At 62.5% G+C, this 57,671-nt stretch carries 44 protein-coding genes and 1 pseudogene (1 of these 45 running past the window's edge); 26 read left to right on the forward strand and 19 right to left on the reverse strand.

Going from position 1 to position 57,671, the window contains the following annotated elements:
* A partial coding sequence (locus tag FEZ63_RS23405; RefSeq protein WP_150949583.1) for a DUF3095 domain-containing protein occupies nt 1–1,096 on the forward strand: 1,096 nt, incomplete at its 5' end.
* On the opposite strand, the gene FEZ63_RS23410 is transcribed toward FEZ63_RS23405, so the two are convergent.
* From FEZ63_RS23410 to FEZ63_RS23420, 3 genes are all read right to left on the reverse strand, one after another.
* On the reverse strand, nt 1,097–2,065 hold the full coding sequence (locus FEZ63_RS23410; protein ID WP_150949585.1) for a bifunctional riboflavin kinase/FAD synthetase: 969 nt from the start codon (nt 2,063–2,065) through the stop codon (nt 1,097–1,099).
* Nucleotides 2,066–2,134: 69 nt separating this feature from the next.
* Nucleotides 2,135–3,016, reverse strand: coding sequence for a TIGR01459 family HAD-type hydrolase (locus FEZ63_RS23415; RefSeq protein ID WP_150949587.1), 882 nt, complete (start codon nt 3,014–3,016; stop codon nt 2,135–2,137).
* A gap of 52 nt (nt 3,017–3,068) precedes the next feature.
* Nucleotides 3,069–4,424, reverse strand: coding sequence for an EAL domain-containing protein (locus tag FEZ63_RS23420; protein WP_150949589.1), 1,356 nt, complete (start codon nt 4,422–4,424; stop codon nt 3,069–3,071).
* A 237-nt stretch (nt 4,425–4,661) separates the two neighbouring features.
* Here FEZ63_RS23420 and aptA point away from each other — a divergent pair, with 237 nt between their 5' ends.
* The 6 genes from aptA (at nt 4,662) to FEZ63_RS23450 (ending at nt 11,273) form a co-directional block, all read left to right on the forward strand.
* Nucleotides 4,662–6,008, forward strand: a complete 1,347-nt coding sequence (gene aptA / locus FEZ63_RS23425) for an omega-aminotransferase AptA (protein WP_150949591.1) — start codon at nt 4,662–4,664, stop codon at nt 6,006–6,008.
* A 316-nt stretch (nt 6,009–6,324) separates the two neighbouring features.
* Nucleotides 6,325–7,806 (forward strand): histidine--tRNA ligase, encoded by a 1,482-nt coding sequence (gene hisS / locus FEZ63_RS23430; RefSeq protein WP_150949593.1) that lies wholly within the window; start codon nt 6,325–6,327, stop codon nt 7,804–7,806.
* A gap of 192 nt (nt 7,807–7,998) precedes the next feature.
* The gene (locus FEZ63_RS23435; protein ID WP_150949596.1) at nt 7,999–8,493 is read left to right on the forward strand and encodes a hypothetical protein; all 495 of its coding nucleotides are present in this window, start codon (nt 7,999–8,001) and stop codon (nt 8,491–8,493) included.
* Between the two features lie 102 nt (nt 8,494–8,595).
* Nucleotides 8,596–9,696 (forward strand): ATP phosphoribosyltransferase regulatory subunit, encoded by a 1,101-nt coding sequence (locus FEZ63_RS23440; protein ID WP_150949597.1) that lies wholly within the window; start codon nt 8,596–8,598, stop codon nt 9,694–9,696.
* On the forward strand, nt 9,693–10,667 hold the full coding sequence (gene hisG, locus FEZ63_RS23445; RefSeq protein WP_150949599.1) for an ATP phosphoribosyltransferase: 975 nt from the start codon (nt 9,693–9,695) through the stop codon (nt 10,665–10,667). The genes FEZ63_RS23440 and hisG overlap by 4 nt, the downstream gene beginning before the upstream one ends.
* 129 nt (nt 10,668–10,796) lie before the next feature.
* Nucleotides 10,797–11,273 (forward strand): META domain-containing protein, encoded by a 477-nt coding sequence (locus FEZ63_RS23450; protein WP_150949601.1) that lies wholly within the window; start codon nt 10,797–10,799, stop codon nt 11,271–11,273.
* Between the two features lie 70 nt (nt 11,274–11,343).
* On the opposite strand, the gene FEZ63_RS23455 is transcribed toward FEZ63_RS23450, so the two are convergent.
* Nucleotides 11,344–13,440: an ABC transporter ATP-binding protein/permease gene (locus tag FEZ63_RS23455; protein WP_150949603.1), complete on the reverse strand. Its 2,097-nt coding sequence runs from the start codon at nt 13,438–13,440 to the stop codon at nt 11,344–11,346.
* Nucleotides 13,441–13,678: 238 nt separating this feature from the next.
* Between FEZ63_RS23455 and FEZ63_RS23460 the strand changes: the two genes are divergently transcribed.
* From FEZ63_RS23460 to FEZ63_RS23475, 4 genes are all read left to right on the forward strand, one after another.
* On the forward strand, nt 13,679–14,773 hold the full coding sequence (locus FEZ63_RS23460; protein WP_150949605.1) for a methionine ABC transporter ATP-binding protein: 1,095 nt from the start codon (nt 13,679–13,681) through the stop codon (nt 14,771–14,773).
* A complete protein-coding gene (locus FEZ63_RS23465) occupies nt 14,763–15,428 on the forward strand; it encodes a methionine ABC transporter permease (RefSeq protein ID WP_150949607.1) in 666 nt (221 codons plus the stop codon). Before FEZ63_RS23460 ends, FEZ63_RS23465 begins: the two co-directional genes overlap by 11 nt.
* A 31-nt stretch (nt 15,429–15,459) precedes the next feature.
* Nucleotides 15,460–16,245 carry a MetQ/NlpA family ABC transporter substrate-binding protein gene (locus FEZ63_RS23470; protein WP_150949609.1) on the forward strand — a complete coding sequence of 262 codons (786 nt, stop codon included), beginning with the start codon at nt 15,460–15,462 and terminating at the stop codon, nt 16,243–16,245.
* Nucleotides 16,246–16,405: 160 nt separating this feature from the next.
* Nucleotides 16,406–17,434: an ABC transporter substrate-binding protein gene (locus FEZ63_RS23475; RefSeq protein WP_150949612.1), complete on the forward strand. Its 1,029-nt coding sequence runs from the start codon at nt 16,406–16,408 to the stop codon at nt 17,432–17,434.
* A gap of 43 nt (nt 17,435–17,477) precedes the next feature.
* Here the strand turns inward: FEZ63_RS23475 and FEZ63_RS23480 are convergent, their stop codons facing one another.
* The 6 genes from FEZ63_RS23480 to FEZ63_RS23505 form a co-directional block, all read right to left on the reverse strand.
* Nucleotides 17,478–18,557: a flavodoxin family protein gene (locus tag FEZ63_RS23480; RefSeq protein WP_150949614.1), complete on the reverse strand. Its 1,080-nt coding sequence runs from the start codon at nt 18,555–18,557 to the stop codon at nt 17,478–17,480.
* Nucleotides 18,558–18,935: 378 nt separating this feature from the next.
* Nucleotides 18,936–20,612 carry a calcium-binding protein gene (locus FEZ63_RS23485; protein ID WP_150949616.1) on the reverse strand — a complete coding sequence of 559 codons (1,677 nt, stop codon included), beginning with the start codon at nt 20,610–20,612 and terminating at the stop codon, nt 18,936–18,938.
* 207 nt (nt 20,613–20,819) lie between these two features.
* Entirely contained in the window at nt 20,820–22,511 is a 1,692-nt protein-coding gene (locus tag FEZ63_RS25990) for a calcium-binding protein (RefSeq protein WP_150949618.1), read from the reverse strand.
* Nucleotides 22,512–22,677: 166 nt separating this feature from the next.
* Nucleotides 22,678–24,324, reverse strand: coding sequence for a chaperonin GroEL (groL, locus tag FEZ63_RS23495; RefSeq protein WP_150949620.1), 1,647 nt, complete (start codon nt 24,322–24,324; stop codon nt 22,678–22,680).
* 54 nt (nt 24,325–24,378) lie between these two features.
* Nucleotides 24,379–24,669 (reverse strand): co-chaperone GroES, encoded by a 291-nt coding sequence (gene groES, locus FEZ63_RS23500; protein WP_150949622.1) that lies wholly within the window; start codon nt 24,667–24,669, stop codon nt 24,379–24,381.
* A 177-nt stretch (nt 24,670–24,846) separates the two neighbouring features.
* Nucleotides 24,847–25,692, reverse strand: a complete 846-nt coding sequence (locus FEZ63_RS23505; protein ID WP_150949625.1) for a DMT family transporter — start codon at nt 25,690–25,692, stop codon at nt 24,847–24,849.
* A 196-nt stretch (nt 25,693–25,888) separates the two neighbouring features.
* On the opposite strand from FEZ63_RS23505, the gene FEZ63_RS23510 reads away from it, so the two are divergent.
* Nucleotides 25,889–26,611, forward strand: a complete 723-nt coding sequence (locus FEZ63_RS23510; RefSeq protein ID WP_150949627.1) for a L,D-transpeptidase — start codon at nt 25,889–25,891, stop codon at nt 26,609–26,611.
* A gap of 70 nt (nt 26,612–26,681) precedes the next feature.
* Nucleotides 26,682–27,017 (forward strand): DMT family transporter, encoded by a 336-nt coding sequence (locus FEZ63_RS23515; protein WP_150949629.1) that lies wholly within the window; start codon nt 26,682–26,684, stop codon nt 27,015–27,017.
* Between the two features lie 89 nt (nt 27,018–27,106).
* Here FEZ63_RS23515 and FEZ63_RS23520 read toward each other — a convergent pair whose 3' ends face one another.
* The 5 genes from FEZ63_RS23520 to FEZ63_RS23540 form a co-directional block, all read right to left on the reverse strand.
* Nucleotides 27,107–27,832 (reverse strand): DUF2076 domain-containing protein, encoded by a 726-nt coding sequence (locus FEZ63_RS23520; RefSeq protein WP_150949631.1) that lies wholly within the window; start codon nt 27,830–27,832, stop codon nt 27,107–27,109.
* Nucleotides 27,833–28,347: 515 nt separating this feature from the next.
* Entirely contained in the window at nt 28,348–29,853 is a 1,506-nt protein-coding gene (locus FEZ63_RS23525; RefSeq protein WP_150949634.1) for a chromosome partitioning protein ParA, read from the reverse strand.
* Nucleotides 29,854–29,973: 120 nt separating this feature from the next.
* Nucleotides 29,974–31,311 carry a glycolate oxidase subunit GlcF gene (glcF, locus tag FEZ63_RS23530; RefSeq protein WP_150949636.1) on the reverse strand — a complete coding sequence of 446 codons (1,338 nt, stop codon included), beginning with the start codon at nt 31,309–31,311 and terminating at the stop codon, nt 29,974–29,976.
* A gap of 77 nt (nt 31,312–31,388) precedes the next feature.
* Nucleotides 31,389–32,573, reverse strand: a complete 1,185-nt coding sequence (locus tag FEZ63_RS23535; RefSeq protein WP_150949638.1) for an FAD-binding protein — start codon at nt 32,571–32,573, stop codon at nt 31,389–31,391.
* A complete protein-coding gene (locus tag FEZ63_RS23540; protein WP_150949640.1) occupies nt 32,570–34,003 on the reverse strand; it encodes an FAD-linked oxidase C-terminal domain-containing protein in 1,434 nt (477 codons plus the stop codon). The genes FEZ63_RS23535 and FEZ63_RS23540 overlap by 4 nt, the downstream gene beginning before the upstream one ends.
* A gap of 138 nt (nt 34,004–34,141) precedes the next feature.
* On the opposite strand from FEZ63_RS23540, the gene FEZ63_RS23545 reads away from it, so the two are divergent.
* From FEZ63_RS23545 to bfr, 7 genes are all read left to right on the forward strand, one after another.
* Nucleotides 34,142–34,531 carry a c-type cytochrome gene (locus tag FEZ63_RS23545; protein ID WP_150949642.1) on the forward strand — a complete coding sequence of 130 codons (390 nt, stop codon included), beginning with the start codon at nt 34,142–34,144 and terminating at the stop codon, nt 34,529–34,531.
* Nucleotides 34,532–34,592: 61 nt separating this feature from the next.
* Entirely contained in the window at nt 34,593–35,396 is an 804-nt protein-coding gene (locus tag FEZ63_RS23550) for a (Fe-S)-binding protein (protein ID WP_201274277.1), read from the forward strand.
* Entirely contained in the window at nt 35,393–36,826 is a 1,434-nt protein-coding gene (locus tag FEZ63_RS23555; protein WP_150949646.1) for a LutB/LldF family L-lactate oxidation iron-sulfur protein, read from the forward strand. The genes FEZ63_RS23550 and FEZ63_RS23555 overlap by 4 nt, the downstream gene beginning before the upstream one ends.
* A complete protein-coding gene (locus FEZ63_RS23560; protein WP_150949648.1) occupies nt 36,823–37,494 on the forward strand; it encodes a LutC/YkgG family protein in 672 nt (223 codons plus the stop codon). Before FEZ63_RS23555 ends, FEZ63_RS23560 begins: the two co-directional genes overlap by 4 nt.
* 7 nt (nt 37,495–37,501) lie before the next feature.
* Complete coding sequence (locus tag FEZ63_RS23565; RefSeq protein WP_150949650.1) at nt 37,502–38,074, forward strand: putative glycolipid-binding domain-containing protein; 573 nt, start codon at nt 37,502–37,504, stop codon at nt 38,072–38,074.
* Nucleotides 38,075–38,188: 114 nt separating this feature from the next.
* Nucleotides 38,189–38,446, forward strand: coding sequence for a (2Fe-2S)-binding protein (locus tag FEZ63_RS23570; protein WP_150949652.1), 258 nt, complete (start codon nt 38,189–38,191; stop codon nt 38,444–38,446).
* An 82-nt stretch (nt 38,447–38,528) separates the two neighbouring features.
* Nucleotides 38,529–39,014 carry a bacterioferritin gene (bfr, locus tag FEZ63_RS23575; protein ID WP_150949654.1) on the forward strand — a complete coding sequence of 162 codons (486 nt, stop codon included), beginning with the start codon at nt 38,529–38,531 and terminating at the stop codon, nt 39,012–39,014.
* Between the two features lie 50 nt (nt 39,015–39,064).
* Here the strand turns inward: bfr and FEZ63_RS23580 are convergent, their stop codons facing one another.
* Nucleotides 39,065–41,788: a bifunctional acetate--CoA ligase family protein/GNAT family N-acetyltransferase gene (locus FEZ63_RS23580; RefSeq protein ID WP_150949656.1), complete on the reverse strand. Its 2,724-nt coding sequence runs from the start codon at nt 41,786–41,788 to the stop codon at nt 39,065–39,067.
* An 87-nt stretch (nt 41,789–41,875) separates the two neighbouring features.
* Nucleotides 41,876–44,833, reverse strand: coding sequence for an ATP-binding protein (locus tag FEZ63_RS23585; protein WP_244622959.1), 2,958 nt, complete (start codon nt 44,831–44,833; stop codon nt 41,876–41,878).
* Between the two features lie 197 nt (nt 44,834–45,030).
* On the opposite strand from FEZ63_RS23585, the pseudogene FEZ63_RS23590 reads away from it, so the two are divergent.
* The 3 genes and pseudogenes from FEZ63_RS23590 to FEZ63_RS23600 all read left to right on the forward strand — a co-directional run.
* Nucleotides 45,031–45,408 (forward strand): annotated as a pseudogene (locus FEZ63_RS23590) (phasin); the annotation flags it as partial.
* 34 nt (nt 45,409–45,442) lie between these two features.
* Nucleotides 45,443–46,015, forward strand: a complete 573-nt coding sequence (locus FEZ63_RS23595; protein WP_150949661.1) for a phasin family protein — start codon at nt 45,443–45,445, stop codon at nt 46,013–46,015.
* 364 nt (nt 46,016–46,379) lie between these two features.
* On the forward strand, nt 46,380–47,087 hold the full coding sequence (locus tag FEZ63_RS23600; RefSeq protein WP_150949664.1) for an outer membrane protein: 708 nt from the start codon (nt 46,380–46,382) through the stop codon (nt 47,085–47,087).
* Between the two features lie 68 nt (nt 47,088–47,155).
* Here FEZ63_RS23600 and FEZ63_RS23605 read toward each other — a convergent pair whose 3' ends face one another.
* Nucleotides 47,156–48,646 (reverse strand): sensor domain-containing diguanylate cyclase, encoded by a 1,491-nt coding sequence (locus FEZ63_RS23605; protein ID WP_150949666.1) that lies wholly within the window; start codon nt 48,644–48,646, stop codon nt 47,156–47,158.
* 556 nt (nt 48,647–49,202) lie between these two features.
* Between FEZ63_RS23605 and FEZ63_RS23610 the strand changes: the two genes are divergently transcribed.
* Both FEZ63_RS23610 and FEZ63_RS23615 read left to right on the forward strand, forming a co-directional pair.
* Entirely contained in the window at nt 49,203–51,887 is a 2,685-nt protein-coding gene (locus tag FEZ63_RS23610) for a heparinase II/III domain-containing protein (protein WP_150949669.1), read from the forward strand.
* 138 nt (nt 51,888–52,025) lie between these two features.
* Nucleotides 52,026–53,111: a hypothetical protein gene (locus FEZ63_RS23615; RefSeq protein ID WP_150949670.1), complete on the forward strand. Its 1,086-nt coding sequence runs from the start codon at nt 52,026–52,028 to the stop codon at nt 53,109–53,111.
* Nucleotides 53,112–53,153: 42 nt separating this feature from the next.
* Here FEZ63_RS23615 and FEZ63_RS23620 read toward each other — a convergent pair whose 3' ends face one another.
* The gene (locus FEZ63_RS23620; protein WP_150949672.1) at nt 53,154–55,868 is read right to left on the reverse strand and encodes a hybrid sensor histidine kinase/response regulator; all 2,715 of its coding nucleotides are present in this window, start codon (nt 55,866–55,868) and stop codon (nt 53,154–53,156) included.
* A 1,020-nt stretch (nt 55,869–56,888) separates the two neighbouring features.
* On the opposite strand from FEZ63_RS23620, the gene FEZ63_RS23625 reads away from it, so the two are divergent.
* Nucleotides 56,889–57,671: the 5' portion of a hypothetical protein gene (locus FEZ63_RS23625; RefSeq protein ID WP_150949674.1), read on the forward strand. Its footprint extends 681 nt past the window's final position; 783 of the gene's 1,464 nt are visible here — the first part of the coding sequence; the start codon lies at nt 56,889–56,891; its stop codon lies off the right edge, out of view.

A 57,671-nucleotide genomic window follows, 5' to 3' on the forward strand; every position in this document is an offset into this window, starting at 1 on the left:
CTTTGAAAACCTGACCGACCCCTCGATCTACACGGCGCTGCCAGCCGGGTGGCTGATCGGCACCTCCGACATCGTGCGATCGACGGCTGCCATCGAGGCCGGGCGGTACAAGGTCGTCAACACGGCGGCGGCCGCGGTGATCGTCGCTGTTGCCAACGCCTTGAAAAATCACGACTTCCCGTTCGTCTTCGGTGGCGATGGCGCCGGCTTCGCCCTGCCGCCGGAGCTTCGACCGCTGGCGGCCGAGGCTCTCGCCAACGTGGCGGGCTGGGTGCGCGATGAATTCAGCCTCGAATTGCGGGTCGCCCTCGTCTCGGTCGACGAGTTGCGCGCACGGGGCCTCGACGTTCAGGTGGCGCGGTTCGCCCCATCGCCCAACGTTTCCTACGCGATGTTCACGGGCGGCGGCTTGGCTTACGCAGAGCGCCAGATGAAGGCCGGGGAGTTTGCCGTGGCACCGGCCCCGCGCGGCGCACGGCCCGACCTCAATGGCCTCTCCTGCCGCTTCGAGGAAATCAGGGCCGAGAACGGGTTGATCCTTTCGCTGATCGCGATCCCGGCCTCGCCCAACGTGGATCAGGCGGACTTCAACCACTTGATCGGCGACGTGCTGCGGCTGGCCGAAGGGCGCAACGGAGCGAGCCGCCCGGTTCCCGATGGCGGACCGTCGATGCTCTCGCCGTTCAGGGGCTTCGATATCGAGAAGAAGACGCTGCAGAATCCGGGACTTATGGCCGCGACGCGACTCGCCGTCAGAAGGCTGATCTCCTTCGCGATCTTCAAGTCGAATCGCCGCGTCGGCACGTTCGATCCCACGACCTACCGCCAGCAGCTCGTCGACAACACCGATTTCCGCAAGTTCGACGACGGCCTGCGCATGACGCTCGATTGCACGCCCGCATTGGCCGACGATCTGGAGCGGCTCCTGATCGACGCCGAACAGAGGGGCATCGCCCGCTATGGCATGCACCGGCAGGACGCCGCGCTCATGACCTGCTTCGTCCCCTCGGCCACGCGCAGCGACCATATCCATTTCGTCGACGGCGCCATGGGCGGGTATGCGATGGCGGCGCGGGCGCTGAAGCCGGCCGCCTGATCAGCCGATCATCGAGAGGGTGCTGTCGCGCGCCAGGATCGCCCTCGCCTCCCGCGCGTCCAGATCCATCCGCGCGATGAGGGGCTCGATCCCGTCGAACTTTTCCTCACCGCGGATCCAGCCTGCGAATTCCACGTCGATCTCGCGGCCGTAAAGATCTCCCGCATAGTCGAAGAGGTGGACCTCCAGGAGCGGTGCGCCATTGTCGAAAGTCGGCCGCCGCCCGAAGCTCGCCACCCCGTCGATGAGGGCCCCGTCCACGCATGCCCGGACCGCATAGATGCCGTGGCGTAGGCGGCAATCCTCGGGAAGGCGCATGTTGGCGGTCGGGTAGCCGAGTTCGCGCCCGCGCTTCTCGCCATGCCGGACCTCGGCCCGAACGAACCAGCGGTAGCCGAGCAGCCGGTTTGCCTCGCCGATCCGACCCTCCTCCAACGCCTGGCGGATCGCGCTGGACGACACCGGCTCCGTGCCCTCGGTCACCGCAGGCGCCACATGGCAGTCGAGACCGCGCGCGCCGCACAGGTGGCGCATGATGGCGGGTGTTCCGGTCCGGCCGTGGCCGAAGTGAAAATCGTAACCGATCATCACGCCCGACAATTTGAGGTCCCGGGCCAGCAGATCGACAAAGCCTTCCGCGTCCAGTGCGGCGAATTCGCGATCGAAGGCGCGCACGAACACCCCCGACAAACCCAAGCGCGCGAGGATCGCCAGTTTGATGGGTTCCGGCGTCAGGCGGAACATCGGCTTGTCGGGCTGGAAGAATGAGCGGGGATGCGGCTCGAAAGTCAAAACGGCGCTGGGGCGTTTCAACCCCAGCGTCAAGCGGATCAGCTGCTGGTGCCCGCGATGAACGCCGTCGAAATTGCCGATCGCCGCGACCGCGCCCACGAGACGCGGCGGCACCGGTTCGCCGTCACGGCAGACGGAGAATGTGGGCGAATTCGGCGAAAGCGGATTCTGCAGCATGGATTGAAATCAGGTGCCTCAGCGGCCGCGACCGTGTCGAAAACCCGCCCGGAGGTCAAGCGACGGCGTTTATGCCGCCCAGGACAGGGTGGTGGTGATCGCCTGCGGCCGCGCCGCTTGGCGATCCACCCAATCCTGCACATGTTGCGATACCAGCGCGCCCTGATGCAGGTTGAGTTCCTCGGCGTGAATGCCGCGGGCGATCAGGAGCGAGTCGATCCCGAATGCGACGGCACCCGCAATATCCGTGCGGATCGCGTCGCCGATCGCCAGCACGCGCGATTTCGCGATCTCGTGTCCGGCAAGCGCGGCGGCCTTTGCGACAGCGCGCTCATAGATCGGAACGTGCGGCTTGCCCGCATAATAGACCGGCCCGCCCAATTCTTCGTAGGCAAGCCCGATCGCCCCCGCGCAGGGGATGATCATGTGGCCACGCTCGACGAGCAGGTCCGGGTTGGCGCAAATCATCAGCAGATTACGCCGCAACATGGCCTCGAGCCGGAGCAGGTAGTCTGCGGCGGTCTCCCGTTCGTCGTTTTCCAACCCGGTACAGACGACGTAATCCGCCTCCTCGATGGTGCCGAAGCGGATGCCGAGGTCGGCAAACATCGGCAAGTCGCGTTGCGGGCCGATGTGGTGCACCACCTGTCGCAGCCGCTCCTCAATGGCAAGCCGGGTCAGATCGCCGGATGTCACGATGGCATCGTAGGCGGATCGAGGAATGCCGAACCCATCGAGCTGCGTGGCGACAGAAGCGCCCGGGCGCGGCGCGTTGGACACCAGGACGACGTGACCGCCGCCGCCGCGAAACCGCGTCAGCGCTTCGCCCGCGGCCTCATAGGCCTTCACGCCGTTATGCAGCACGCCCCAGATATCGCAGAGCACGAGGTCGTAGCGGTTGGCCAAGGGCTGCAGGCCCTCGACAAGCGCGGGGCGAAAGGGGGCGGTCATGACATCTCGCTGGCTGTTTCAGCCGGGCGGGTAGGCTCTTGGCGCCGCCGAGTCAACCGGCGCGGCGAAGATCGGAGGGCCCGACCTGCCCCGCTTCAAGCACCTCGGCGCGAACCGCGCGCGGGGGTGCGAAGACGAAACCCTGGGCCAGCGGGATGCAGAGGTCGATGAGGGTCGGCACCATGTCTTCATGCTCGACCCGGTCCGCGATCAGCTTGATGCCTGCCCGGCGCAGGGTGACGGCGAAATCGCGCACGCTGATTTCGGCTTCGTTGTCGGCAGCAGCCGTGGCAATCAGCATGTCGGCCGGCAGCTTGAGGAAGCGGATTCCGCGATCCGAGAGGGCGCGGGCGTCGAACGCCAGATCCGGCGCCTGATCGAGGGACAACGACAGGCCGCGATTCCCCAGGCCTGAGAACGCTTCCTTCTGGTCGCCATCGAGACTGCGCCAGCAGCGTTGCGACAATTCGAGCACGATCTTGCCGGCGATATCCGGCGCGGACGCGGCGAGCGCCATGAGAGAGTCGAGGAAACCCGCATCCCTGACCGAGCGAGGCGACAGATTGACCGCCACGATCGCTTCGCTGCGGCGGGCCACGAGGTGGCGCGCGACCGCGATGGCGCGTGTCAGGACGCGGCGGTCGAATTCCGGCGCGCGGCCGAGCCGTTCGAGATGCGACAGAAACTCGGCCGGAGCCAGAAGGGTGCCGTCTTCGAGCCGCAGGCGGGCCAGCGCTTCGTAAAAGCGCACCTTGCGCTGCGGCAGCGCAACGACCGGCTGCAGATGCAGCTCGACCCGATCCGCCTCGAACGCCTGGGTGACCAATCGTGTGCGCCGAATCTCGCTCTCGCTCTCCGCGGGGCGAACCGGCAGGAGCGACGGATCGGGCTGGAGGGCGATCTGTGGGGCGGCTGTCGCCGCCGCTCGGCGCTCGGGGACGATCTTCAGGGAGGGGCGTTCTGCCTCCCCATCCTTGGGCGAAAGCTGCAGGCTGTCCTTGAGATCCGACACGTCGCGGTGCTGGGCCGCGACGTTGCGGGCAAGTTCGCGCACCACGCCACCCAGAAGACCCACCGTGCCCGTCACCTCGGCCATGGTCGAGCGCAGCACGGGAGAGCCGGGGTTCGGCATGCGCGCCTGCTGCTCCAGACGCAGCAAGCGGCTGGCTAGAAAATCGAGTTCCTGAGAATTCCGAAGCGCGTTTTTTGCCGCCGCACCGGCCTTTTGCCACGCTGCTGCCAGGGCCGTGAGAGCCGCCACATGAAACAGCATGAGCGCGACCGTTGCCGCGGCAATCTCGGTCGCATAGGCGATCACGACGAGCGCGGCAGCGGCGGTCAATCCGCCTGCGACCAGCCTGGCTTCACCCGTTTCGAGCCATTTGCGATGTCTGACTGTTTCAACCATGGGTGTCCCCGGTCCCGTGGTTCGGCTTTCCCCTTGGAAAGACCGGCGAATCACCGTTGTGACGATGTTGTCCGACGGCGGCTGCGATCGCAAGAGTCGCGCCTTACGTAAACCGCCTTTTCACACGATTTGCGGGCGCCGCATGAGCCTCTTGAACAGGCGAGCGCAGACTTCTTTTGCGGCCGCCCGAAACGGCTGATACGGTCGGAATGGACACCATTCTGACCAGGGACCGACATGACCGCCCATTCAGCTCGCGCCGCCAACGACATCGCCGCCCCTAACGATCTCGATGCTTGGTGGCTTCCGTTTACGGCCAACCGCTCCTTCAAGCAGCGCCCGCGCATGATCGCTCGCGCCAAGGGCATGTACTATTACACGCCCGAGGGCCGGGAGGTCATCGATGGCGCGGCAGGTTTGTGGTGCTGCAATGCGGGCCATAACCGGGACGAGATCACGGCCGCAATCCAAAAACAGGCGGCCGAACTCGATTATTCGCCGGCCTTCCAGTTCGGTCATTCGGGCGGTTTCGCGATCGCGTCCCGCATCGCCCAGCTGGCGCCCGGCGATCTCGACCATGTGTTCTTCTGCAATTCCGGCTCTGAGGCCGCCGACACCGCGCTGAAGATCGCGCTGGCCTATTGGAACGTCACCGGCCAGGGCAGCCGCACGCGGCTCATCGGCCGCGAGCGCGGCTATCACGGTGTCGGCTTCGGCGGCATCTCGGTCGGCGGCATCGTCAAGAACCGCCAGTTCTTCGGCACCCTGCTGGCCGGCGTCGATCACCTGCCGCATACCTATAACCGCGCCGAACAGGCCTTTTCGCGCGGCGAGCCGGAATGGGGCGCGCATCTGGCGGACGATCTCGAGCGCATTGTTGCGCTTCATGACGCTTCCACCATTGCGGCCGTGATCGTCGAGCCGATGGCGGGTTCCACCGGCGTGCTGCCGCCGCCGAAGGGTTATCTCCAGCGCCTGCGCCAGATTTGCGACAAATACGGCATCCTGCTGATCTTCGACGAGGTCATTACCGGCTTCGGACGCCTCGGCACCGCCTTCGCGGCCGAGCGTTACGGCGTCATCCCGGACATGATCACCTTCGCCAAGGGCGTCAATTCGGGCACCGTGCCGATGGGCGGCGTCGTTGTCCGCAAGGGCCTCTACGACGCCTTCATGAAGGGCCCGGAGAACATGATCGAACTGTTCCACGGCTATACGTATTCGGGCCATCCGCTCGCCTGCGCGTCGGCCCTGGCAGCCCAGGATATCTATCGCGACGAAAAGCTGTTCGAGCGCGCCAAGACCCTGGAGCCGATCTGGGCCGATGCGATCCACGGCCTGAAGGACCTGCCGAACGTCCTCGATATCCGCACTATCGGGCTGGTAGGCGCCATCGACCTCGCGTCCCGCCCGGATGCGGTCGGCGCGCGCGCCTTCGAGGCAATGGACCGGGGATTCAACGAAGGCCTCATGATGCGCATCACCGGAGACACCCTGGCGCTGTCGCCGCCGCTCATCGTCACCGAGGAACAGATCGGCGAAATTGCCGACAAGCTCGCGAAGGTGATCCGCGCGGTCGCGTAGGGGTCTCTCAGGATGAGGAACGTGGTCCCATAGTCTCCTCGTGAGGAAGCGCGACAGCGCTGTCTCGAAGGACGAGGCGTCTCCAGTGACCGCTGGAGGATCCTTCGAGACGGCCTGCGGCCTCCTCAGGATGAGGTGGGACACGCGGGACCGCATTGTTTTCGCCGACCCCATAGCTCATCCTGAGGGACGCGTAGCGGGCATCTCGAAGGACGAGGCGTCTCCAGGAGCGCTCGGCCGCAACGCTTGCTCCCCTTGGCTTCGCGGGGTAGGACGCGGCATGCTCTTTTGTTGAAAAGAAACGGCCACCCCGAACATGTCCAAAGCCGACACAATCAAGGCTCGCGCGCCGCGCGGCTTCGCCGATCGCGGCCCGGCCGATCTTGCCGCCTCCGAGCGGATGCTCGCCAAGATCCGCGAGACCTTCGAGCTTTACGGGTTCGACGGCGTCGAGACATCGTTCGTCGAATATACCGAAGCGCTGGGCAAGTTCCTGCCGGATCAGGATCGGCCGAACGAAGGCGTGTTCTCGTTCCAGGACGACGACGAGCAATGGCTGTCGCTGCGCTATGATCTGACGGCGCCGCTGGCGCGCTTCGTGGCGGAGAATTTCGACGCGCTGCCGAAGCCCTATCGCAGCTACCGCGCCGGCTGGGTCTTCCGCAACGAAAAGCCGGGACCGGGCCGCTTCCGCCAGTTCATGCAGTTCGACGCCGATACGGTGGGCTCGGCTTCAGTCGCGGCCGATGCCGAGATGTGCATGATGGCGGCGGACACGCTCGACAACCTCGGGCTCGCGGGTCAGTACGTCATCAAGATCAACAACCGGAAGGTGCTCGACGGCGTGCTCGAAGCCATCGGCATCGCGGGCGAAGGCCAAGCTGGGCAGCGGCTCACCGTGCTGCGCGCCATCGACAAGCTGGACCGGCTTGGCGCCGACGGGGTCGCCCAGTTGCTCGGGGAAGGCCGCAAGGACGAAAGTGGCGACTTCACCAAAGGAGCCGGGCTCTCTCCCGCAGCGACCGAACGTGTCCTCGCCTTCACCCAAGCGCAGGGCGCGACCGGCGCCGAGACCATTGAAAACCTCCGCAAGGTGGTGAGCGGATCGGCCCGGGGCGAGGAAGGAGCGACGGAGTTGGCGGAGATCGCAGCCCTTGTCGAGACCTCCGGCTATGCCGATCGCGTCATCATCGACCCCTCCGTGGTCCGCGGCCTCGAATATTACACCGGCCCCGTCTATGAGGCCGAGCTGACCTTCCAGGTTCAGGACGAGGACGGACGTCCGGTCCGTTTCGGCTCGGTCGGCGGTGGCGGGCGGTATGACGGGCTGGTCGGCCGTTTCCGGCCGGAGCCGGTTCCGGCGACAGGCTTCTCCATTGGCGTGTCGCGCCTATTCTCGGCCCTGAAGGCGGTCAAAAGTCCCATCGTCTCGGGCAGCGAGCAGCCGGGCCCGGTGGTGGTGCTCGTCATGGACAAGGACCAGGTCGCCTCCTATCAGCGCATGGTCTCGACCTTGCGCAAGGCCGGCATCCGGGCGGAATTCTATCTCGGCTCGTCGGGCATGAAGGCGCAGATGAAGTATGCCGACAAGCGCAACAGCCCTTGCGTCATCATTCAGGGCTCGAACGAGCGCGAGCGCGGCGAGGTCGAGATCAAAGACCTGATCGAGGGTGCGAAGGCGGCCGCGGCCATGGGCTCCAACGCCGAATGGAAAGCCGCCCGCCCGGCACAGTTTTCGGTGGCCGAGGACAAGCTGGTGGACGCGGTGCGGGACGTCCTGTCCCGCCATTTCGGCTAGAGTCGGATTCCGTTTCTTCGAATCTGATCCGGCTCTATCTCTTTGTTTTGGCGCATGATCTTTCGGCGAACCGGTAGCCACTTCGCCGGATCAGGCTCTAAGATCGAGCGCTTTCACTTCTCGCCGGTCGTGGTGGAACCGAAGGGCGGTCCTGCCTGTTGATATGCAAGCTTGACCATCAGGAGAGACATCGTGCCGAAAGCCAAGACGGATACGAAGAAGACCGGCGGGAAATCCAAAAAGAAGGATTCCGGCGCGAAACTGTCCAAGGCCTTTCGCAATTTCGGTCCGATCAAGGAACTGATGAACTCGGATCTTGGCCGCGAGATTCTGGCCGACGTCCTCGTTGCGGCAGCCGGCGCCGCCGCGGTCGCGCTCACCAAGAGCCGCAGCGGCAAGAAGGCCGGAGTGGCTGCTGCCGATGCCGGCACGGCGGCGAAGGACGCAGCACGGGACGCCGTCCAGACCGCGGCCGGCGCGGTCGCCAATGTGGTCACGGATGCGGCTCGCCATTTCCTCCCCGCCTCGCTTCTGGCCGACGATCAAAAGCCCGCGGAGACCCGTCCGGAGGCAGCCCGTCGCCGCGCAACCCCCAAGCCGAAGCCGGCTGCAGGTTCGGCGACGCCGAAGAAGCGCAAGGCCGCCGCGCGCAAGACGTCCGCCGCGCACACGATTGCCGAGACCTGATCCGCCGAGGATCCCTCCGTTCACCCTGCTTTCCGAAAACGGTCGCCTTCCCGGCAAAGCGTTGCTAGAGAGCATGCCGGATAAAGGACCAGAGCGACGCCAGTGACGGAGACGGATGCCATTGTTGCGCTGATCACGCTTTTCGAGCGTGAGGGATATGCGCGGGTCGAGCCGGCCGTGCTGCAGCCGGCCGACGTGTTCGTGGATCTGTCCGGCGAGGACATCCGCCGCCGCATGTTCGTGACGCAGGACGCCTCCGGGGCCGAACTGTGCCTGCGGCCCGAATACACGATTCCCGTCTGTCTTCAGCATCTCCATACCCACGGCGCGGAGCCGGCCGGCTACAGCTATGGCGGGCCCGTGTTTCGGATGCGGCCCGGCGAGAGCGGCGAATTCATGCAGGCCGGCCTCGAATCCATCGGCCGCCCGGATGCGTCCGCCGCCGATGCGGAAATCCTCGGCGTCGCACTGGAAGGCCTGGAGCATCTGGGCCTGACCCCGTCGCCTACGGTCAAGCTCGGCGATATGGGATTGCTCAATGCGCTCATCGAGGCGCTCGGTATTCCTCCCGCGGCTAGACGACGGGTCATCCGCGCCATCGTCTCGGGCCAAGGGCTCGATAGCCTGACGGATACCGAGGGGCAGAGCCAGATCGGGCACGCCGGGTTGCTGGCTGCCATCGAGGGCCAGGCCCCGCACGCCGCCAAGGCCTTCGTCGAGGACATCCTGTCGATCGCGGGCATCGCCCGCGTCGGCGGCCGGAGCGCTGGCGAGATCGCCGAGCGCTTCCTTGCCCGGGCCGCCAACCGGACCGGATTGCCGGACGAATCGAGGATGGTGATCGAGCGCTATCTCGCGATTTCGGGCGATCCCGATCAGGCGGCGCTCGCCATCGGCGATCTGGCCCAAGCGACCGGCCTTGACCTGAACGCGCCGTTGCGGGCATTCGAGGAACGCACCGGCTTCATGGCGGCGCGCGGCCTCGACGTCGAGCGCTTCTCGTTCTCGGCCGCGTTCGCGCGCAATCTCGATTACTATACGGGCTTCATCTTCGAGGTGCAGGATCCGCGCCGCACGGACGGCAAGCCGATCGTCGGCGGCGGTCGTTACGATGGCCTTCTCCAGCACCTTGGCGCCAAAGCCCCCATCGCGGCGGTCGGCTGCTCGTTCTGGCTCGACCGCATCGTGGAAATGCCCAGATGACCGAATCCCCTCTCATCCTGGCCGTACCGTCCAAGGGGCGGCTTCAGGAAAACGCGGCGGCGTTCTTCGCCCGCGCCGGTCTTGTGTTCGCGCAATCACGCGGGGCGCTCGATTATCGCGGCACCCTCAAGGGGGTTCCCGACGTGGAGGTCGCCTTCGTGTCGGCCTCCGAGATCGTCAACCAACTCGCCACCGGCGCCGCGCATCTGGGCATCACGGGGGAAGATCTGATCCGCGAGCAGATCCCCGATGCCGACGTGGCGGTCGAGATGCTGACGCCTTTGGGCTTCGGCCACGCCAACGTGATCGTGGCGGTGCCGCAGGCCTGGATCGATGTGCGCAACATGGCCGATCTCGAAGAGGTCGCGGCCGATCTTCGCGTCCGTCAGGGCCGCAAGATGCGGGTGGCGACGAAATATCTGAATCTGACCCGCCGGTTCTTCGCCGAAAAAGGCGTCGCCGATTACCGGATCGTCGAGAGCCTCGGAGCGACCGAAGGGGCGCCGGGTGCAGGTTCGGCCGAGCTGGTCGTGGACATTACCACCACCGGCGCGACGCTCGCGGCCAACGCGCTGAAGATTCTCGACGATGGCCTGATCCTGCGCTCCGAGGCCAATCTCGTTGCCTCGACGCGGGCGCCCTGGTCCCCTCGCGCGCGGCGGGCCGCCACTGCCGTGCTGACCCGCATTGCGGCCGAGGAAGAGGCCCGCACCAGCCGCGAGGTGCGCGCCAGCCTCGATCCGGCCCGCGCGTCCTCGCTCCCCGCGCTCCTGCGCGAGTTCGACGCCACTCTGCCCTATGGCGATCCCTTGGGGCGGGAAGTCGTGCTTCATTGCCGCAACGCGGTCGTATTCGAGATCGTTGCCGGCCTGCAGGCGCTCGGCGCGCAGGACATCACCGTGCGGACCTTCGACTATCTGTTTCGCCCCACCAACGCCCTGACGGAACGGCTCCTGCGCCGTCTCGGTTGAGCTTGGCCCCTTTCATGCGGGCTTCATTTTATGTGTGCTTGAACACGGCCTGTACCACAAAGCCGACCGGGGCGTTGCCTCTACGGCAAAGCCCCCTTATGGTCCGGCGTTTCGACGAATGAGGTTCTGATGAACGCGCTACGCCTTGCGGCGCTCTTGGCCGCCTTTGCTGCCGTGCCGGCAGCCTACGCACAGAGTTCGACGGTTATCGGTCGGCCCGCAGGACCGACGCGCGGGGTGGACACCAAGGTCCCTCAGCCCGGCCAGCAGGACAAGATCTTCCCCCTCGGGTCGACCTGGGTGGCGGTAAGCTTGAACGGCAAAGCTTTTAGCGGCGAACGCCCGACCTTCGCCCTGGACGACCAGCTTCGGGCCCGCGGCTTCGGGGGCTGCAACAACTATTCGGCGACCAGCTACCCGCTGCGCGAACAAAGTCTCGCCGTCGGACCGTTCGCCCTCACCAAGAAAGCCTGCGACAAGAGCGCCATGGCCTCCGAACAGGCCTTCCTCGTTGCGCTGCGCACCGCGGCCAAGTGGGACATCGTCGGTTCGACCCTCACCATCAAGACCCAAAGCGGCGAATTGAAATTCGAGCGGTCGCTCTGATTTTCCTGAGCGCCGGCGTTTAAAAAGGCGAAGCGGATCATCGCTTCGCCTTTTGCTTTTTTGGACCTGCCTATTTTGCAGCCGCGGTCTCGCGCTTTTCGACCGGTGAGAAAAGTCCGTCCGCGCCCTTTTGCATGCCGATACTGCGATCATGGAACGCCGCCAGCGTCGAGCGATGGCCGATCGACACGATCGTGGTTCCGGGCAGCGTCTTCTTCAACACGAGGTAGATTTCAGCTTCCGTCGGCTCGTCGAGCGCCGCCGTCGCCTCGTCGAGCAGCAGCCAATCGGGCTTTGCCAGAAGCGCGCGAGCAATGGCGAGACGCTGCTGTTCGCCGAGCGAGAGCGTCTGCGCCCAAGCGCGCTCCTCATCGAGCTTGTCGACCAGCGCCGGCAGTTTCGCCGCCGTCAACGCCGCCTTGATGGCCGCATCGTCGTAATCGCCGTGCATGCCCGGATAGGTGATGGCCGCGCGCAAGGTCCCGATGGGGATATAGGGGCGTTGCGGGAGCAGCATCATGGACTGCCCCGCCGGAACATCGACCACCCCCTTGCCGAACGGCCAAATTCCCGAAATGGCGCGGAAAAGCGTGGACTTGCCCGAGCCCGAGGGACCCGTCAGGAGCGTGGCCTCGCCATGCTTGAAGCTCACGTCGTCGGCGCGCATCAACGCGCGACCGTCCGGAAGCGCGACCTCGAGATCCGACACCAGTAGGTCCGGCCCCGTGGAGGCGGATTCCGTCACCTGAACCCCCTTGCCGGATTCCCGACGAACGCCGCTGATCGCCGCCTCGAAGGTCGTGAGACGGTCGATCACCGCCTTGTAGCTCGCGATGGTCGAGTAGGAGGTGATGAAGAACGTCAGCGCCCCCTGCACGCTCGAGAAGGCGCCCACCGTCTGCTGCATCTGACCCAGCGTGATCTTGTCGATGAAGTAGTAGGGCGCGGTCAGGATGTAGGGGACCACCACGTTGGCCTGAAAATAGGCCGACTGGAAAATCGTGAGATGCATGACGCGCCGCACGATCTGCATGAAGTTCTCGACGATCATGCCGAAGCGCCGCCCGAGTGCCTGCTTCTCCGCCTCCTCGCCGTCGAGAAGCGCGATCTGCTCGGTGTATTCGCGCAACCGGGCGAGGGAGAAGCGGTAATCCGCCTCCACTTTCTCCTGCCGGAAGTAGAGCCCGATCAGCGGCCGACCTATCACGTGCGTCAGCCATGTGCCGAAGAGCGCATAAAGGATCGCGACCCAGACCAGCAGCCCCGGGACCGGAATGTCCGTCCCCGGCAGTGTGAAATCTCGCGACAACGTCCAAAGAATCGCGACGAACGACACCAGCGTGGCCGATTGGTTCAACAAACCGATCGACAGGGTGTAGGTCTGGTCGACGTAATTGCGCAGGTCGTCGGCGATGCGCTGGTCGGGGTTGTCCGCCTCGCGCCCGACAAGCTGCATGCGGTAGTGCGTGCCGTCATCGAGCCACTCGCTGACGTAGAGCCCGTTGAGGAACGAGCGCCAGCGGATACGCAGCACGTATTGCGAGACGATCTCGACCAGCGCGACCGACACAAAGACCGTCGCCAGCGGCACGAAGATCCAGAACAGCTGGTACCAGAAGGCCGGACCGTCCTTGACCTGCAGCGCGTTGAACATGTCGCGGCCGAAGAAGTTGAGCCGGACGCTGAGCGCGACCTGAAACAGGTTGAGCGCCACCAGCGCCGCGAGCAGCGCGGTTCCGATCCTACCTTCCGAAGCGCGGACTGTCCCGATCAGCGGGACATTGATCTCGCTCATCGCCTGGGAGTCGAAGTAACGATCCGCGAGGGTCATGATGGTGCGGATGACCGGAATGCGCGAGACGCCATAGATGAGGAAGGCGAAGATGGTGCCGCCGGCCAGCATGGAGGCTGGCGGAACATAAGCCGCAAGATCCTCCGAGATCCACCCGAAGGCGTCGAAGAGGATCATCAGCACGAGGATGACTTCGACCCCCGCGAGAACGCCGTTGAAGACCTTGAGGAACTTCGGCATCGAGGCGGAAAGGTATAAGGCTGCGCCAAGCCCCAGCACCGAAGCCGGGACGAGCAGCGAAAGAGGCACGCCGCTGAACCGGAGCGCAAACAGAGCAAGACCCGCAAGTCCCGCCGCAAGGCTAGCCTTCACCATCAGATAATCCCAAAAATCTTTCGCCGAACGGCGGCCACTGGTTCTAGTCGGTCCGGGCCGAAACTATCAACCACGCAGGGCCATTGCCCGTCCAGATGGCGAAGATAAGGGCGAAACTTCACTTTGTTGCGACGAGCGCCCGTTCGTAAAAACAAACAATCCGATCAAAAGAACGATATAGTTGACAAAACGAACAGAATGGAGCATTTCTGATGTCCACGGAGAAAGTGCCGCCGACATGAATGCCGCCACTGGATATCTCGACCCTCAGGGCCACCAGCGATTGGTGCCAGCCGAGCAGATTGTCCGGCTCGAGGGCGTATCAAAAACCTTTGCCGGTCGTCACGGCGCGCCGGTCACGGCGCTCGAGGGCATCGATCTGGCGGTGCCGCAGGGCTCGGTCCTCGGCGTGATCGGCCGCTCCGGCGCCGGCAAGTCCACGCTCATTCGCCTCGTGAACGGGCTTGAGAAGCCGAGTTCCGGCCGCGTCATCGTCGACGGCGCGGACATCGCGGCCTTGCCGGAGGCCGCCCTCCGCCATGCCCGCCGTTCCATCGGCATGATCTTCCAGCATTTCAACCTGCTCTCGTCGCGCACAGCGGCCGACAACATCGCCCTGCCGCTCGAAGTCGCGGGATTCGACAAGGCCGCGATCAAGTCGCGGGTCGGGGAATTGCTGGCGCTCGTCGGCCTCTCCGACAAGCACAACCGCTATCCGGCCGAACTCTCAGGGGGGCAGAAGCAGCGCGTCGGCATCGCCCGCGCGCTGGCAACCAATCCCAAGGTCCTGTTGTCGGACGAGGCGACCTCGGCGCTCGATCCCGAGACCACCCGCTCGATTCTCGACTTGCTCGCCCGCATCAACGCAGAACTCGGGCTTACCATCCTGCTGATCACACATGAAATGGCGGTCATCCGGTCCATTGCGCGCGAGGTTGCGGTGATCGAGGGCGGGCGGATCGTCGAGAAGGGCAACGTGTTCGACGTGTTCACGCGGCCGCAGCACGAAGTAACCCGGTCGTTTCTGGCGGACGAGACCGGCCGCGCGCTCCCCGCCTATGTGGCGAGCCGGATCCAGCCCGAGGCCGTGGCCGGCGGCCAGGCGATCCTGCGCATCGGCTTTCGGGGACCGCATGCGACCGACCCGGTGCTGGCGCGTCTCGCGCGCGATCTCGATATCGAGGCGAACATTCTGGCCGGATCGGTGGATGAGATCGCCGGCCGGCCGTGCGGCATTCTCGTCATCGGCGTGCCGGAGGCCTCGCTCGGCCCGACGTTGACATTCCTGAAGCAATACGGCCTGGACACGGAGGTGCTTGGCCATGTCGCCTGAGATGATCCGCCTGATCGCCGCGGCCACCGGCGAAACCCTGCTCATGGTCGCCATCGCTGCCGGCATCGGCACCTTGCTCGGACTGCCGCTCGGCGTCTTTCTGGCCACCAGCGGCAAGGGCGAATTGTTCGCGGCACCGTGGGTGAACCGCGTGCTTGGTGCGATCGTCAATGCGACGCGATCGACGCCGTTCATCATTCTGGTGGTGGCAATCATTCCGTTTACGCGCCTGATCGCCGGCACTTCGATCGGCACCAATGCGGCGATCGTGCCGCTGACCGTTGCCGCCACACCCTTCATCGCCCGTCTGATCGAGGGCTCGATCCGCGAAGTGGACCAAGGCCTCATCGAAGCGGCCCGGGCCTTTGGCGCGAGCCCGTTGCAGATCGTGCTGAAGGTGCTCATTCCGGAAGCGCTCCCGGCCATCGTCCTCGGGCTCACCCTCGCGCTGGTTTCGCTCGTCGGCTACTCGGCCATGGTCGGGGCGGTGGGCGGCGGCGGCCTCGGCGACCTTGGCATCCGCTACGGCTACCAGCGTTTCATGCCCGAGATGATGCTCGCGGTCGTGGTCGTGCTGATCGTTCTCGTCCAGGCCCTGCAAAGCCTCGGCGACCGTCTCTCGCGCCACCTCAACAAGCGCGCGCGTCAAGCCTGATCTCGTTCAAAACACCACAAGGAAAAACAAGATGTTCTCCAAGAAACTCGGCCTCGTTGCCCTGCTGTCCCTCGCAGCCTTTCCCGCCGCTGCGCAAACACAAACCGTCCGCATCGGCGTCACGCCCGGCCCGCACGCGCAGATTCTCGAAGCCGTGAAGCCGATCGCCGCCAAGAAAGGCATCGATCTCAAGATCACCGAATTCTCCGATTACGTGGTGCCGAATGCGGCGCTCGCATCGGGCGAGCTCGAAGCGAATTCGTTCCAGCATCAGCCCTATCTCGACAACCAGAAGACCGACCGCGGCTACAAGATCGAGACCGTCGCGCTGACCGTCAACTTTCCCATCGGTATCTATTCGAAGAAGCACAAGGCGTGGGATGCGATCCCCAACGGCGCCACCATCGCCATCCCCAATGATCCGACCAATGGCGGCCGCGCGCTTCTCCTGTTGCAGGACAAGGGCGCTCTGAAGCTGAAGGACGGCGTCGGTTTCAAGCCGACGATCATCGACATTACGGAGAACGCCAAGAAGCTGAAATTCGTCGAGATCGACGCCGCGCAAGCACCCCGCGTTCTGGACGACGTGGACGCGGCCGTCATCAACACCAACTACGCCACGCAGGCCGGCCTCGATCCGGTCAAGGACGCGCTGACGCGGGAAAATCCGAAGGGCCCTTACGTGAACATCATCGCTGTTCGCGTGGAGGACAAGGACAAGCCGTGGGTGAAGGCTCTGGTTGAATCCTACCACACGCCCGAAGTGAAGAAATTCGTCGAGGACACCTTCAAGGGCGCGGTCCTCACCAGCTGGTAGGCCCGCCTGCTCCCCTCCTCCCTGAACTGGCCGGGCCCCATTGCCCGGCCTTTTTTTGTTGCGAAGCATCGGGGGGTTCGAACCTTGACAACAAGCCGGCTAATCTCCTTGATCGCCTGACGGAAAAGCCGCCCTCAGCGCAGCGTCTCAGGAGGATGGAATGCGCCTATCGCTCGTTGGTCTCGCGCTCACCACAGCCCTTTGCGCCGCGCCGCCGGCCGCACAGGCGCAAGCGCCGCTGACCGTCTATTGCTCCATTCTCGAGGAGCAATGCCGCGTCGGTGTCGCGGCATTCGAGAAGGCATCGGGCACGAAGGTGACGATGGTGCGCAAGAGCACCGGCGAGACGCTGGCGCAGATCCGCGCCGAAGCGTCGAACCCACGCGCCGACATTTGGTGGGGCGGCCCGGGCGACTCGCATATCCAAGCCGCCGAGGAAGGATTAACCGCCGAATACAAGTCGCCGATGCAACCGCAGCTTTATGACTGGGCCGTGCGCTTCGCCGAGCAATCGGGCAATCGCTCCACGGGCACGTATCTCGGCGCGCTCGGCGTTGGCTACAACACCAAGGTGTTGCAGAGCCGTGGCCTGCCGGAGCCGAGATGCTGGGCCGATCTGCTCGATCCGAAATACCGCGACGAGGTGCAGATCTCCGACCCGAATTCGTCCGGCACCGCTTATGTGTTCCTCGCCTCGATGGTCCAGCTCATGGGCGAGGACAAGGCGTTCGACTACATGAAAGCCCTGCACAAGAACGTCAACCAATACACCAAGTCGGGTGCAGCTCCCGTGAAGGCGGTGGCTCTTGGTGAAACCGCCATCGGCATCGCATTCATGCACGACATGGTAACGATGATCGCCGACGGGGCACCGGTGAAAACCTTCGCGCCTTGCGAAGGCACCGGCTACGAGACCGGCTCGGCTTCCATCGTCAAGGGCGGCAAGAACACCGAAGCGGCGCAGAAATTCGTCGATTGGGCGCTCTCCGCCGAGGCTCAGAAACTCGTTGGCGCCGACCTGAAGATCTATTCGATCCCATCCAACAAGAACGCGCCGATCTCGCCCGATGCACCGAAGCTGTCGGAGATGAAACTCATCAACTACGACACCGCCAAATACGGATCGGTCGCCGAGCGCACCCGCCTTTTGAAGAAATGGGATGCCGAGGTGAAGTCGGCGCCCAAATAGGCCGTAAGCAGGTTTCAAGGCGCCGCGGCTCCCGGGGTGCCTGTCATTTGGCGCGCGGATCGTGAAGCGCACCACCCGCTTGCGTGAGTTTTCCATCCCGTTGGGCAACGACCGCGTCGCGCAAGGTCCACGCCGCGTTGCGGACTTCATCCTGGACCGCCATGTCCGCGTCGAGCTCGGCGTGGCTCGTGGCATAGGGTTTCCAATAGCCGATATAGCGCTCGAGTTCGGCGCGGGCGCCCGCCGAGACAAGCTCCATTGACGTTAGCCAATCGACAAGAGAGGCGCGCACCCTTTCGGCACCCTCCGTATCGCCGTGGGCGATGACGGAGAACAATCGGCCGGCGAGATGGCGCGGATAATCCCATCCTTCGAGCTCGATCGCCTTGGCGCGCTTTGCGTCCTTGCCGTGGGTCGCGGTGGGGTCAGGATTGCCACCATCGGCGCAGACGAGACGGTCCATCATCAGCTTCAGCGGGGACGAAACCTGATACCAGTTGACCGGCGTCACGATCATGATGCCGTGCGCCGCCACCCACATGGGATAGATCTCGTTCATCCAGTCCTGCGTCTGGCCGAGCGAATAATTGGGATAGCAGGAGCACGGCCAGTGGCAGAGCGCCGCCGCCGTCGAGAAGCACGCCTTGCAGGGGTGAATATGACGGCCGTATTGCGAGGCGAGCCGGCTGAGATCGAGAATTTCGGTCTCGAAGCCCGGGTCATCGTTAAAAATCTGCCGGGCGATTTCCATCAGACGATAGCTTTTGGACATTTCGCCCGGACAGGTGTGCTCGCTGCGTGACGATCCGTTGATCAGGAGAATCCGGCGCGGCCCGGCGGCGTCATCATGGCGCTCCTGCGCCCCAGCGATCGCCTCGCGCGTGGCGATCCAGTCCACCGCAAGATCATAATCGGGATCGGCGAAGCCGGGGCCGGCCTTGCGGGTCCGAGGGCTCTTGCGGCTGTGGCTGTAGGCATCCCACGCGGCGGCGGCGATCTTCGCCAACTCCTCTTGCAGAGGGTCGAAGGCCGGGTCGGCAAACGGGTTGAGGAACCGCCTCTGAAACTCGTCCCGATCGAGGCTGACGTCCGGCATCCCCTTGCGCGGTTCCACTTCGCTCATCGCACGCTCCTCGGGCAAAGCATGGCGGTTGAGGATCGGAACGTGACGTCTCGGGGTTTGTTCCGGCGGCCGCGATCCAGCCGGGAGAGCGCGACGACAACCCGTCCGGAATCCGCCGTCATCCCGGGTGACCGCAAGCTTGGGCCCGGAACCTGTAGGCGCGGATATTACAGGACAAGGGGTGAGGTTGCCGCTCTGTCCTGAAGCCCAAGTGTAGGCCGGGTTGCGGGCTCCGGAATGACAAAGCGCTACGCTTGGCCGCATCCGCTTCGGCAACAAAAACGCCCCGGATCGCGCCGGGGCCTCTGCGTGATCCGTCGGTTCAGGTTGGGCTCGGAGCTCATTCAGCCCATGTCGCCACCGAGGCGCGCCCTGGTCTCACACGATGAAGAAATCGCCCGCCGTGAGCACCGTCCCCGCCTTCACCTGCGCAAACTTGATCGCCGCGTAGTCGGTGCCGGAGCCATCCGCGTCGTAGGACAGCGCGCCGCTCTTGGCATTAAAGATGATGCGGTCGTCGGCGGCGAGCGCTTTGCTGCCGATGACGAAGGCGCCCTTCTTCAACAAGCCGAGACCGATGCCGGCGAAGACCTTGTGTGCAAGCTGGAACTGATCGTCCGCCGCCACGAAATCGCGCACCGTGTCGGCGTTCTTCGCGCCGAGCTTGGCGCTGAAGATGAAGGTGTCGTCGCCCGCATTGCCGGTGAGCACATCCTTGCCGAGCCCACCATTGAGCCGGTCGTCCCCGGCCCCGCCCTTCAGCACGTCCGCGCGTTTGCCGCCTTTCAGCGTCAAGGAGGCCGGAGCAACCGGCGCGATGATAATTGGGTCGTCAATGTCGAGCCTAATGACATCTGGGTCGACATCGATGGTGAAGCTCTGATCGAGGGACGCGCCATGCGGGTCGCTGGCGCGAACCGTGATGACGATATCGGCGGACCGATCAGTGAAGGCCCGATCGACGATCAGTTTGTCACCGCGAATGCGGAAATACCCCCCGGGATTACTCACCAACGAATAGCCGAGCGCATCCCCATTCGGATCGAAGCCGCTCAGCTGCGCCACGATCGTCCCGACCGGCGCATCGCCATCGACAAGTTTGCCGCTCAGTCCAATCGATGTCGGGGCGGAATTGGTTGGCGTGGTCAACGCGACGGTGCGGTCGGAGAACTGGAGGTACTCGACCAAATAAAGTTCATCCGCGCCGTCACGCGACGCGTTGCTGTCTGTGACGAGATATCGGCCGTTGGTGCCTTGCTGAATCGAATAATCCGAGAACTTGCCATGGAAGACCGCGACGTCGATTCCAGAGCTGCCTGACAGAAAATCGTCGCCGCCGCCAGCGTCGATGAAATCGTCACCGTCTCCCATGAAGATCCGCTCGCCATCATTACCGCCGTAGAATTTATCATTGCCGGCGCCCATGCGGGTTTGTCCGTCATGCGAACCGTTGCGTCCGTCATAGAGATCATTTCCATTCCCGGTGAAAACGCCACCCTCGATCCGGCCCCTATTGATGATGGTGTTCGGGCCAACAACCTCGCCGCCGATCGCTTCCCCGAAGATCCCGCTGATGAGACCGGTGTTGTAGATCGTCAGGCTCCCGCCGTTTGCGCTGGGAAAGTAACTGGAGATGCCGATCGCGCCTTTGATCGTCCCCGAATTGGTGATGACGCTGACTGGACCGTTGCGGCAGACAGCGAAGCCATTCTCTGAAAAAATCGACCCCGCGTTGTTGAGAATGTTGGCCCTGCCTTGCAATGGATCATTCAAAAGCTGAATGCCGTCGTCCTGACCGTGGACACTCCCCGTCGCACCGATCGTAATGGTGCCATGAACCGCGATGGCTGTTTCCCAAGCACTATAGACGCGTCCTTGGATCGAAAGCGTGGTGCCCGTACCGCCGAAAATCCCCCAGCCGTTCCGGCCATGCGCCGCAATCTCGGCACCGATGCCCAAGAAAACCGTGTCGCCATTTCCTATCGAAAGCGCGGTCTCGCCGTCCCCATAAACGGGCGGCAGCGGATTGGTGGTGTCGATTACGTGGACGGCCATGAAAGCCCTTCCCTAAGGGAATATTATCTTAACGCAACACTATCCATATCAGACTTTCTAAATTTCGTATAGCCCGGCTTCCGCCTACCTTCCGCCTCGATCACAAAAGAGGCCCCGGATCGCTCCGGGGCCTCTTCGTGATCAGTCGGTTCAGGTTGGGCTCGGAACTCATGCTGCCCATGTCGCCGCCGAGGCGCGCCCTTGGCCTCACACGATGAAGAAATCGCTCGCCTTCAAGATAGTCCCCGCCTTCACCTGCGCAAACTTGATCGCCGCGTGCTCGGTGCCGGAACCGTCCGCATCGTAGGAGAGCGCGCCGGTCTTCTCGTCGAAGACGATGCGATCGTCCTCGGCCAGCGCCTTGCGGCCGATAATGAAGGCCGAGTTCTTCAGGATGCCCCGGTCGATCTCGCCGAAGATCTTATGCGACAGCTGGAATTGGTCGTCCTGATGCGAGAAGTCTCGAACCCGGTCGGCATTCTTTGCGCCAAGCCTCGCGCTGAAGATGAACGTGTCCTCGCCCGCATTTCCGGTGAGCACATCCTTGCCGAGCCCGCCATTGAGCCGGTCGTCACCGGCGCCGCCATTGAGCCGGTCGGCGCGCTTGCTGCCCGTGAGGTCGAGGGAAGCGGCTGCGATCTGAGCCGCCTGCGCGGTGGCGATCACGGAAACCGAAGGCGTCGGCAGGGCTGGCTTTTCGGGGACGAACGGCCCGGTCGGGTTCGGTTGCGTGGGCGTTGCGGGCGGACGCGGCGCCGATAAGGTGACGATGCGGTCGTTGAACAGCGCGAACTCGATGCCCGTGAGGCTGTCGGCGCCATCGCCGTTGGCGCGGTTGTCGGTGATCGTGAGCGCGTGGTTGGCGTCCTCGCCAAACGTATAGTCGGAAAAGCGACCGGAATAGACCGCGATGTCCGAGCCTGCGCCCCCGGCGAGAAGGTCGTTATGCGCGCCACCCGAAAGGATGTCGTCGCCGCCGTTGCCCTCAAGCGTGTCGTGGCCATTGCCGGTCGTAAAGACGTTCGCGACGTCGTTGCCTTTGAAGTTGTCGCCGGCGCTGCTTCCGATCAAATTCTCGACGTTGCGGATGGTCGCCCACCCGCTCACGGTTACCAGCTGTTTTGAGATCTCATTGAGATCGATAGTTGCTTTCGCGCCTGACGCACACCTCACCGTGTCGATTCCCGCGCCACCATCGATGAACTTGGTGCCGGCCCAAGTGACGATCGCCTCGGAGCCGTCGCCGCCAAAGACGACATCGTCCCCTCCGGAAAGATAAAGTTCCCCAGTCAATCTCCCGTCGCGTCCATCATACAAGTCGGCGCCATGGCCTAAGAGAACGTTGCCTTCAATGGTCCCCTTATTAGTGACGAGGTTGGGGCCATAGAACGCACCAACGATTGCGTGTTCGCTACCTCGGATATCTCCAGTGTTAAAAACGAGAAGTTGCTCTCCGGGGTCATAGTAGCCACCTGAATATATGCCGTAGTAGCCATCTATTTTTCCGGTATTGACGATCGTGTTTCTTGTGCCATCCAGATAAATGCCCGCTTCGGTTCCAACAATTTCACCCCCGTTATTGACGATATTGGTCCGGCCGTTTTCATAGTCATACCCTAAGTATACTCCGTACTCGGAACCGTAGACTCCGCCGCCAGCTCGAATCTCGATGCTTCCTTGCAGTGCGGCCGCAGTGGACTGGACGCTGTGAACCTCGCCGGCAATGACCAAATTTGCGTGCGTGCCACCGCTGATGCCGAAGGCACCGTAACCGGCCGCTCTGATTTCCGATCCAGCAACAAGGACGACGGTGTCGTAATCGTTCAGGACGAGCGCGTGCTCATAGTCCTTCGTGGTCGGAGGTAGAGGCCGCGTTGCATCGATCACATAAAGGGTCATGGCGGCCTTCCCCAAAGGAATGTTATCTTAATGCAACATTGTTCGTATCAGGCTCTCCGCCTTTTGTCTAGCCCCGTTCGTCCCTCCTCGCTTGCCGCTTGGGCAACAAAAAAGGCCCCGGATCGCTCCGGGGCCTTCTTGATGATCGGTCGGTGAGAAGCTGGACTTAGAAGTCCATGCCGCCCATGCCGCCCATGCCGCCGCCGCCCGGCATTGCCGGAGCGGATTCACGACGGGGAGCCTCGGCCACCATGGCTTCCGTGGTCACGAGCAGGCCGGCGACCGAGGCCGCGTCCTGAAGTGCCGTGCGGACGACCTTTGCGGGGTCGACGATACCGGCCTGGAGCATGTCGACATACTCTTCGGTCTGGGCGTTGAAGCCGTAGGTGATCGACTTGTTCTCGAGGATCTTGCCGACCACGATGGAGCCTTCGACGCCGGCGTTCTCGACGATCTGACGGATCGGGGCTTCGAGCGCGCGCAGCACGATGTTGATGCCGGCCTTCACGTCCGGGTTATCGGTCGTGAGCTTGGCAACAGCCGCCTTGGCGCGCAGGAGCGCGACGCCGCCGCCGGGAACGATGCCTTCTTCAACCGCCGCCTTGGTGGCGTTGAGGGCGTCGTCGACGCGGTCCTTCTTCTCCTTGACCTCGATTTCGGTCGCGCCGCCGACGCGGATGACCGCGACGCCGCCTGCGAGCTTGGCCAGACGCTCCTGGAGCTTCTCGCGGTCGTAGTCCGAGGTGGTTTCCTCGACCTGCGCCTTGATCTGCGCCACGCGGGACTCGATGTCCTTCTTCTGGCCAGCGCCGTCGATGACGGTGGTGCTTTCCTTGTCGATGCGGACGCGCTTGGCACGGCCGAGCATGTCGAGGGTCACGGTCTCGAGCTTGATGCCGAGATCTTCCGAGATGACTTGGCCGGCGGTGAGGACGGCGATGTCCTCGAGCATGGCCTTGCGGCGATCGCCGAAGCCCGGAGCCTTGACGGCAGCGATCTTCAGTCCGCCACGGAGCTTGTTGACCACGAGGGTGGCGAGAGCCTCACCTTCCACGTCCTCGGCGATGATGAGCAGCGGCTTGCCGGTCTGCACGACAGCCTCGAGGATCGGCAGCATGGTCTGGAGCGACGAGAGCTTCTTCTCGTGGATGAGGATGTAGGGGTCCTCGAGCTCGGCCACCATCTTCTCGGCGTTGGTGATGAAGTAAGGCGAGAGATAGCCGCGGTCGAACTGCATGCCTTCGACGACGTCGAGTTCGGTCTCGGCGGTCTTGGCTTCCTCGACGGTGATGACGCCCTCGTTGCCGACCTTCTGCATCGCGTGAGCGATCATCTTGCCGATTTCAACGTCGCCGTTAGCCGAAATGGTGCCGACCTGTGCGACCTCATCGGAGGACTGCACCTTCTTCGCACGCGCCTGGATGTCCTTGACGGCTTCAGCCGCAGCCAAGTCGATGCCGCGCTTGAGGTCCATCGGGTTCATGCCGGCAGCAACCGCCTTGGCGCCTTCGCGGACGATGGACTGGGCCAGAACCGTCGCGGTGGTGGTGCCGTCGCCGGCGATGTCGTTGGTCTTGGAAGCGACCTCACGGACCATCTGGGCGCCCATGTTCTCGAACTTGTCGGCAAGCTCGATTTCCTTGGCGACCGTCACGCCGTCCTTGGTGATGCGCGGAGCGCCGAAGGATTTTTCGATGACGACGTTGCGGCCCTTGGGACCGAGCGTGACCTTCACGGCATCGGCAAGGATGTCGACGCCCTTGAGCATCTTGTCACGGGCATCGGAGGAGAATTTTACGTCTTTGGCAGCCATAGGCTTTGCCTCCAGTTGAATTGCAATGGATTCTGAAAAAAGAACGGCGCGAAATTACTTCGCGATCACGCCCATGATGTCGGATTCCTTCATGATCAGGAGGTCCTGACCATCGATCTTCACTTCGGTGCCGGACCACTTTCCGAACAGGACGCGATCGCCCGACTTGACGTCGAGGGCGACCAGCTTGCCGCTCTCATCGCGGGCGCCAGGGCCGACGGCGACGATTTCGCCCTCTTGCGGCTTTTCCTTGGCGGTATCGGGGATGATGATGCCGCCCTTCGTCTTCTCTTCGCTCTCAAGGCGACGGACGACGACGCGGTCGTGCAGCGGACGGAATTTCATGGAACTTCCTCTTATGACTGTTAGCGCAGCCTTGGCGGCCACGGCTTGATCTTGAGTTCGGGCTGTTAGCACTGTTTTGACCCGAGTGCCAACAGCTAGCGCGAGATAAGGACGGGCCGGGGAGGAGTCAAGGCAGAGTCCTGCGATAAGATGAATGAGGCTGCCGTTACGGCAGGGCTAGCGCCGGGACGCGAGCGCCGCCGCCGACACGATCAGAATGCCGCCCCCGAAGGTCGCCCAGGTGGGAATTTCTTGAAAGACGCCGTAGCCGATGAATGCGGCCCAGATCAGCGCGGTATATTCAAGGGGTGCCAGGCGGGCCGCCTCGGCCTTGGCGTAGGCGGTCGCCAGCAGGATGTGCCCGGCGGTCCCGAGCATGCCCATCACGAGGAACCAGCCGAGATGGGTGACGTCGACCGGACCCCAGACCAGCAGCGCAAAGGGCGCCACGAGGACGGCGGGACCCAGGTTCGACAAAAGCACGATGTGCATGAACTTGTCGCGCTGGGCCCGCTGCCTGAGCAGGACGAGGCTGAGCGCGTAGGTCACCGCGGACAGCAGCGCCGCCCCGACCCCCGTCCATGAGCGCGGGACGCTGCCCTCCCCGCTTTGCCCGAGAACGACCACCAGCGTGCCGCCGAAGCCGACCGCGATCGCCGCCAGCACTCTCGTGTCGACCCGCTCCCGCAGGAGCAGCAAGCCGAACAGAGCCACGAACATCGGCGAGAGGAACGACAGAACGAGGGTTTCGGCCAGCGGCAATTGACCGAGGGCGTAGAAGAAGCTGACGGCGGTGATCACGCCCACCACCGACCGCGCAAGGTTGGCCTTGATGGTCTCGCTGCTCGGCCATCCCGGTCGCGACACGGCCACGATTCCGATCGCGACCAGCGACCCGAACGTAAAGCGCAGGAACGTCACCTGAAACGTCGGATAATGGACCGCCATCGCCTTGATGACCGCGTCCATGATGGACAGAACCGCGATTCCCGCGGCAGCCCGCAAGGCGGGACCGAAATGCATGATACGACAACTTGAAAAGGTGCCTTCCGGGATGGCGGGCACCACGCTCCGCTCTTAGCCGAGTTCCCGCAGGCAGGCATCATCCGTGAGACCGCTCTCGACAGAAAAGCACACGGCGCATCCCTCGTCTTGCCCACCTTGGCGGAAACAATTGTTGCGCTTTTCGTTAACGCTCAATCGAAACTGGATGATGGCAATGCGTCACTGGCTCCTCGGCTCGGCTGTTTTATTTCCCCTTCTTGCTCCCACGGCGGTGTCGGCACAGCCTTTTTATGGCTATCCGCCCGGCTACCCGGCCGACGGGTATAGCGACCATTATCCGCTGGTGGCCCGGCCCGCTTCCCGACCGCGCGCCCGGGCGGTGGACCCGCTGACCGGCTACCAGTACGGCCGGGTCGAGGATCCATATGGCCGCGCGTTTGCGTCGTTGCCGCCGGATTACGAAGCGGAGGATGGCGGTCTCGAATACGCCATCCGGCCGCAATACCAGCGGCAGGTGGTGGCCTATCGTGGCAGGGAAGCGCCCGGGACGCTGATCATCGATACGCCCTCCAAGTACCTCTATCTGGTGCAGCCCGGTGGCCGCGCCATCCGATACGGGATCGGCGTCGGCCGTCCGGGCTTCGAGTGGGCGGGCCGAAAATCCGTGACGATGAAAAAGGTGTGGCCGGACTGGCGCCCGCCCAGGGAAATGCTGAGGCGCCGCCCCGACCTTCCCACTCATATGGAGGGCGGACCCGACAACCCGCTTGGCGCCCGCGCCCTCTATCTCGGCTCATCGCTCTACCGCATTCACGGCACCAACGAGCCGCACACGATCGGCCAGGCGGTCTCCTCCGGCTGCATCCGCATGCTCAACCGCGACGTGATCGATCTTTACAACCGGGTGCCCGTGGGCGCGCGGGTGGTGGTGATCTGAGGTCTTCCGTCCGGTCGCGACGGAGGTGTGTTAAGGGAGCGGCTTACGCCCTGCCTTATCGAGTCGTCCCATGAATTATGCGTTTCTCCTCGCCGCCATCCTCTGCGAAGTCGTCGCCACGACGGCGCTCAAGGCCGCTGACGGGTTCACCCGGCTCTGGCCCTCGGCTGTGGTCGTCGTCGGATATGCGCTCGCGTTCTATTTCCTCTCGCTGACCCTACGCACGATCCCGATCGGCATCGCCTACGCGTTGTGGTCCGGGATCGGAATCGTGCTGATCGCGGTGGTCGGATGGCTGCTCTATCGTCAGTCGCTCGACTGGCCCGCGCTCCTGGGAATTTTCCTCATTCTCGCCGGCGTGCTGGTGATTCAGGTTTTTTCACAGACCGCCGGCCACGCGACATGAACCGATGCGCTGGAGTCGGATTCAGCTTCCAATTTTATTTTGCCGCATGATCCTTCGGCGAACCGGTATCCACTTCGCCGGATCAAGCTCTAAACCCAATCGCCCTCGTCGCCACCCTCGCCACCGAAATCGTCGAAATCGTTCGGCTGCTCCTCACTCGGATTCTCATAGAGTGAATTCGTGATGCTGGCGTCGTCGGTCGTTGCATCCGCGGCGGCCGTGTCGGCGAAGCCGGCCTTCTCGCCAGCGGCAGCATCCGTGCCCCCCGGCTTTCCGCCAAAGGCGCTGGTCAGAGCGTTCGCCACCATCATGCCTCCGGCGACGCCCGCCGCCGTGGAGAGCGCGCCCTGCAGAAAGCCGCCGCCGCCGCGAGGCTGGCCCATGCCGCCGCCCCAAGGGCCGGAAGCGCCGCTCCCCCTGGGCTCACCCGGTTCGCTGTAGCCTGGCTGCCGCTGCGACACCGAAGGGCCACCCCACGGGGCAGCTTGTCGGGTCATTCCAGGGGCGTTCTGACGATAAGGTTCCGCCTGAGGCCGCTGGCCACCGCCGAACAGGGACGAGAGAATGCCCCCGCCCGCCTGCGGCTGCCGCCGCGCCTCTTCAACCTCCGCCCGAAGCGTTTCCACGTCCGACTGGAGATTGGTCAGCGCCTGTTCCTGGACAAAAATCGCCTGCGCCATTGCATAGGGCGCGTACGGTTGCTGACGGAGCTTTTCCGAAATGAAGCGTTCGGCCTCCGGATCGCGCGGTTGGTCCGCAACCTGTTCGAGGCGGCGGAAGATATCCGCGATGACTTCACGTTCCTGATCGTTCACGACGGATCTCCGTTGGCGGTGGCGACGTGGGAGAGATGTAAGCATGGCGAGCCGCTTTGGTAGAGGCGGCAGGTCGATACTCCCTGTCTGACCGGCAGCCAAGTTTAGGGATGCAGGTTTGTGTGGGAGGCAGGCCGGAAATGCCTACAACACCCATAGCCTTATGCTGAGGAGGGCCGCAGGCCCGTCTCGAAGCACGAGGCGATTCCAGAGACCACTGGAGGATCCTTCGAGACGCAGCCTTTGGCTGCTCCTCAGGATAAGGTGGAGCATGGAATCAGCGCCCACGAGCCTCATCTCGGGGAGCACGATAGCGGTCTCGGAGCCTCATGCTGAGGAAGGCCGAAGGCCTGTCTCGAAGCACGAGGCGTCTCTAGCAAGCACTGGAGGACACGGATCTGCGGTCCTCGGGAGGTGGGAGTTTTCAGGCGGCTCGATCCCACATTTCACCAAACACCGACCCGCCTCAAAGCCGAGTTCGAGGCTCCGGCACGATCGTCAAAACGCGGGGCCTGCTATTCGGCGTCCGAGGATTTGAGCGGCAGGACATTCGTCTCGGTCTCGTCGCTGTCGAGGAGGCTTCCGTCGTCGCTCTGCGCGTCGAGGCGCGTATTCTTGCGCAGGCTGACGTACTTCTTCTGGATTTTCACGCGGCTCTCCCGTGAGATTTCCAGGGCGCCCTGAATCAGCGAGCGTTCGGCCTTCTCGTTCTGCAACTCTTCCGTCAGGCGGCGGTTGGCGGCCTCGAGCGTGCCGCGGTCCTGATCGAAGCGCTTGGTGAGCTGATCGATGCGCTCGGACAGATTGGCCACCTTGTTGTCGGAGCTTTCGATCTGGAAATCCTTGGCGGCGATCGCCTTGTTGAGCATCTCGACGCGCTCCTGCAATTCGATGCGGGAACGCTGCAGCTCGTTGACCATCGCGACCTGCCGTTCGACCTCCTGCTGGGTCGCCTCGAGACGACGCTCGAGCGTGTTCTTCTCGATGGCGGTTTCTTTGAGATTGCGTTCGACGCCGCGATGGGCCTCGTTCTTGTCCCGCAACTGATCGCGCGTATGGGCGAGGATCTTGTCGGTGGCAGCAAGGCGCGAGGTCAGGCCCTCGATCTTCATGTCCAGCGAGGACAGATCGGTTTGATGTGCGGAGCGCTCGGAATCGAGGTGGGTTTCCAGCCGCTGCCGGGCAACCTGCTCTGCCATCAGCTTGGTTTCGAGTTCCGAGGCGCGCTGGCGGGTGGTCTCGAGCTGGGTTTCCATCTCGCTGTAGCGGTTGGTCAGGTTCGACAGCCGGTAATTCTGTTCCTCGGCGACCTTCTGCAGGCGCTTGACCTCGTGGTCGAGCAGGCCGTTCCGCTCGCGGGTCTCGATCAGTTCGCGCTCGGCGCGAGCGACCGTTTGGTCGGCCTCCTGTGCCTCGAGCCGCAGAGCCTGGTTTTCTTCGGTGATGTTGCGGGAGCGCTCGGTCTCGATCGTGAGCTGATTTTCGAGATCGGCGCCGACCGCCTCCTTGTCCTTGACGCTGAGGCGGAGATCCTCGATTGCCGAATCCTGATCGCGAAGTTTGGTTTCGGCTTTGCGCAACTGGGACACGGTGGCGGAGAAATCATCCGTCATGCGCGCATGAGAATTGGCGAGATCGGCAAGTTCCCGGCGAAGCGCCCCGGTGGTGTCGGTCTCCTGTCGGAGCACGGCTTCCGTTTCAAGAAGGCGGGACTGGATCTGCGGATAGGAGCGGATGAGATCGTAGACCGGTTCGCTCAGGAGCGTGAAATCATCCTTGAGACTGCGAATCTCCTCCAGCCGATCGATCAGATTGGCAAACCGGACACGGATCAGCTCATTTTTCTGCCCGACCGTATCAAGTTTCCCGTTCTGACGGGCCAGCATCGGCTCCTGACGCGCGGAGGGCTCCTCTTCGCCCGCCATTGCCGCGCGAACGGCGTCCTCGCCGAGAATATCCCCGAAGGATTCCTGGCTCTTCTTGCTGAAACGGGATTTGAAAGACGTCCAACCGGATGACACTGGGTCGCCCCCTCTGACGTGTGAAATTTACGCTTTGGGGGTCTTTTACCGCAGAGATGCGGGTCTTGGAAACAAAATTTCGTTGCGCAACGCTGTCGCAGCGTCATTTGTCCCGGCCGATCAATGGCGGATTGCTTGCTTTTCGGGTTCAAGTGCTTCCAATGCCTCGGGAATTGGCCCGCCGGTGGCCCAGTCCAGAAGCTCGACGGTGTGGACCATCGGGATCGTGGTGCCCTTCTGGATCTGGGTCATGCAGCCGATATTGCCGGTGGCGATGAGATCCGGGTGGGTCCGCTCGATATTGGCGACCTTCCGGGCACGGAGCTGAAGGGCAATTTCAGGCTGCAAGAGGTTGTAGGTCCCGGACGAGCCGCAGCAGATATGTCCCTCCGGCACGTCCTTGACGGTGAAGCCGGCCTGCTTGAGCAACGTCTTGGGCTCGGTCCGGATTTGCTGGCCGTGCTGCAACGAACACGCGGATTGGTAGGCCACCACGAGATCGACCTCCCGCACGGGTGCGATCAGTTTCAGGCCGGTGACATATTCGGTGATGTCCCGGGTGATGGCGGAAACCCGCGCAGCCTTTTCAGCGTAGGCCGCGTCCTCGCGAAACATGAACCCGTAATCCTTGACCGTCGTGCCGCAGCCCGAGGCGGTAATCACGATGGCGTCCAGCCCCTCGCCATCCATTTCGGCGATCCAGGCGTCGATGTTTTTCCTGGCGAAGGCATGACCTTCCGGCTCCCGGCCCATGTGGTGAACGAGCGCGCCGCAGCAGCCCTCGCCGCGCGCCTGGACCACCTCGACACCGTGGCGGTTGAGGAGCCGGATCGCCGCCTCGTTGAAACCCGGCTTCAAAACCGGTTGGGCGCAGCCGGACAGAATGGCGACGCGCGCCCGTCGCTCGCCCTCCGGCTTGAAGGCCCCCGGCCCATCGAAGGCCGAGCGCGCGGGAACGCGCGTCGGCGCGAGTTCGACCATCGCCCGCAGACGGGCACCGAACAGCGGCAACGCGCCCAGCGCATTCCTGAACGGTTTTGCCAGCATCGCGGCCGCCAGGGCGAGGCGAAAGCGGTTGGGATAGGGCAGGATATGGGCGAGCAGCGAGCGCAACAGGCGATCATGCCAGGGCCGGGTGTAGGTCGCCTCGATATAGGAGCGCGCATGATCCACCAGATGCATGTAGTTCACGCCGGAAGGGCACGTGGTCATGCAGGCCAGGCACGACAGGCACCGATCGATGTGCTTCACCACTTCGGGCGTGGCGGGCTTGCCGCCCTCCAACATGTCCTTGATGAGATAGATGCGCCCGCGCGGTGAATCGAGCTCGTCGCCGAGCAGCAGATAGGTGGGACAGGTGGCGGTGCAGAAACCGCAATGGACGCAGGTGCGGAGAATCTTCTCCGAACTGGCCATGGTCGGATCGCGCAGTTGATCGGGCGTGAAGTTGGTCTGCATCGACTCTAGCTCGCAATTCCTGTTGTCACGCGCCCGACCGCCGCTGGCCGATAGCCTGATCGGGTGGCAGCATCACTCTACACCCCCGCATACATGCGGCCGGGATTGAGGATGCCCGCCGGGTCGAAGGCTTTCTTGATGCCACGAGTCAGCGCCATGACGGCCTCGCTCTGCGGCTCGAACACATCGACGGCGGCCCGGATACCATCCGGCGCGCGCACCAGCATCGCATGTCCGCCGAACTCCCGGGTCGCCGCGCGAATGATCCCGGCGCCGGCATCTCCTTCGGGTTTTGTGGCAATCCACAACAATCCGCCGCCCCAATCATAGAACCATTGGGCGTCAAGGGAACGGGAGATTTGCGCGGCCACATCCGGCCCTTTGGATGGCGCCGTCGAAAGACGCCAGACGGCGCGGTCGCGATCATCGGGCAGAATGGTCGCGTCCCGCACCGATTGCCACAGAATCTCGGCGCCGCGACCCTCCAGGATATCGGGCGCGCCGGCGCTCTTGAGCAAGCGCCGCACCTCGCCGAGGCGATAATCGATCGAGACGGAAAATCCTTCGAGCCTGACCAGCGTGCGCGCGCCCTGCACATCGGCGCCCGGCAGGTGCGCTGCGCCAGTGATGTCGAACGGCGAGCCGAGGGCGCTCGACAGCGCCTCGATGGCGCGACGATCATCGAGGCCGCGCCAGAGCAACGTCGCCATGCGCTCCGTCTTCGGCAGCACCTTGAACGTCACTTCGGTCAGAAAGCCAAGCGTGCCCCAGGAGCCGGCGAGAAGCTTGACGAGGTCGAGCCCGGTGACATTCTTCATCACGCGCCCCCCTGATTTCACGACTTCGCCGCGTCCGTTGACGGCCCGCACGCCGATGAGACTGTCTCGCGCGCCACCCGCCATGATGCGACGGGGTCCTGAAATGTTCATCGCCACCACCGCACCGATGGTCGGCTCCCCGCGCGAGCCGAGAAGCGGCCGGTAATCCATCGGCTCGAACGGCAGTTCCTGGCCCCGCTCGGCCAGCACGCGAACAAGTTCGGAAACCGGTGTGCCGCTCTTGGCTGCAATCACCAACTCGGCGGGTTCGTAGAGCGTGACGCCCGCCATCTCGATCGACGACAGCCGTGCGCCCGCATCCACCATCCGCCCGAGCGCCGCCTTGCTGTTCGCACCGCCGACAGCGAGCTTGAGGCCGCTGGCCGCAGCCTCCGTGATGATCGTCGATGCCTCGTTCTCGTCGCGCGGGGAATAGACCTTCACGCGGCGATCCTTCCATCCAGAGGGAACACTTTGGCGGGGTTCAGAAGCCATAGCGGGTCGAAGACCCCACGCACCCGCATCTGCTGCTGGAGATCGGCCACATTGAACTGGAACGGCATCAGGTCGCGCTTCTCGATGCCGACGCCGTGCTCGCCAGTCAGGCAGCCACCGACTTCCACGCAGAGTTTCAGGATTTCCTCGCCCACATGTTCGGCCTTCTCCATCTCGCCCGGCTTGCTAGTGTCGAACATCACCAACGGATGCAGGTTGCCGTCGCCCGCGTGAAACACGTTGGCGACCCCCAGCCCCTGCGATTTCGCGATCTCGTCGATGCGCTTGAGCACATAAGGCAACTGACCGGTCGGGATGGTGCCGTCCATGCAAATGTAATCGGCAACGCGCCCCGTTGCGCCGAAGGCCGATTTGCGGCCCTTCCAGATCGCGGCGCTCTCGGCCTCAGATTGCGACACCTTGATGGTTTTCGGGTGGAACGGCTCGGCGATGGCGACGATGCGGCGGAGCATGTCGTCGATTTCCTGCTCGGACCCTTCGACCTCGACGATCAGCATCGCTTCCACGTCGAGGGGATATCCCGCATGGGCGAAGGCCTCGCAGATCTGGATGGCCGGGCGATCCATGTATTCCAGCGCCACGGGAATGATGCCGGCGGCGATGATGGCGGCGACGCACGCGCCCGCGTCATTCACGCGCTCGAACCCGAACAAGGCCGGGCGGGCGCCCTCGGCGGCATGCAGGATGCGAACGGTGGCCTCGGTGACGACGCCGAGTTGACCCTCCGACCCGGTGATCAGGCCGAGCAGGTCGTAACCCGCACTGTCGAGATGATCGCCCCCGAGCGTCATGATGGTACCGTCGAGCAGCACCAGGGTGACGCCGAGCAGGTTGTTGGTGGTGACGCCATATTTCAGGCAATGGGCCCCGCCCGAATTCATCGCGATGTTGCCGGCGATCGTGCAGGCGAGCTGACTCGAGGGATCCGGCGCATAAAAGTAGCCTTCGTGGGCGACCGCCTGGCTGATGCCCAGATTGGTAATGCCCGATTCAACGCGGATGAAGCGGTCAGTGAGGTTGACCTCCAAAACCCGGTTCATCTTCGCGACCCCGAGCACGATGGCATCCGCCTGCGGGATGGCGCCGCCGCTGAGCGAGGTGCCGGCCCCGCGCGGCACCACCTTGACGCCGTTCTCATGGCAGAACCGGAGGATGGACGAGACCTCCAGAGTCGAGGACGGCAGCACCACCGCCAGCGGCATCTGGCGATAGGCCGTCAACCCGTCGGTCTCGAAGGCCCGGCGTTCGTCCTCCGATACGATGAGCGCCTCGCCCGGGACGAGCCGTCTCAACCCTGCGATGATTTCCGCCCGACGTGACGTAATAGCCTGATCCGGCTCGGGAAAAGCGATTGGCATGGCGTAAACTCCCGGCGGGCCTTGGGCTCGTGATGCCCGCGCCCGCGCTTGGTCAGAAGGTAGCTGCTCTTGAGGGAATTTTCCAATAATGTGGATTCTCTCTAGAATGCCCCAGCCTCCCGCGCCAAGGAGTTTTTGATGCGTTTATTTGTAATCTCGCTCGTGCTCTGCCTCTCCGGATTCGGCACTGCCCAGGCCCAGGATGCGGCCGCGGGCGAAAAAACCTTCCTTCAGTGCAAGGCCTGCCATCAGATCGGGGAAGGCGCCAAGAATTCGGTCGGTCCCGTGCTCAATGGCGTTATCGGCCGAAAAGCCGGCACGATCGAGGGCTATAGCTACTCGCCTGCCAACCAAAATTCTGGCATCACCTGGGACGAGGCGACCTTCCGCGAGTATATCCGCGATCCGCGGGCCAAGATTCCCGGCACCAAAATGGTCTATGCGGGCGTCAAGGACCCAAAGCGGGTCGAGGATCTCCTGGCCTATCTCAAGCAGTTTGGCGCCGATGGAAAAAAGGCTGCGCAATAGCAGCCGCGTGAGCGCCCTGCCCGCTCGTGATGCCGACGATCATTCGGAGAGAGTTTGAATTGTGAAGCAAGACCGTGCCCGCAAGCCTCGAATCGGCTTGTTCGTGACCTGCGTCGTCGACCTGATGCGGCCCTCCGTCGGCTTTGCTGCCGTCAAACTCCTCGAGAATGCAGGGTGCACTGTCGAGGTGCCGGAGCAGACCTGTTGCGGGCAACCGACCTATAATTCCGGCGATCGCGCCACCACGCGCAGCATCGCCGAACGCACCATCACGGAGTTTCGCGGCTACGACTATGTGGTGGCGCCCTCGGGTTCCTGCGCGGCCATGATCAAGGCGCATTACCCGGAACTGTTCGCAGACGATCCGAACTGGCTGCCCCGCGCCAACGAGCTTGCGGCACGTACATTCGAACTCACGAGTTTTCTCGTCGACGTTCTTGGCGTCACCCGCGTGGATGCAACGTTCGACGGCGCGGTCACCTACCACGATTCATGTTCCGGCTTGCGCGAACTCGGCGTCCGCAGCCAGCCGCGCAAATTGCTGGCAAGCGTCGAGGGCCTGACCCTCGTTGAAATGGAGGAGAGCGACGTGTGCTGCGGTTTCGGCGGCACGTTCGCGGTCAAATATAGCGAGATTTCGGGCGCGATCGTCGAGGCGAAAGCAAAACACGTCGTCGCGGCGGGCGCGCCGACCCTGCTCGCGGGTGATCTCGGGTGCCTGCTCAACATGGCCGGCAAGCTCAGTCGAGACGGCGAGCCGGTGCGGGTGCGCCACGTGGCGGAAATCCTCGCCGGAATGACCGACGATCCGCCGATCGGGGTGGCGAAGGAAGCGCAGAGGACCGGAAAGGAAGCCGCGCGATGAGCGTGCACAGCACCTCTCCCGATTTCAAGAAGAACGCCGCGCGTGCGTTGGGCGATGCGCAGCTCCAGAAGGCGTTGGGCAACGTCAAGCAGGGCTTCATCGACAAGCGCGAGAAAGCGACGCAAAAGCTCCCGGAATTCGAGGCCTTGCGCGACTCCGCCCGGGACATCAAGAACCACACGCTGCAACACCTCGATCTTTATCTTGAAGCCTACGAACAGAAGGTGAGAGCCTCGGGCGGGCATGTGCATTTCGCGCGCCATGCCGAGGAGGCGCGCGACATCATCCTGTCGATTTGCAAAGAGGCTGGCGCCCGCACCGTGACCAAGGGCAAATCGATGATCGCCGAAGAGATCGGCATCAATGAGCACCTTGAAACGCACGGGATCACGCCCGTCGAGACGGATCTTGGCGAATACATCATCCAGCTCCGCCATGAGATGCCAAGCCACATCATCGCACCGGCGGTCCACCTCAACGCGACGCAGGTCGAGCAGGATTTTCGCCGCGTCCACACGCATCTCGACGCGAAGCGCGATCTTTCCGAACCGGTGCAACTGCTGACGGAGGCTCGCGGTGTCCTGCGCGAGCGCTTTCTCGCCGCCGATGTGGGCATCACGGGCGCCAATTTCCTCGTGGCCGAAACCGGCACATCGGTCATCGTCACCAATGAGGGCAATGGGGATCTGACGCAAATCCTGCCGAAGACCCACATCGTTTTGGCATCCATCGAAAAGCTGGTTCCGACGCTTGAGGATGTCAGCCAGATCCTGCGCGTCCTGGCGCGCTCCGCGACCGGGCAGGAGATTTCGGTCTACACCACCTTCTCGACCGGGCCGCGCCATCTCGGCGACAGCGACGGACCCGAGAATTACCACGTGGTCCTGCTCGACAACGGTCGCTCGGCCATGCTCGGCACCAGCTTCGAGGAGATGCTGCGCTGCATTCGCTGCGGCGCCTGCATGAACCATTGCCCGGTTTATCACGCAGTAGGTGGCCACGCTTACGGCTGGGTCTATCCAGGCCCGATGGGCGCAGTGCTGACGCCGACGCTGATCGGAATCGACCAGGCGGGCCATTTGCCGAATGCCTCGACGTTCTGCGGGCGCTGCGAAAGCGTATGCCCGGTGAAGATCCCGTTGCCGAAGCTCATGCGCCATTGGCGTGAGCGGGAATTCGAGCGGCATCTGACCCCCGCCACGGTGCGATCGGGGCTGGGGTTGTGGGGGTTCTTTGCCAAGCGCCCTGCCCTCTATCGTCTGGCCACCGGCATCGCCATTCGCGCGATGGGATTTGCCGGGCGACGTAAAGGTCGCTTCCAATGGCTGCCGCTCGCCGGCGGCTGGACCAGGAATCGCGATCTGCCTGCTCCACAGGGTGAGACTTTTCAGGCGCGCTGGCGGCGTGAACACAAGAGGAGAGCAGCGTGAGCGCCCGCGACGACATTCTCGGCGCCATCCGCCACTCGCTCGGAGTGTCGGGCAAGGAGACCATCCGGCGACAGATCGTCAGCGATCGGCTGGCCCACGCGCCCAAGGGGGTCATTCCAAAACGCGGACAGGTGTCCGGCGAGGCGCTGCTCGCCTTGTTCAAGGTCCAGGCGGAAGCGGCGCTCGCGACGGTGACCGAGGTCGCATCGGCGGCCGAGGTCCCGCAATCCATCGCCCATTTCCTACGGGATCACAATTTGCCCGCCAGCCTGCGCATGGGGGACGATCGCAGGCTTCAAGCCATGCCGTGGAACGATACCGCGCTCGACATCGCGCATGGCCCAAGTGCCGGGGATGATCTCAACGCCGTCAGTCATGCGCTCGGTGCGGTGGCGGAGACCGGATCGCTGGTGATGGTTTCGGGATCCGAGAACCCGTCGACACTCAACTTCCTGCCCGACAACCACATCATCGTCGTGTCCGCGAAGGACGTTGCGGGCGATTACGAGAGCGTCTGGGCGAAGGTGCGTCTCACCTTCGGAAAAGGCGGCATGCCGCGCACCGTCAACTGGATTACGGGCCCTTCCCGCTCCGGCGACATCGAGCAGACCATGTTGCTCGGCGCTCACGGTCCCCGTCGCCTGCACGTGGTCGTCGTCAAGGAGTGAGACTCGGATGAGGCAGTTCCAGCTTGTTTCGGCGATTACCGCGCGCTGGCAGGCCTGGGAGGGCCCAGCGAGCAGCCTCGAGCATCTCGACCTCCGGCGTGATGGCGAGGGGATCGTGGCGTGCGGCGTCGTGATCGCCTCCGCAGAACCAGCCCATTTCGGATTGCGCTACCGCCTGCTGATCGACCGGAGCTGGCGGGTGCGCGACGCGCTGCTGGAAACCACCGCGGGCGAAAGCCTCCATCTCGAAAGTGATGGCATGGGGCAATGGAAGCAGAACGGGACGCTCAGCCCGTCCCTCAACGGCTGCATCGACATCGATATCGAGGCGACGCCCTTCACCAACACGCTGCCGATCCGCCGGCTCTCGCTCGAGGCAGGCGAAAGCCGCCTTGTCAGGCTCGCCTATATTCGCGTTCCGGCGCTCGCAGTCGCTCCCGGAGAGCAACGCTATACCGCCATTCACCCTGGAGCGCTCTATCGGTTCGAGAGCCTGGATCATGCTTTCACTGCCGAACTTCCGGTGGACCCGCATGGCCTCGTTCGGGACTATCCCGGCCTCTTCCGTCGCCTGCTCTGACTTTAACCGGGGCCGTGACAACTGGGCGCGGACAGAGTGCTTGGCAAACGGCGATTTCCCCCGTAAGTGTTTGTAAACACAGATAGTTTTTAACAATTCTAAACTAGCGTTTCAATGATCGTTTGTTCCTGTAACGTCCTCTCCGATGGCGATGTGAAAGCGTGTCTGCGGCCCGGGCCCGAATGCCCGCGCACGCCGGCGCAGGTCTATCGTTGCCTTGGCTGCAGCCCGAATTGCGGCCGCTGCGTCAGAACCATTCGCTCGATCATGGACAAAGCCCTGGCGGATGCAGCCAGTGAGGCCCTTCATGTGTGCAACAAGGGCTGCTGCCCGATAGCGCTGGAGCGGGCCGCCGCCGAACCTACCCTTTGACGAATGCCGTTCCGTCAAATAGATTTTAATTCTTCTAATCTATTAACCCGGCCCGTTTGGTTGGCATTGACGAGAGGCGCGGATGAAGGGCGATCAGAAGGTCATCGAATATCTCAATCGCGGCCTGCGGAGCGAGCTTACGGCCGTCAGCCAGTACTGGCTTCATTACCGGGTGCTCGACGATTGGGGTTACAAGGAGTTGGCCAAGGCTTGGCGCAAGGAATCCATCGAGGAAATGCACCACGCCGATCGCTTCATCGAGCGCATCATTTTCCTTGACGGCTTTGCCAATCTTCAGGTTCTCGACCCGCTGCGCATCGGGCAGAACGTGAAGGAAATTCTCGAATGCGACCTTGCCGCCGAGTACGAGGCCCGCAATCTGTACGGCGAGGCGGCAACCTATTGTGAGAGCGTCGGCGACCGGGTGTCGAAAAACCTGTTTGAAGAGCTGATGAAGGATGAGGAAGGCCATATCGACTTCCTTGAAACGCAGCTCAATCTCGTCGATCAACTCGGCTTGCAGCTCTACGCCCAGAAGCATGTGGGCGAGGTCGACGGCGACCACTGATGAGCCGTCGGAGCAGAGGCGACGCACCGGTCTGACGCCGGCACGACGGCTCATTCGGTGAACAGGTCTTCGGGCCTCTCGATCGAGGCCACCGGCAGTGTGACGATGAGCAGGTCGAGATCGTCCGGATCGTTTCGGATCGAGAACCCGAGACGCCGGCACATATCGAGCATCGTGGTATTTTCCCGAAGCACCTGCCCCTCGACCACACGCAGGCCATCGGCCTTGGCCCACTCGATCATGAAGCGCATGAGGTCCCACCCGAGGCCGAGCCCCTTGAGATCCGAGCGCAGCAAAATGCCATATTCGCCCGTTTCGTGGTTGGCGTCGGCGTGCAGGCGCACCGCGCCAAGCATCTCGCCGCTTTCCGTATCGAAGGCCACGAAGGCGATCGCCCGGGCATAGTCGAGTTGCGTCAGGCGCGCCAGAAAGACATGGTTGAAGTCGCGAACCGGCGCAAAGAAGCGCAGACGCAAGTCCTCCTGTGTCACGCGTTTGAAGAAATCGAGAAACTTGCCTTCATCCTCGGGCCGGACGGGACGCACGAAAGCCTGCCGGCCGTTGCGGAGCGTGATGGTTCGCTCCCATTCCTTCGGATACGGCCTGACGGCGAAACGCGAATGGCCCTTGCGCTCGATCTTCGTCAGCGGAGCGATGGCGATCCGCGCGTCGACAGCAATCACCGCTTTCTCGTCCGCCAGTAGCGGGTTGATATCGACCTCGCGAATTTCCGGCAGATCGGAGGCAAGCTGGGCGAGCTTCACGAGGACAAGGGCGACAGCTCTCTCGTCGGCAGCCGGAACATCGCGATAGGCCTTCAGGCGACGCGACACACGGGTCCGCGAAATCAAGTCGGCCGCAAGCTTCAGATCGAGCGGCGGTAGCGCCAGCGCCTTGTCGTCGATCACCTCGACCGCGGTGCCGCCCCGCCCGAACAACACAACCGGACCGAATGTCGGATCATCCGCGAGGCCGACGATCAGCTCGCGCGCTTTGCCCCGCCGCACCATGGGTTGAACAATGATGCCGGTGATCACCGCATCGGGTTTCAACCGTGCGGCGCGCTCAAAAATGTCTTCGACGGCAAGTCTCACCGAGTTCTCGGTGGCGAGATCGAGCTTGACCCCGCCGATATCCGATTTGTGCACGATGTCCGGCGACAGGACCTTCACCGCGACGGTGCCGCCCTCGGCAAAGATCGGCTGCGCTGCCGCGACCGCTTCATCGGACGAGGTGGCGAGGACGAGCGGCGCGACGGGAATGTCGTAGGCGCGCAGCAGCGCATTCACCTCGAGAGGATCTAGCCACCGTCGATTGTCGGCGATCGCGCGCGCCACGATAACTTGGGCGCTTGTCACATCCGGCACGAAATCATGCGGCAGGCTATCGGGTGTTTCCATCAACTCGCTCTGCGCCTCACGGTAGCGCACGAGCTGAATGAAGCCGCGAACCGCATCGGCCTCGGTGGCGAAATGGGGAATGCGGACCTGCTCGAAGAACCGCGCGGATTCTGGGTCCTCCCCGATCCATGCCGCAAATACCGGCTTGTGCCGCATGCCGCTCTCGCGGTTCCGCCTGACCGCGTCGGCAACCGCAGCCGCCGCATCGGCCGCGCTGGCGATCGCCGTCGGGACGTTCAGGATCAAAATCGCGTCGTTCTCGTCATCGGTCAGCAACGCCTCGAGCGCCACTGAATAGCGCTCCGCATCCGCATCGCCGATGATATCGATGGGATTTCCATGCGACCAGTTCGCCGGCAACCTCGCGTTCAGCCGCTCCATCGTCGCGTCGGACAGGCCCGCAAGGGTTCCGCCGAGATCGATCAAGCGATCGATTGCGAGGACGCCGACACCGCCGCCATTGGTGAGGACAGCCAATCGATTGCCGGGAAACGGCTTCTGACGCCCGAGTGTTTCGGCGGCGGCGAAGAGTTGGTCCAGATCGAGCACGCGCAGCAATCCGGCGCGTCGGAAGGCCGCGTCATAGACCGCGTCGGAGCCCGCAAGCGCTCCCGTATGCGTGGCGGCCGCCTTCGCGCCCTGCGCGTGCCGCCCGGCTTTAATGACGACGACAGGCTTGGTGCGTGCGGCGGCACGCGCCGCCGACATGAACTTGCGCGCATCGTCCACGGATTCCATGTAAAGAAGGATCGCGCGTGTGCCTGGATCGGCGGAGAAATAATCGAGGCAATCGCTGAAATCCACGTCGATCTTATCGCCGAGCGAAACGATCGCCGAGAACCCGACCTGCCGCTGCGCCGCCCATTCCACCAATCCCGCGGCGATCGCTCCCGACTGGGACACGAGGGCGAGATCACCAACCTTGGCGCTGCGCGCCGCAAAGCTGGCGTTCAGTTTCGCGCGCGGCGCGAGAACACCGATGCAGTTCGGCCCAACGATCCGCAATCCGTGAAGGCGCGCCGATCGCCTGACCGTCTCCAACAAGGAACCCTCGCCGTAACCGAGACCGGCGGTCGCAATGATGGCTGCCGCTACACCTCTCCGACCTGCTTCCTCGATGACCGCCAGAACATTCTTCGGCGGCACCGCGACAACGATGAGATCAGGGGTCACCGGCAGTTTCCCGATCGATGGGAAACAGGGCTTCCCCTCGATTTCACGGTGGCGCGGATTGACCGGAAAAATCGCCCCCTCGAAGCCGCCTTCGATCAGGTTGCGAACGAAAGTCAGGCCGAGCGAGCCCTCATGCGGGCTGGCGCCGATGACGGCGACGGAATGGGGCGAGAAAAGCTTGTCGAGGCGATAGGTGGACATGGGGGTCCCTCGCAGAGCGCAAGAGAAGCCTAGCGCCAATCCACGGAGGATCAATCAGCGACGGCCATTCGATCGCGTTGCAGCGCGCTATTCCGCAAGTACGCGCGTCGGCGGGAAAATGACCTCGACCAGCGTCCCCTCGTTGGGCTGGCTCGATATCTGCAGCGCGCCGCGATTGGCCTCTACGAGGGCTTTCGTCAGAGGAAGCCCGAGGCCAGTGCCGCCGCGTTTGCGGGAGGTTGCGAGTTGCCGGAACGGCTCGAGGGCCGCCTCCACCTCCTCGCTGTTCATGCCGATCCCGGTGTCGCGAACGCGGAACGCCACTTCGCCGCGATCGGTGAGCGCCGTCGAGACGATCACCTGGCCGCCCGCATCCGTGAACTTGATCGCGTTGGAGACGAGATTGAGAACGATCTGGCGCACCGACCGATCATCCGCCACGACGGGAGGAAGCTTGGCGGCGAAACTCGTCCGCATCACGATGCGGTCGCGGGCAGCCTGTGGCTGCAGCAGCGTGAAACAGCTGGAGACGAGATCGTTGAGATTGACGCTCGTGAAGGACAAGTCCATGCGGCCTGCCTCCACCTTCGCAAGGTCGAGCAGATCGTTCACCAGGCTGATCACATGGGCGCCAGAGGCGTGGACGTCCTTCAGATATTCCTTGTAGCGGTCATTGCCGATCGGCCCGAAGCGCTCTTCCAGCATGACCTCGGCAAACCCGAGAATCGCGTTCAGGGGCGTGCGGATTTCGTGGCTGATCTTGGCGAGCAGATCGGATTTCTGGGCGTTGGCCTGTTCGGCCGCGCGGCGCGCCCCGACCAACTCGCCCTCCGCCTTCTTGAACGGCGTGATGTCGCGCAACACCGCGCACAGCTTGCGGTTCGGGCCGTCATTAATCTGGCCCATGGTCATGAAAAGCGGGATCGACCCACCCTGGCGCACGCGGCCGAGAACCTCCCTGCCATCATTCAGGAGGCTTGCGACGCCGGGCGACCGCAACCCTTCGAGATAGTCGAGCGCCACGATATGGCTTTCGGGCGAAAGCAGGACGGTAATCGCGTCTCCCACCACATCGCCCTGGTTGTAGCCGAACAACGCCTCAGCGGTTCGGTTGAGCGACAGGATGCGGCCCGTCTCGTCGAGAACGATGACCCCGTCCGTCGCGGTGTCGAGAACGGATTCGAGTTCGTGAATGCGAACATCACGAGCGCCGAGTTCCGTTTCCACCGCCCGCAAGCGCTGCGAGGTGTCACCATCCGGCAATCGGCGCACCAGCAGGAGGTCCGCGTCGATGCCATCCCACAAGACAGGTGCTTGGCGCAACTCCACGGATACCGACTCGCGCTGACGGGTCGTGAGAGTCGTGCAATCCGCTGAGGCTATCGGATTTGTGCCGAACAGGCGCGGCAGGCCGCCACCCGCGGCGAGGTGTTCGCGGTCGTCGTAGCCTGTGAGCGCGAGCAGTGCCCGGTTGGCGAAAACGATGTGCTGGCCCTGATGAACCAGCGCCGGCATCGGAAGTTGGGCGAGAAGTGCCTGCCCGTCGGTCGCCGGGTGCGGCCCATCGCGGCCTTCATCTCCGGGCGCTTCGGCCGCCAGTGCGACCGGGGGAGCCTCGGTATTCGCCACGCTGGCGCGCGTCGGTTCCTCCGCGGTGTCTTCCGCCGCTTCGGGGGTGCCAGGCAGACCCTCGGGCACAGGGCTTGCCGTCGCCGGAGCTACGGCCGGCGTATCGGCGCCCTCTTCCTCCGGGTCAGCCACCGGATCGGGGACCAGCGCAAGGCGGCGAAAGGGCGGCACCCTTTCGTGGGTGCGCTCCTCGGCAGCCGGAGGGGTTTCCGGCTCGAACCGAGCGCCCAGCGCCCTCGCGATCTCGCGAAAAGCATTGCGTTCCGTATTAGACAGGCCCGATTGCGGCTCGGGAGGCCGCGAAGCCACCGGCGGCTCCGGTTCGGGTTCGGCTTCTTCGTCCTCGGCAACGTGCTGGTAGATCTCGATCGTCGGCTCCGAGAGGGACGCCGCGACCGTCTCGCGGAGTTGCTCGAACAGCTTTTCCTCATCGGTCAGGTCGCGCTCGGATTCTGGCTCAGGTGCGTGCACGTCCCCCTGCTGCACTATTTCCGCCACCACCGGCGAGGACGGTTCAACCTCGATCACTTCTTCGGGTTCGTCAGGTGTGACGATCCCGGGTTCGCTTGCCTCGATGGGCGCCGGTCCGCCTTCCTCGGGTCTCAAAGCCTCGGTCGCATCTGCAAGCTCGGCCAACGCGTCCTTTCGAATGAGGCCGAACCCGCGGAATCCGACGAGTTCGCGATCCAACCCGAAGATCGGCATGCCAGCCCAATCGACCGGCACCGTCCCGCTCTTGTTATCGACGCGCCACGCGATGGTGCGCCCGCTCCAGGTTTCCTGTCTGGCAAATAACCCGGCGATCTCACCGGAATCCTCGACGACCGACCGGCTGATCTCTGCCCATGTCCGGCCAAGAATATCGCCCGCCATCGGCCCGACAGCCTCGGACAGGCCAGAGGACACGTGGATGAAACGGGTCTGCGGATCGGCCTGCCACACGAACCGAATGCTGCCGCCCGGCCGGGTAGGAGGGGTTTTTTCGGCCTCGACCGGTGGTGCAGCCGCCTCCTGCGGGGGGGCGGCGCGCCTTGCCTTTGGCAGGGCACCGACAATCGCCGTCACGAGCACCTTCGTGCCGCTCGGAAGCGCCGCGAGACGACACGCGCAGGTCACTGGAGGAGACAGGCGCGCAGGGTCCAGCAACAGGCGCTCGAGCCGAACGCCGAGATGCGGCGCGAGCCCGCTGGCGAGCGCTTCCAGCCTCTGCCGCGCACGCGATCCGGGACTGAGCCGTCCACTTTCATCGAGAAGGCCGGCCGCAAAATCAGCCGCGGGAGGAGACGCCCACAGCAGCCGCTCGGCGGCTTCATCCCAGATAAGGACGGCCGCATCGGGCCGCAGCAGGCTGGCCAGGGCCGGATCGTCACGAAGACGAAACATCAATGTCTGAAACTGGTCCGGAGCTTCCGTCATGAACGGCCTCGTCCCTTGTCCGTTGAAGAAAATCACCCTTGGAGGACGGTTCTAGAACATTATGGGGTCCAGAGGCTGCAGGGTTGCGCTCCTAAAGCCTTTTACTTCGTGATAACCTTAATGGGTAGGGATTGATTTGATTTCGCACCGCACAATGTGATATTGCACTGCACAACGCCCGCAAACAGGAGTGACACATGGCGACGAACCAACCCGGCTACGAAATTCCGGCTGAAATGCGCGACTTTGCCGAGAAGAGCGTCGAACAGGCCCGCAAGGCCATCGATGGCTTTATGGGCGCCGCCCAGAAGACCGTCGACACGTTCGAAGGTTCCGCCACCACTGTGCAATCGAGCGCCAAGGACGCGACCCGCAAGACTCTCTCCTATGCGGAGCAGAACATCACGGCAGCTTTCGATCTCGCTCAGAAGATGGTCCGCGCGAAGGACGTGCAGGAAGCCATGCAGATTCAGAGCGAGTTCGTAAGGACCCAGTTCGAAGCGATGCAGGCGCAGATGAAGGAATTCGGCTCGATGGCTCAATCCGCCATGAAGCCCAGCACCCCTTCGAAGAAGTAGCACCCCCTGAGGCTTCCTGAGGAGGCATGCCATGGTTGAACCTAAAAAAGTGAGCGCCAAAGGCGCCGTGAAGGCCCCCGCAGCGGCGAAAAGCGTTGCCGCAACTGCAAAGCCGAAGCTGAAGGCGGCAAAGCCCCTTGATCATCACGGGGCTTCGATCGCCGACGAAACGGCGGCTGCTCTCTCGGTCGTCCCGACCCCGGTGGAGACGCTCAAGGCCGACCCCGTCCCGGTCACGGTTGTTGCGATCGAAACCCCTTTGGCGGCACCGGTTGAGGTGATCGCGTCCGTCGTCGCGCCGAAAGCCGCGGCGTTGCGACAGGCCGTGGGCGAAGCGGTCAGTGCGTCCGCGCACGGTGCCCTGGCGGTCAACGACAAGGTCATCGATGCCCTGCAGACCCAGAGCGACGCAGCTCTGGATCTCTGGCGCACAACCGTGTCCGCACCGCACCTCTCCGACGTTTTCCGGCTCCAGAGCAATGGCGCTCGCCAGGCCTATGAGACGGCGTCGGCTCAGTGGAAGGACATTGCCGAGACGACGGCGCATTGGTTCACCAAGACGGTGGAACCTCTGAGTGCGGCGATCTCGGATCTCAAGCGCTAATATGATGGGGCGACGGGGGAACCAGTCGTCCCACAAGGCATATGGCGGGCACCGGGTCTACGACCACCTGCCCTCCCCGAAATAAGTGCGTTGAGAAAAGGCCCTGGCGCTAAGGCAGGGCCTTTCGTCTGTCGGGCTCGATGCCTGTTGGTCGATACGATCTCCGCACATTCATGATCAAGGCGTTAACCGGGCCAGTATGTCTGGTTACCGAATAGTAAAATTCACGATCGAGAAAGTACGTTTCATCGAAGTTACATAATATTGTTGCGAACCGAATGGCAGGCAGATTACTCATGATCCCGATAGGCGCTTACAGCCTACGAGTTCTCGCTTCGTCAGACCTCTATGTACGGAAATTGTCATGCGTAACACTCTCATCGGATTGCTTTCTGGTGCCGCAGCTCTCGCGCTGGTCGCGTCCTCCGCCCAAGCGGCCGACATGCCATCGCGCTACGCGCCGCCCCCGGTCTACGACGCGATACCGGTCTTCACCTGGACCGGCTTCTATGCTGGCCTGAATGCCGGCTATGGCTGGAGCACCGGCACCAGCCGCTACTACGATCCCGCCTTCGGTTATGTCGGTAGCAGCAGCAATGGCGGCTTCGTCGGCGGTGGCCAGGCCGGCTACAATTACCAGATGGGCATGTTCGTCATCGGCGCCGAGGCCGACATTCAATATGCGTCGGTCGGCAACAAGGGCGCTTCCTACGGATCGCGCTACTTCGCGGGCAATTCGGATGGCTATTACGGCACGCTCCGCGCCCGCCTCGGCTTTGCTTTCGATCGCGCCCTCATCTTCGGCACGGGCGGCTTCGCGTATGGCGACGTCGGCGGCAACAACTCCTCCGATCCGCAGCTCGGCTATCACCGCGGCAACAGCACCAATGGCGGCTGGACGCTTGGCGGCGGCGTGGAATACGCAGTGACCAACAATATTACCGCCAAGGTCGAAGGCTCTTATGTCAATCTCGACACGCGCGGCAACTACACGGTCAACGGCTATCAAGGGGCCCGTCGCGACACGGAGTTCGGCGTGGTGAAGGCGGGACTGAACTACAAGTTCAACTGATTTCCTGCAGACGACATATCGAAGGGCCCCGTCGCGACAGGGGCCCTTTATTTTTTCGCAGCGCCAATTCAGCCGGCGAAGAGGCTGGCGCGCTGCGCCGCCATTGCGTGATAGGCGCGTTTCTCCTCGTACATCTTGAGATCCGCCCGCTTCACCACATCCTCCAAACGCTCGCCCGGCTCGCGCGTGGCGGCGCCCATCGCGAAACTGAGAATGAGACCGGAATAGAACTGGTTGTTCAGCTCCGACAGCTTCTCGATGTTTTCCATCATGGCAATCCCATCGCGCTCATCCATGCCGGGCAGAAGGATCGCGAACTCGTCGCCGCCGATACGCGCCGCGCAAGCGGGCCTCTCGATGATCTTGGTTAAGACCTCTCCGGCGCGTCGCAGCAGGTCGTCGCCGGCCGCGTGACCGAGTTGATCGTTGGCTGCCTTCAAGCCGTTCATGTCCGCCACAATGACCGTGATGGGTGCTGGCCCTTTGCGCTCCAGCCGGTTGAGTTCGTCGACGTAATACGACCGGTTGTAAAGCTTAGTCAGGACGTCGTGCTTGCCGAGATACTCCAGATAAGCCTCGGCCTTCTTGCGCGCAGTGATGTCGGTCAGCGCGACCTGAACCAGCGACCAGTCCTGCTCGTGCCCCGGAAGGACCGAGAATTGGAGCTGGACATAGACCTCCTCGCCATCGAGGGAGTAGTTCAGCACCTCGCGCTGCTGAAAGATCTTCCCGTCCCAGAGGTCGATGAGTTGCTCGCGAAAATGCGGGCGCATGTCATCGCGAAACACCTCGCGCAATCGGCGCAGGAGAGTCGGCTTGTCCAGAGCGTGAAAAAGATCGAGCGTGTGCTGGTTGACGTCGATGACGCGGATCTCGCTCATGCAGCGCTCGACGAATTCCGGATGAACATCGGTGAAAACCCGGAAATCGCGAATGCCTTGCCGCCGAACCTCGTCGAGCAATTTCTTGATCGTGCTGAAATCTTCCACCCAAAGCGAAATCGGCGAATGCTCGAAGAGACCCTGCGCATATTCCTCGCTCAGCGCCAGTTTCCGCCGCGCCGTTTCGCGCTCGGTGACGTTCTCGATGGCGACCAGAACGCGATCCCACGTATCTTCCGACCCCGGCAAGATCCGCCCCCGAAGCTGGATGTCGAGCCGTTGACCGCTCAGCGTATAGTTGACCGTGTCGCTTGAGAATTCCCGCTTGCCGTCCCACAGCTGCACGAGCTCGCCGATATGGGTGTCGAGCATGTCATTGCGAAAGATTTGCCCGAGGTTGGCAACCAGATGCGCGAGGTCGTCCGCTTCGAAGAGATTCAGCGTCTTGCGGTTCACCTTGACGACTTGGATTCGATCCGAGCAGGCCTGGACCCGGGCCACATTCGCCTGCAGATACTCGCGCAAATCGGTGACCCCGGATCCTCGCCAGGTGTCGAACAGCTGCTTCAGCCCGCTGTAATCCTCGAGCCACAGGGAAACCGGCGCCAGGTCGAACATCTCCACATGGGTGTCATGCTGGTGTGACAGCGCAGGTTGGATGTCGTCAGATTGTCGCATAGGGAGCCCTGTCCTCCAGCGTCGACAAATTCGCTGACGTGCTGGATACGCCGATCCGAGCTGGACCGTCGAACGCTGAACCGTGTTTCCTTATTATCCTGCGTCGGGAGGATTTGTCACCCCTCACCGGCACGTGGTCGTGGATCCCCCGAATGCCGACCGCACCATTCCCGAAGCCCGCATTCTATCCGCCATCCTACCCTCCATGCTTGTCTGAAACAAAGATACGCTAAGCCGGACTATAGCCTGCAGGGCAACGCACGTTCCGGCACAATATCCAGCAGGAAATAAGCACCTGGCCGTGCAACCACTCGGAAGACCTGCTATCGCGTTCGAAACGGCTGGCTGGCCCGAACCTCAGTCTGATGCGGCCCACACTGAAAAGGGAAACCATGCCTGTGAGGAGACATTCCGACGCTGTTTCCAGTTCGGGAGGGCCGGTTTCGTGTCAAGGCTGAGGCATATTTCACCTGCGTCGGTGCGCTATGCGGGCGATTCGTCAGTATTGCCGGATGCAGCGGCACATGTGGTCGGGTCCACGAATCGATGGTCCCGCGTGACTCTGACCTGCCCGGATGTGACATCCGACATCTGGTGTGAATTCAGCTTCCAGATTGGGACGCATCCTGACGAGCAGGCCGTAGGCGCACCGGACTTTGCGGCCATCGGAGTGGATTTTCTGGCGGCGGACGGCTCGAGCATCGACTTCGCGTCGGTCCCTGGGCTGTCTCGCTTGCAAATCGATCCCTACAGCTTTTTTGTCGCGGTGGATTCTGCACGCGATGGACGCGCCGGCACCGCGGTCGCTCGCTGTACTTTTCTCATCCCGGCACCGGCAACGCAGCTTCTTTTGACGATCCGCAGTTGGCGAAACTCGCATCCCTTTCGGGTGGCGAACGTCGCGGTGACGCAGTTCGTGCAGCGGGATGCGCCGGATCTGACAGACGAACAACTGCTCATCCCCTCGCAGGACGAGCTCCGTTCGATCAGGGATGTCAGGCGGAACTGGAGAGCGATGACGCCGGAGCCAAACTGGTTCAGCTATGCGGTGGTGCCAGAGAAAACGCTCTACCTTCGTGGACAGATCATCAACGACGATAACACGGAGGGTGCACTCGCCCGCATCGTCTTTCGGGACGCGCAGAATATCGAGCTGCCCCAACCATACCCAGACACCCTCACGACGCCCGAAACCGGCGCCTTTCTTGATATTCCAGCCCACGGGCAAGCTCGACGATTCACGTTGGCTATCACGGTGCCGCCGCAGGCGATGACGGTCGACGTTGGATTTCGAACATGGCGTCCGGAGTCGGAAATGAAGCTCGTCGTGCCGCTGGAAGTATCGTTGGATGAATCACTCCTCCTGCAGAACATCACCGCCGGAGAGGTGACGGATGCGCTGGCTTTCATCGAACGGTTCACCCACAACCCCGCGCTCTCGAAGCCGGCGAAACCCGGCGAGAACGCCTCGAATTTTTTTGATCTCCTGCTGGACAGGAATGTTCTAGCACCGGCGTCCTTGATCCATGAGAAGCTCAGGGTCATCCAGCGGGGCCGAGACCGGCAATTTGTTTCGGGCAGACTACATCTCGGCAGATGTCCCGGCTGGCCTTTGCCCGTCGAGCCAAACTGGACAGAGGATCCATTTCGATCGCGCGTGTGGCGAATGGAATTTCATTCGCTGTCTTGGCTCCTCGACATCGCCAAGCCTTCATCATCAGGAGCACTCGCTCAGGCAATCGCTCTTGCGTTGTCTTGGTCGCGCGCGAACCCATTGGGTGAGCCCGCAGACGGTATTGCCCTTCATCCTTTGACGATGTCGACGCGAGCCGAAGTTCTGGCTGAATTGCTGGTGCTGGGCTTAGCCTCGAAGGATCAAAGGGGTGCCACGGATCTTCTGGAACTCGCCGGCGAATTGGTCCGGCACTGCTTCGCCATATCCGAAATCGTCGGCCAGAATGTCTTCTCGTCTCCCATCTACCAGATCCACGCCGCCGCCTCCCTGCTCAGTCTTGCCAAGATTTTGCCGCGTCTGCCTTTGTCCGATCATTGGTCGTCGGTCGCCCTCGCTTGCCTGCGAGACAGCTTCGACCAGTTGCTCGGGCCAGAAGGACAAATCTTCGAGCCATCGCAATATTACCGGTTCGAACTGATTGCGCTGGGTCTCATTCTCACGGACATGCTGAAGAACATGCCCGAGGCCGCTTCCCTTGCACGGCATCTGGGCCCGAGATTGGAAAACGCTGCGCTTGCGATCCTGCCTCTCCTCGACCCGACCGGCTTTTTTCCACCGTTCGGTGAGACGCCGCGGCAATTCGATCATGCAACAGCACTCGGAACGCTGATCTGCACTTATGGGCAGGAATGGACGAGCCATCCCGGCATCCGCAAGGAGCTGTCGTATCCTTATGGATCTCGGGTCCTTGCGTTCGCCGATGCCGGGATCGTCGCTGCGCGGCGTTACGAACCAGGGCGCGAATGGGGTTATTTTTGCGCGGCATTTTCAGAACAGGGCCAATCGCACGTGCACAGCCACTGCACGTCATTCGTCTATTCGTCGGGGGGAATGCCTTGGATCGTCGATGCGGGCGGTTCAGGAGAAAACCAAACCGGTACGGTTCGCCGCTATCTGACCTCGTCGCGCGCGCATAACGTGGTGATACCGGACGGGCGCGAGCAGACGGCGGGCGTTGGCTGGCTGCGCTCGTCGATCACCTTGCAGGGGGCGACCGCCTTCGAAATCTGCAGCAACGTGCATGGGCCGGACTATCTTCATCGTCGGATCCTGGTCTGCCTGGACGACCTGAATGCTATGGCGGTTTTTGATGACTTCAGGACAATTCGAGATTCCCTTTCCGTCGATGGGTTCCTCCATTTCGATCCGCGCGTCGTCGTCGCGCTCGCCAATCCCCGATTGGCTGTCGGTTTCCAGAAGCAGAAAAGATTGCGCATCGTACCGCACATGATAACGGGCCGCTTCGGTGGTCTTGAAATAGCAAACGGCGTCAGCGGCAAATTGGGCACGCTACAAGGTTTCGTTGCTGCCGAAATGGAACGCATCGAGCCGGCCAATGTTCTTTGTTACAGAATGGCTGGTCGACGGAGCGTCTGTGGTGGAGTGGTCGTGTCGCTCGATGAAAGCGCTTCCAAGACAATGGCGAACCTTATTGCGAGCCCGGCCTTGGGCGAGCTTCTCAATGGCGAAGCGACAGTCGACGAGAGAATCGTCACCGTTCCGTAAATTCGCGAGTCATTCGGGCGAAGGACCGCCAAGCTGGCGCGATCGTGTTCTGATATCTGCAGAATCGTATTGCGAAAGGGCGATGTTGGTCGAAAACTCGGATTCTGGGCATCGTCCGGCCCTCGGGAACTTTGGTTTATGAACCTTGACCTCCAGCCTGCGCTACGAAACGCCGGTGACGATCTGGCGGCACAAGTTCTGGAGCTTTCCCGCCTCTGGAAACGTGGCAATTCGGTCAGTGCAAATGCGTATGAGACTGCTCACAAACTGCTCGATCACCCGGGGTTTGACGCCGCATTGATCTCCACCCAGAATCGAATCGCCGACTTGGTCGGAGATGACTCGATCAATCATTTTCTCGCATGGCTCAAGGACTGCGCGGGATTGGTTCTCGACGAACAGGAAGGCGCGGCGGGGGCCCGGAATGTTCGTGTCCATCATCTGTTCGTTGTTCCCGTCGAAGGGCTTGCTCCGGATGCCGAGGGGGTTCTCCGAAGCCAACAAAACCTCGATATCCTCGTGCAGTCATTCGAGGAGACGCCCGTTGTGGCTCCCGGCGAAAAGATCAAATTTGGCGATACCGCGCTGGGAACGATGGATCTTGCCAATGCGCGTCCCGGAGAGATCAGAAGATTGTTACGACTGATCATGAGTTCCGAGCCAACTGACGTTCGGCGCAGTCGTGAGCTCATCAATGAGATCAAACGCCGCTCAAAATCGCCAGTCCCTCCACAATACGGAACACGTCTTTGTCAACGCGCCTATATCGGGCTCAGTGCCAGTTCTGAAATCAATCGAAAGCGTGTTCCCGTAAAACAGTCGGTCCCCCCAGGCGGAGATCGTTTCGCGCTCTGGATCCGGAGGATCAATCGGGCGCTGAAGATGCAGGATGTGAATGTCCGATCGCCGCTGTCCTGGAACAGAGCCATCGCCGAAATGACGATCTGCCAGATTCAACGGGGATTCGAACTGGCGATTCTCGTTCGTGACAATTATCTCGGCTCCGTAAGCGGCAAGATCTTGCACGTCGCAGCCGAACCTTCGGGCGTTATCGTGATGGCGCTTGAGAGGGACGATGACGTCATCGGGCCGATTTGCATTCCAGCCGTCCTGGTCAGCCACAGTGGAGACGCAATAGCAGCTTCTCTTCAGTCGCTGGCGGTCGAGGTCCGCGAACACGATAATGTCGATGATCTGCCGTTGACAGCGGCGTTCCTTCATTAGCCCGGCTGACCTGCACCGAGGCGCTGCCGGCAAATCAGCCGCTCATGCGGCTTCGTCTCGCCTCTCGTCCAACTCCGACAGCGCCAAGAGGAGTCCGCTGCGATCAATCTTTGTCACCAGCTCCGAAATCCGAAGCTGATGTGCGAGAGCGATTTGCCGCTGGCTCTTTTTCATTGTCAGGCCGATGACAGGCATTCCCCCATGATGAGGATCGGCGCGCAAGGCTGCGACAAGCTCCAGTCCGGAATGACCTGACAATTCAAGATCCGTAACCATCACGTCGATTGGTGTTCCGCCCCCTATCAGTTGCAACGCTTCCTTGGCATTGGCAGCCGAGTGCACTCGGAATCCTGACGCTTTGAGGACAGGAACCAGCATGTCTCTGAAGAAGGACGAACTGTCCACCAGCAGGATCGATCGCGACGAAACCTCGTGCTTCGCACTCGAGCGCATCCAGGCGCCAGCAACGAGGGGCAAATAATGCACCACGTCGACCACCTCTGTCGCCTGCCCCCGGATCACCGCAGATCCGATCAGGTCCGTACGATTGGCCACGAGCTCTATATCGAGGGTGTCGTCGACGATATCGACGATCTCCGCAACGGCAAGTCCAATCGACATCTCTCCATCGGAGAAGACGACCAGAGACTGTAGGCCGTCCCGCTTGATTTCGAGCTGGTCGTCACATGCGACAATCGGCATGAGACGCCCCCGGTACTGGATCATGAGACGGTCGCCGGACTGTTCGATCGTCGAAGCATCAATCTCCTCCAAACGAGTCACCAGCGCCAACGGCACCGCCTTCACGCTCGCAGCGCCGCCGCGGAAAACCAGAAGCGAGGTCGTGTCGTCACTGAACGCGGTGTCCTGCGCAAGCGAGACGTCGCTGTGGAGACGGTCGTCCGCACTCGACCCGACCATGCGAGCCAGACCGTTCGGGTCGATGATCAGCACAACTGCGCCGTCTCCCAGGATCGTATTCCCCGAAAATAGCTGGATATGGCGCAGTCGCGAAGACATTGGTTTAACCACGATCTCCTCGGTGTGAAACACTCCGTCGACGAGAATGCCGAACCGTTGTTGCCCGACCTGGGTTACGACGACGAAACCCTCGTCGATTTCGGCAGTGCCGCCCCGTCCGGTGATCTTCGACAACGGCACGATCGGCAACAGCTTCTCGCGCAGGCGCACCACCGGAGTGCCGTTGATGCGCTCGATCGCGTGTCCGGACCCAGGCGACACCCGCACGAGCTCAAGAACGGCCACCTGCGGAATCGCATAGCGCTGGTCTTCTGACGACACGATCAGCGCGGCAACAATCGCCAAGGTCAGCGGGATCTTGATGGTGAAGGTAGTGCCGCCTCCCTTTTCGGAGCGGATGTCGATCGTTCCGCCGATCAACTCGATATTGGTTTTCACTACATCCATACCGACACCACGCCCGGATACAGACGTGACATTGGCAGCCGTTGAGAAGCCGGGGTGAAAAATGAACTTGCCGACCTGGCTCTCGCTCATCCGCTGGACTTCCGCGTCCGACGCGATGGCGCGCTCTACCGCCTTCTTGCGGATAGCCGCGAAATCCAATCCTCTGCCGTCATCCGCAATCTCGATCGTGATGGAGCCGCCTTCGTGATAGGCGTTCAGGCGGATCGAGCCGCGCTCCGGCTTTCCGGCGAGCTTCCGCTCATGCGGCAACTCGATGCCATGATCTGCAGAGTTCCGGACCATGTGGGTCAGCGGATCCTTGATAACTTCAAGGACCTGACGATCAAGTTCGGTGTCGGCGCCGTTCATCACGAGGTCGATTTTCTTGGAAAGCTCCGTCGAGAGATCACGGATGACTCGCGGCAGCTTCTGCCAAGCGTTTCCAATCGGCTGCATTCGCGTTTTCATCACGCCTTCCTGCAGCTCCGCAGTCACCTGCGACAGCCGCTGCAACGGCACTTTATAGCCCTCATCCGCGGCGCTCTTTCGCGCAATCTCCAGCAGTTGATTGCGAGTCAGCACAAGCTCGGACACCATGGTCATCAGATGTTCCAGGGTCTCGACGCTGACCCGGATGGTTTGCGCTTTGATGGCAGGTTCTTCGGCCACATTGGCGCCCCCTCCCCGGCCGGCATTTTCTTCCGGAATAGCGATGGTGCACATCTCCAGCGCCGATGTCTCTGGGTTATTCTCGATGGCTGACTGCAAATTGCCGAGCACATCCCTCCCTGCGCGATCGGAGTTGCGAGAAGGAGCGGTGCTCTCCGGCTCCGGGCCCGGCGTTTGTTGAAACGCGCGCTCGAGCTCGTCTAACGAAACCTCTCCTGGCCGCAACGGCCGAGCCAAGACTTGCGGCGCTGACGTCTTGGGTGGCTCGGACGCTGGAGCCGTGTTCTTGCCGAGCGTCATCTCTTCCAGCACATCGATCAGATCGGCATCCGATCCTTCCGGCTCGACGGCACGGCGCTGCAATTCGTCCAGGATAGTTTTGATCCGATCGAGCGTCAGCAAAATGATCGAGACGGCGGGAGTCGTGACCGGCATGCCATCGCGAAACTTTCCCATCAGAGACTCGGCCGCATGCGCAAGCGCTTCCAGGCGGGAAAGGCCCAGGAATCCGCACGTTCCCTTGATGGTATGAACGAGGCGAAAGATGTTGCCGAGAATGGCTTGATTATTCGGATCTCGTTCGAAGCGTACGAGTTCGGCGTCCACTGTCTCGAGATGCTCGCCGCTCTCCACCAAAAACTCGCTTAGCAGGTCGTCCATGATTGGCTGCAACTCCCGAGAGGTGACGTGGATAGCAAGGCGATTTGCTGAGGCGAATTATTCAGAGGCAGGGCGCTTTGCCGCCACCTTTGACCGGCCGCCATGGAGAGGGTGGAAAGCACTCGGTCATCGCATTTGATAATACCGGCGCTCCGATAAGCGGTTAAATATTATTAGAGCGTCTATTTTAAAAAAAAACAGCAATTTTAGTTTTATAAATGATAAGCGGCCGTATGCACGTGGATGCGGCCAAAAAGACACAATTTAAACCGAATTTTTTGGAACATTATCGCGGTCACGGCGCGCTAGATATCCGCAACCCGTTCTCAGAATTTATACGATAATTTTTTAAAAAGCATTTTGGCATCCATGGGTCGGCACAATGGCCAGGCGACGCGTTGTGGGACATCCCCCGATCGAATTCCTTTCGTCGGAGTTGTTATCGTGTTACTAATCCGCCCCTTCGAGGCACAGTCGCTTCGGCATATTGAGAACACTTTTAGGAGGCAGGTTCTGTTGAATGATGGCGGATTGGCCGATTTGAGCGAGCGTGAAGTCCCAGACTTTAGAATTCGTCCAAATTTATAAAAACGTATCCTTTTTTGCCAAATAAACCGGAGCTTGACCACTAGGAATTTTTCGACGGAGATGCGACAAGATGAAATGATGGCCGCTCAACAACCACCCATTGCTTAAATGGAATCTCATTTAGAGACGCTAAGGGATCCGCTAAGACACCGCCCTGTAGGATTACGTGAGGCTGAGGTAGGTAGAGAAACTATAACCTGTCACTGTCTTGTGTGGTCGTGATTTGCCGAACTTATTTTACTCATCGCTCGGCCGCATGCAAAAATGGTCGATTTCTATGAGGCGAATACTTTTTTGCCCGGTAGAAGTTCTTGAATAAGCAGTGCATTGGGTGCTAGGGCGCGTCGGCGGGATAGCGATTTTTATCCTAAGCTCCTCGTAATGGGGCGACAGAGGGTTTACGGCGAATACGAGTAGCAAAACGGGTTTTCAATGTCAGACAGTAAGAAAAAAATCAACGTTGATGACCTTCTGAAACGGCACCTCGGAAAACCGTCTGAGCCGAAACCACGTCAAGGCAGCGAAGTCTCGCGAGTGGCCGAGAGCGAAACTTTTTCCTTGCCGTCGACGGCACCTGGATCTGGCCCTCAGCCGATTGTTCCTGCTCGCGTGACCGCCGAGGCCGATGCCCAGCAGGCCGGGAAAATTATCTCCTCGATTGCTTCTGACATTGAGAATATGCGAGCCGCGATGGAGCTCATGGTCGAGCAAATCGGCAAGATGGTTTCGCTGCAGAGCGAGCAAATGTCGATGCAAGGGGAGCAGACTGATCTCCAGAAACAGCACATCGAAGCCGTGGCGCGCTTGGCTCCTCTCGTTGTTCAAACACAAGAGGTGATTACCGGCAGCGTCCGCGACGCCGTCAGTTCAATCCAAGACCTTCAGGAAGGCATGCAGACCGGCTACACGCTTGACGGGCGCGGAAGCGAACATATTGAAGCAATGAGCGCCGAAAGAGCCATAGTGGCGGGCGACAGCGCCGTTCGCAGGCCGAGAGGACGCCCGCGGAAGATCAGACCCGAGGCCGCACCTGGCGCGGGATCCGAGAATGACCGTGTCGCGATTCCTCCAACAGCTCCCGTGCCGCCCCGCCGCCCGCGCGGTCGGCCGCGGAAAATCCAGGAGCCGGAGGTCGCGCTGCCCTCGCCGGCGATGGCCGGTGGGGCTGCCTCCTCCAGCGACGACAGCTTTGTCGGTCGTCGTCCGCGCGGACGT

It is taken from the genome of Microvirga brassicacearum (assembly GCF_008757455.1).
GTDB lineage: Bacteria > Pseudomonadota > Alphaproteobacteria > Rhizobiales > Beijerinckiaceae > Microvirga > Microvirga brassicacearum.

Coding starts and splice junctions, on each gene's coding strand:
- FEZ63_RS23580 (WP_150949656.1), bottom strand. CDS start 41,788: ATGTCCACCTATCGCCTCGACAAGCTTTTCTCGCCCCATTCCGTCGCC.
- FEZ63_RS23595 (WP_150949661.1), top strand. CDS start 45,443: ATGGTTGAACCTAAAAAAGTGAGCGCCAAAGGCGCCGTGAAGGCCCCC.
- FEZ63_RS23515 (WP_150949629.1), top strand. CDS start 26,682: ATGAATTATGCGTTTCTCCTCGCCGCCATCCTCTGCGAAGTCGTCGCC.
- FEZ63_RS25990 (WP_150949618.1), bottom strand. CDS start 22,511: ATGACCCTTTATGTGATCGATGCAACGCGGCCTCTACCTCCGACCACG.
- aptA (WP_150949591.1), top strand. CDS start 4,662: ATGACCGCCCATTCAGCTCGCGCCGCCAACGACATCGCCGCCCCTAAC.
- groL (WP_150949620.1), bottom strand. CDS start 24,324: ATGGCTGCCAAAGACGTAAAATTCTCCTCCGATGCCCGTGACAAGATG.
- FEZ63_RS23545 (WP_150949642.1), top strand. CDS start 34,142: ATGCGTTTATTTGTAATCTCGCTCGTGCTCTGCCTCTCCGGATTCGGC.
- hisS (WP_150949593.1), top strand. CDS start 6,325: ATGTCCAAAGCCGACACAATCAAGGCTCGCGCGCCGCGCGGCTTCGCC.
- FEZ63_RS23475 (WP_150949612.1), top strand. CDS start 16,406: ATGCGCCTATCGCTCGTTGGTCTCGCGCTCACCACAGCCCTTTGCGCC.
- FEZ63_RS23620 (WP_150949672.1), bottom strand. CDS start 55,868: ATGGACGACCTGCTAAGCGAGTTTTTGGTGGAGAGCGGCGAGCATCTC.
- FEZ63_RS23410 (WP_150949585.1), bottom strand. CDS start 2,065: ATGCTGCAGAATCCGCTTTCGCCGAATTCGCCCACATTCTCCGTCTGC.
- FEZ63_RS23485 (WP_150949616.1), bottom strand. CDS start 20,612: ATGGCCGTCCACGTAATCGACACCACCAATCCGCTGCCGCCCGTTTAT.
- FEZ63_RS23450 (WP_150949601.1), top strand. CDS start 10,797: ATGAACGCGCTACGCCTTGCGGCGCTCTTGGCCGCCTTTGCTGCCGTG.
- FEZ63_RS23480 (WP_150949614.1), bottom strand. CDS start 18,557: ATGAGCGAAGTGGAACCGCGCAAGGGGATGCCGGACGTCAGCCTCGAT.
- FEZ63_RS23540 (WP_150949640.1), bottom strand. CDS start 34,003: ATGCCAATCGCTTTTCCCGAGCCGGATCAGGCTATTACGTCACGTCGG.
- FEZ63_RS23420 (WP_150949589.1), bottom strand. CDS start 4,424: ATGGTTGAAACAGTCAGACATCGCAAATGGCTCGAAACGGGTGAAGCC.
- FEZ63_RS23455 (WP_150949603.1), bottom strand. CDS start 13,440: ATGGTGAAGGCTAGCCTTGCGGCGGGACTTGCGGGTCTTGCTCTGTTT.
- FEZ63_RS23565 (WP_150949650.1), top strand. CDS start 37,502: ATGAGGCAGTTCCAGCTTGTTTCGGCGATTACCGCGCGCTGGCAGGCC.
- FEZ63_RS23460 (WP_150949605.1), top strand. CDS start 13,679: ATGAATGCCGCCACTGGATATCTCGACCCTCAGGGCCACCAGCGATTG.
- bfr (WP_150949654.1), top strand. CDS start 38,529: ATGAAGGGCGATCAGAAGGTCATCGAATATCTCAATCGCGGCCTGCGG.
- FEZ63_RS23605 (WP_150949666.1), bottom strand. CDS start 48,646: ATGCGACAATCTGACGACATCCAACCTGCGCTGTCACACCAGCATGAC.
- groES (WP_150949622.1), bottom strand. CDS start 24,669: ATGAAATTCCGTCCGCTGCACGACCGCGTCGTCGTCCGTCGCCTTGAG.
- FEZ63_RS23470 (WP_150949609.1), top strand. CDS start 15,460: ATGTTCTCCAAGAAACTCGGCCTCGTTGCCCTGCTGTCCCTCGCAGCC.
- FEZ63_RS23585 (WP_244622959.1), bottom strand. CDS start 44,833: ATGACGGAAGCTCCGGACCAGTTTCAGACATTGATGTTTCGTCTTCGT.
- FEZ63_RS23465 (WP_150949607.1), top strand. CDS start 14,763: ATGTCGCCTGAGATGATCCGCCTGATCGCCGCGGCCACCGGCGAAACC.
- FEZ63_RS23615 (WP_150949670.1), top strand. CDS start 52,026: ATGAACCTTGACCTCCAGCCTGCGCTACGAAACGCCGGTGACGATCTG.
- FEZ63_RS23600 (WP_150949664.1), top strand. CDS start 46,380: ATGCGTAACACTCTCATCGGATTGCTTTCTGGTGCCGCAGCTCTCGCG.
- FEZ63_RS23570 (WP_150949652.1), top strand. CDS start 38,189: ATGATCGTTTGTTCCTGTAACGTCCTCTCCGATGGCGATGTGAAAGCG.
- FEZ63_RS23555 (WP_150949646.1), top strand. CDS start 35,393: ATGAGCGTGCACAGCACCTCTCCCGATTTCAAGAAGAACGCCGCGCGT.
- glcF (WP_150949636.1), bottom strand. CDS start 31,311: ATGCAGACCAACTTCACGCCCGATCAACTGCGCGATCCGACCATGGCC.
- FEZ63_RS23415 (WP_150949587.1), bottom strand. CDS start 3,016: ATGACCGCCCCCTTTCGCCCCGCGCTTGTCGAGGGCCTGCAGCCCTTG.
- FEZ63_RS23505 (WP_150949625.1), bottom strand. CDS start 25,692: ATGCATTTCGGTCCCGCCTTGCGGGCTGCCGCGGGAATCGCGGTTCTG.
- FEZ63_RS23510 (WP_150949627.1), top strand. CDS start 25,889: ATGCGTCACTGGCTCCTCGGCTCGGCTGTTTTATTTCCCCTTCTTGCT.
- hisG (WP_150949599.1), top strand. CDS start 9,693: ATGACCGAATCCCCTCTCATCCTGGCCGTACCGTCCAAGGGGCGGCTT.